This window comes from Streptomyces sp. NPDC053427, from assembly GCF_044544985.1.
Classification (GTDB): domain Bacteria; phylum Actinomycetota; class Actinomycetes; order Streptomycetales; family Streptomycetaceae; genus Streptomyces.
On sequence record NZ_JBITYA010000016.1, the window covers coordinates 115,344 to 172,820 of the forward strand.

Consider the following 57,477-nt stretch of genomic DNA (forward strand, 5'->3'; position numbering starts at 1 on the left):
TCGTGCCGCCCCCGGTGGGCACGAGGCGGTAGTGCGCGTACGAGCCGGGACGGGCGACCGTGAAGACCCGGGTCTGCCGGTCCCAGGAAAAGGTCTCCCCGGCGCGTTTGTCGAGGTCCGTCCACGTCGAACCGTCCGCCGACCCCTGCAGCACCCACCCGGTGGGCGCCTTGCCACGGTCCGACGAGGTGAGGGTGTACTGGGCGGCGCGGTGGGCGGTGGAGGGCACCGGGAGGTCCGCCGACGTTCCGAGGGCGGCATCCGTGTCGGAGGTGTTGTCCAGGAGCGCGGAGCCGCCCGGTTCGGTGATGTCCCTTGCGGGGGACGGGGCTCGGTCGCCCTTGGTGAGAGAGGTCGGCCCGGCGTTCCTGCCGCTGCCCCACGCCGAGGGCTTCGGTCCCATGGCGAAGTCGAGCACGGCACCGCGGGAGAGCACCGAGTGGGGCAGCGCGGTGGAATTCCAGGGTTTTCCGTTGACCTTGAGCCCCTGCACATAGACGTTGCGGGCGCTGTTGCGAGGGGCGTTGACGACGAGGTCGCGGCCGTTCTCGAGGTGGACGGTCGCCTTGGTGAAGAGCGGGGAGCCGACCGCGTATTCGCCCTGGCCCATGACCAGGGGATAGAAGCCCAGCGCGCCGAAGACATACCAGGCGGACATCTCGCCGTTGTCCTCGTCGCCCGGATATCCCTGGCCGATTTCGCTGCCCAGGTAGAGGCGGGAGAGCGCCTCGCGGACCTTTTGCTGGGTTTTGTAGGGCTGTCCGGCGGCGTCGTAGACGTAGGCGATGTGGTGCGACGGCTGGTTGCTGTGGCCGTACATGCCCATGCGGGTGTCGCGGGCCTCGGTCATTTCGTGGATGACGTCACCGTAGGAGCCGGCGAATTCCTTGGCGGCGGTTTCGGGGGTGGCGAAGTACGCGTCCAGCTTTTTGGCCAGCGCGGACCGGCCGCCGTAGAGGTCGGCCAGGCCGCGGGTGTCCTGGGGGGCGGTGAAGGCGTAGGTCCAGGCGTTGGTCTCGGTGTAGTCGTTGCCCCAGACGCGGGGGTCGAACGCGTCCGGCGTCAGCCGCCAGTTGCCCTTGGCGTCCCGGCCCTGGAAGAAGCCGACCCGGTTGTCGAAGAGCGTGACGTAGTTCCGGGCGCGGTGCAGAAAGTATTCCGACTCTTCCTGGTAGCGCCGCTTGTGGGTCTTCTCGTACAGCGCCTTGCCCATGCGGGCGATGCCGAAGTCGTTGAGATAGCCCTCCAGGGCCCAGGACATTCCTTCGCGGGTGTCGGTGCTCGTATAGCCGAGGAAGGGCGAGGTGTTCATGCCCTTGCGGCCGACGCCGGGGCTGGGCGGCGCCACGGTGGCGTTCTTCACGGCCGCTTCATAGGCGGACTCGGCGTCGAATGCCACGCCCTTGGCATAGGCGTCGGCGAAGGCCACGTCGGAACTCGTACCGGTCATCAGGTCCGCATAGCCGGGGGAGGACCAGCGGGAGATCCAGCCGCCGTCCTTGTACTGCTGGACGAATCCGTCGACCATTTTCCCGGCGCGTTCCGGGGTGAGCAGGGAATAGGCGGGCCAGGTGGTCCGGTAGGTGTCCCAGAAGCCGTTGTTGACGTAGATTCCGCCGTCGACGATTTTCGAGCCGGTGCGGGTGGGGGTGTCCGGGCCGGTCGCCGGGGAGAACGGGCTGGCGTACCGGGTGCGGGAACCGACCTTCTCGGAACCGGAGTTGGGGTAGAGGTAAAGGCGGTAGAGGTTGGAATAGAGGGTGGTGAGCTGGTCCCGGCTCGCGCCCTCGACCTCGATGCGGCCCAGGAGGCTGTCCCACTGGGACCGGGCGCGGTGCTCGACGGTGGAGAAGGGCGTGGCGGCCGGGATCTCCCGCGTCAGGTTCGCCTTCGCCTGGTCCACGCCGATCAGGGACGTGGCGATGCGCAGGGTGACGGTGCGGTCGGCGCCGGGCTTGAAGCGGAGATAGCCGGTGACGTCCTTTCCGCCCCCGCCGTCGAGCTTGCCGCCGCCGGTGACGGGCGCGTCGAAGGTCCCGTAGACGAAGAGCCGGGTGGCGCCGACGGACAGGCCGCTCTTGACGTCGGAGAAGCCGGTGACGATGCCGCGCTCGGTGTCGAGGGTCAGGCCGCCCTTGTTGTTGACGTTGTCGAAGATCAGGCTCGCGCTGTCGCCGGGGAAGGTGAAGCGCATCAGCGCGGCGTGGTCGGTGGGGGTGATCTCCGCCTTGAGGCCGTTGTCGAAGGTGACGCCGTAGTAGTGCGGGTGCGCGGTCTCGTTGGCGTGGTGGAAGGGGAGGGCGCGGGCGGTGCGGGAGGCGTTCGGGGTGCCGGCCGCGGTGGAGGGCATGACCTGGAAGGTCTGGCGGTCGCCCATCCAGGGGCTGGGCTCATGGCTGGCGCTGAAGGCCTGGAGGGTGGGGAGGTTGTCGGCGTTGTTCTTGCGCGCGTACTCGTAGAGCCAGTCGGCGGAGCCGGCGTTGGTGACCGGGGTCCAGAAGTTGAATCCGTTGGGGACGGCGGTGGCGGGGAAGGTGTTGCCGCGCGAGAAGCTGCCGCTGGAGAGGGTGCCGCGGGTGGTGAGGGCGTAGTCGGAGAGGTGGCGGAGCCGCTTGTCGGGCGGTTCGGGGGCGAGGGAGATGTCGTCGAGCCAGCCGCGGAAGGCGGGCGTGGCACGCGGGGCGCTGGGCGCGTCGTAGGCGATCAGGATGCGGTCGATGGTCTTGCCGGCGGCGACGGCGCCGATGCGCGAGGTGCGGTTGTTCCACTGATTGGCGTAGAGGGTCTTGGCGGCGGCCTGGCCCTGCGGCGTCAGCGGGGCGCCGTACTGGTCGACGGCGTGCAGATCGCTGAGGTAGGTGCCGTCGGTGAAGGCCAGGTCCACGGCGGCATGGGTCGCGGGGTAGGAGAGGTCGGTGCCGGCCATCTCCGGGAAGAGCTTGTAGGAGAGGGAAGTGGCCGCCGTGACAGGGATGTTGACGTCGAAGAGCTTGTTGTACGCGTAGCCGCGGCCGGCGGCGGTGTGGGTGCCGGCGTAGCGCAGGGCGTGGGTGCCGGTGAATCCCGCGTGCGGCTTGGCGGTGGGGGAGTCGGCGGGGCCGCTGTCGGGGCGGCTGGTCATGCCCGGGGCCGCGGGGGCTTCCTCCGGGCTGACGCCCGAGGCCCGGGGCCTGCCGTCGGGGCTGGTCTCGGCGGTGTCGGTCCAGGTCGGCGGCGGGTCGCCGGGTTCGAACGAGGAGTGGAACTCCGTTGCCGAGGGGGGCTTGCGGGGCGGCGCGGCCTGGGCCGGCCCGTGCGCGGTGAGGATGAGCAGAGCGGCCGCCGCGAGGGCGGCGGGGCGGGTGAACCCCCGCGGTGGACGGTGCCGGTGTCTGAGCCGCACGGTGAGCCCTCTCAACGCGGTTGACATCGTTGTCAGTTGGTGGCGCCGGAATACGCAGGGAGGAGTGGGGAGGAGCAGAGATAAGTAAGGGGGGTGGGGGGATTGGTGTCAAGGGTGCTGTTGCGGTCGGTGGGTCGCCGTCCCGGCCGGGCGAAGCGGCGTGTCGGCCGAGGAGGTATCCGCCTGCATGCCGGAGAGGTCTCAACTAGGGAAAGACGCCGCCCAACCCTGCATTCGATCTTGCCCCTTCGGCCGGAAGTGGACTATACCTGTCGGCATCCGAGCGGCCGGGCGACCGCGCCGTGGATCCGGGGGAGTACGGGGGAATGGATGATTTCCCTCCGCCTCCCTAGCGCGTATCCCGCGCGTCCGGTGCACATCCCGTACAACTCAGCTTCATCTGACCTGCGGTGCCGGGGTGGCTCCGGTACACCGCCTGAGTCCTGAAGAAGGCGAGGACTTGAGCATGGGATCCACCTCAGAATTCAACCGTCGCGATCTGGTCAAGCGGGCAGCGGCCCTGGGGATCGTCGCCGTACCGGCCCTGAGCATGCTGTCGGCGTGTGCCGGCGCTTCCAGCGGAGACGGTGACAAGGTCGCCAAGGGAAAGAAGACGGGGAAGAATCCACTGGCCGTCAATGAGTCCGCCGGGCTCGACGTCGTCATCTTCGACGGTGGATTCGGCGACAAGTACGCCAAGGACGCCCAGGCCGAGTACATCAAGGCGTTTCCCAAGGCCGACGGCAAGGTCAAGCTCTCCTCGACTCAGAAGATCCAGTCGACGCTTCAGCCGCGTTTCAACGGGGGAAATCCGCCCGATCTCGTGGACAACTCCGGTGCCGAGCAGATGGATTTCGGCACCTTGGTCGCCAAGGACCAGCTGACCGATCTGACAGCGCTGCTCGACGCCCCCTCGGTCGACGACCCGAACAAGAAGGTGCGCGACACGCTGCGTCCCGGCGTCATCGAGATGGGGCAGTTCGGCAGTAAGGAAACATGGATCCTTTACTACGCGTACACGGTGTACGGCGTGTGGTACTCCAAGGGGAATCTGCAGAAGCTGGACGCGGAATACCCCGAAACCTGGGACGACATGCTCGCGCTGTGCGCCAAGGCCAAGAAGAAGGGCATCGCGGGCTGGACGTACCCGGGTAAGTACCCCTACTACCTCCCCTTCAGCCTCTACCCGTTCATCGCCAAGATCGGTGGTGCGGAGGTGCTCCGGCGGATCGACAATCTGGAGCCGAACGCCTGGAAGGACCCGGCGGTCAAGGCGGCCTTCGAGGCCTATTACGAGCTCTACAAGAAGGGGTACGTCCTCAAGGGCTCGCCCGGACTCGACCACCTGCAGTCGCAGAACGCGTGGGCCGACGGCAAGGCGCTGTTCATTCCCAACGGCTCCTGGGTGGAGAACGAGTCGGCCAAGCAGATCGCGAAGAATCCGCATTTCGACCTCGCGGTCGGCGCGCCGTCCAGCCTCTCCAGCTCGGACAAGATGCCGTACGGCACGATCTGGGCCTCGGGCGGCGAGCCGTACATCGTGCCGAAGGCGGCGAAGAACGCCGAGGGCGGTATGGAACTGCTGCGCATCATGCTCAGCAAGAAGTCCTCGCAGAATTTCATCAAGCAGGTCTCGTCGCTCACCTCGCTCAACGGCGGCACCGAGGGCCTGACCCTTCCGCCGGGACTGGCCTCGGCGCAGGCGGTGCTGCAGAAGGCCGGCTCGAACATCGTCAATCCGCGGCTGCAGGACTGGTATGTGGCGCTTCAGAAGGAGCGGATCGGGGTCGGTGCGCTGGGCGAGATGATGGCCGGCCGGATGACGCCGGACGAGGCCATAAAGAAGATCCAGAAGTACGCGGACGACACCCGCGACGACTCCAGTGTCAAGAAGTACAAGCGCTGACCGATGAGTTCGTGGGGGCATTTCCCCGGCTGACGACGGGGGCACCCCACCCGGCGTGGGCCGGGGGCGCGTCACCGGCAGCGGCATCTTCCCCCACGCTCGGCTCGTCCCCCACGCGCGGGAAGCGCCCCCATGGAGAGAACGGGATCGGTAGGCATGCAACACGGTAAATACCGTTTCATCGCGGGGTTCTTGGCCGTCCCGCTGGCGATTTATGCGATCTTCGTGATCTCGCCGTTCGTGCAGGCCATCTACTACTCCTTCACGGACTGGACCGGCCTGAGTCCGGACATGAAGATGGTCGGCTTCGACAATTACGTCCGGCTCTTCAAGGACGACGTCTTCTGGTCCGCCGTGGGCAACAGCGTCACGCTGCTGCTTCTGCTGCCGGTGGTGACGCTGTCGCTCGGGCTCTTCTTCGCCTTCATGCTCAATGTCGGCGGCCGCCGGCGGAAGAAGGCGGTGATCGGCGGCGTACGCGGCTCGGGTACGTACAAGATTCTCTATTTCTTCCCGCAGGTGCTGTCCGTCCCGATCGTCGCCCTGCTGTTCCAGTTCGCCTACAACCCGGAGAGCGGCGCGCTCAACGCGTTCTTCAAGGCGATCGGTCTGGACAATGTGCAGCCGGACTGGCTGGGCGATCCCCAGATCGCGCTGTGGTGCGTGATGGGCGCGATGGTGTGGGCCAACGTCGGCTTCTATGTCGTGCTCTTCTCGGCCGGAATGAGCTCGATTCCGAAGGACTTCTACGAGGCGGCGCTGCTGGACGGCGCGAACCGCTTCAACACGTTCTTCCGGATCACCCTGCCGCTGCTCTGGGACACCGTGCAGACCGGCTGGATCTATATGGGCATCCTCGCCCTGGACGTGTCGGCCTTCGCGTTCGTACAGATCATGAGCGTCGGTCCGGGCGGCCCCGACTATTCCACCGAGGTCCTTCCGCTCTACGTGTACCAGAAGACCTTCCGCGACGGTCAGGCCGGATATGCGACCTCCATCGGCGTTTCGCTGCTGATGGTGACCCTCATCTTCTCGGCCATCGTGATGCGGCTGGGACGACGCGAGCGACTGGAGTTCTGATGAGTGCGCAGACGGATCCCGCCGAGCTGCCGGGCGTCACCAAGGAAGAGCCGTCCGCCGGCCCGTCCGAGCCGCCGCGCAAGAAGCCGGCCCGCGGCAACCGCAGCGAGGGCGGTGCCCTCAATGTCTTTTCGCACGGCGTCCTGGTGATCTGGGGCCTGTTGGTCACCATGCCGCTGCTGTGGGCGGTGGTCAGTTCCTTCAAGGACGACACCGAGATCTTCGGCTCGCCCTGGGGACTGCCGTCGGTCCTGCATTTCGACAACTGGGCGCGGGCCTGGGACAAGGCCAACATGGGCCAGTACTTCCTCAACTCGCTGATTGTGGTGGGGGGTTCGCTGATCGGCACGATGCTGCTCGGGTCGATGGCGGCCTATGTGCTGGCCCGTTTCGACTTCCCCGGGAATCGCTTCCTCTATTTCCTGTTCGTGGGCGGAATGGGATTCCCGGTGATTCTGGCGCTGGTGCCGCTGTTCTTCGTCATGAAGAACATGGCCCTGCTGGACACGTACCACGGCCTGATCCTGGTCTATATCGCCTACTCGCTGCCGTTCACGGTCTTCTTCCTCAGCGGGTTCTTCAAAACGCTGCCCACCTCGGTGGCGGAGGCGGCGCTCATCGACGGGGCCTCGCACACCCGCACCTTCTTCCAGGTGATGCTGCCGATGGCGAAGCCCGGCCTGATCAGCGTCGGGATCTTCAACTTCCTCGGGCAGTGGAACCAGTACCTGCTGCCGACGGTGCTCAACGTCGGCGACCCGAACAAGAAGATGCTGACCCAGGGGCTGGTGGCGCTGGCCGTGAGCCAGGGGTACAAGGGCGACTGGTCGGGGCTGTTCGCCGGCCTGACGATCGCCATGCTGCCAGTGCTCGCGGCGTACATCGTCTTCCAGCGGCAGGTGGTGGCCGGCCTGACCGCCGGCGCGCTCAAATAGCACGCCACGCCGTCCACGCCTACAGGGGCCTCCCGCCGGTTCGCCGCGGGAGGCCCCCGGCGTTCCGCACGGTTCCCCACGCTTTCCCCGTACTTCTCCATGATCTCTTGGCCGCTCAAGGACTTGACGGGAGGCCGCTCAGGCGCGTCAGCTTAGATTCACATGTTGGAGACAGAGCCGGGCCCCGCTGATGTGGCCCAGCCCCAGACGGGAGTGGATGAGTCAATGGAGACTCCGGGGTCGCAGTCCTCGCTGCACCGGGCCAATCTGGAGCGGGTCGTACGGGCGGTACGTATGGCGGGCTCGCTCACGCAGGCGGAGATCGCCCGGAGCACGGGCCTGTCCGCGGCCACCGTGTCCAACATCGTTCGTGAGTTGAAGGACGGCGGGACCGTCGAGGTGACCCCCACCTCCGCGGGCGGTCGGCGGGCGCGCAGCGTCTCCCTCTCGGGCGACGCGGGCATCGTCGTGGGCGTCGATTTCGGCCACTCCCACCTGCGGGTGGCGGTCGGAAATCTGGCCCACCAGGTGCTGGCCGAGGAGGCCGAGCCGATCGATGTGGACGCCTCCGCGGCCGAGGGCTTCGACCGGGCGGAACAGCTGGTCAACCGGCTGATCGAGGCGACGGGCATCGACGCGGGCAAGGTCATCGGCGTCGGCCTGGGTGTGCCGGGCCCCATCGACGTCGAATCCGGGACCCTCGGCTCGACGGCGATCCTGCCGGGCTGGTCCGGTACGAACCCCGGCGAGGAGCTCTCGGGCCGCCTCGGGGTCCCCGTCTACGTCGACAACGACGCCAACCTCGGCGCGCTGGGCGAGCTGGTGTGGGGCGGCGGGCGCGGGGCGGCCGACCTCGCGTACATCAAGGTGGCCAGCGGTGTCGGCGCGGGCCTGGTGATCAGCGGGCAGATCTACCGCGGGCCGGGCGGCACCGCGGGCGAGATCGGGCACATCACGCTGGACGAGTCCGGGCCGGTCTGCCGCTGCGGCAACCGCGGCTGCCTGGAGACCTTCACCGCGGCCCGGTACGTGCTTCCGCTGCTCCAGCCGAGCCATGGCGCGGATCTGACCATGACACGGGTGGTGCAGCTGGCTCGCGAGGGCGACCCCGGCTGTCGACGGGTGATTGCGGACGTAGGCCGTCATATCGGCAGTGGTGTGGCCAATCTGTGCAATCTGCTCAATCCGAGCCGGGTGGTGCTCGGCGGCGATCTCGCCGACGCCGGAGAGCTGGTGCTGGCGCCGATCCGGGAGTCGGTGTCGCGGTACGCGATTCCCAGCGCGGCGCGGCAGTTGGGGATCGTCACCGGGACCCTCGGTGGCCGTGCCGAGGTGCTGGGCGCGCTCGCGCTGGTGCTGAGCGAGATGGGCGATTCGACCCTGCTCGACGGCGCGCAGGGCGGGATCGCACCCGCCATAGCGTGAAAGCGCTGAGTTCACGCAGCTAACACATGGCACCGTTGTCATCTCGTTAAGGATTTACTCCTTGACGGTCGGCTGGCGGCCGAGTTGACTTCCAGCCACCTCGGCCGCAACGACGCGGCCTCGTCAGGGAGGCAACCCCAATGAACGTGTGGACGCGTCGCGTCGTCATAGGCACCGCCGCAGTCTCGATGGCGCTCTCCGTGGCCGCCTGTGGCAAGGCCGGTGACGGCGCCAAGGCCGCCGGTGGTGACGGCAAGACCATCGGTCTGCTGCTGCCGGAGAACAAGACCACCCGCTACGAGACCTTCGACCGCCCGCTGATCCAGGCGAAGATCAAGGCGCTGTGCAGCGACTGCAAGGTGCAGTACAACAACGCCTCGCAGGACACCGAGAACCAGAAGAAGCAGTTCGACGCGCTGATCACCCAGGGCGTGAAGGTGATCATTCTGGACGCGGTCGACTTCAAGGCCACCAAGTCCTGGGTGAACCAGGCGGCCAAGAAGGGCGTCAAGGTCATCGCGTACGACCGGCTGGCCGAGGGCAACCTCTCCGCCTACGTGTCCTACGACAACGAGAAGATCGGCCGTCTGCAGGGCCAGGCGCTGGTCAAGGCGCTCGGGGACAAGGCCAAGGACAGCAATGTCGTCATGATCAACGGCTCGCCCACCGACCCGAACATGCCGTTCTTCAAGAAGGGCGCCCACAGCGTCCTCGACAAGCAGGTCAAGAAGATCGCCTACGAGCAGGACATCCCGGACTGGTCGACGGACGAGGCCAACAAGAAGATGAGCGCGGCCATCGACTCTCTCGGCAAGGACGGCTTCCAGGGCGTCTACTCCGGGAACGACGGCATGGCCGGCGGCATCATCACCGCCCTCAAGAAGCAGGGCGTCGACGTCCCGGTCGGCGGCCAGGACGCCGAGCTCGCGGGTCTCCAGCGGATCCTCAAGGGCGACCAGGCGTTCACCATCTACAAGCAGATCAAGCCGCAGGCCGACTCCACGGCCGAGATCGCGGTCAAGCTCCTCAAGGGCGAGAAGATCGGCTCCCTGACGGACACCAAGGTCGACAGCCTCAGCGGCGAGGTCAAGGGCATCCCCGCCAAGCTGTACGACGCGCAGATCGTGACCAAGGACAACATCGCGTCCACGATCATCAAGGACAAGGTCTACAAGGCCGGCCAGATCTGCACCGACGACGTCAAGAAGGCCTGCGAAGCGGCCGGCATCAAGTAACGCACGCCCCGGGCCCGCGCCGTCCCGTCCCTGGCGCGGGCCCCCTTCACCCCCCTTCGCAGAGCCCCCGCTCTTCGCAGAGCCCCCGCTCTTCGCAGAGCCCCCGCTCTTCGCACCACCATCCCCGCCGTTTGCGACGGCGGCGAAGGAGATGATTCACGTGTCCGCTACGCCTGTGCTGGCGTTGCGCGGAATCTCCAAGCGGTTCGGCGCCGTCCAGGCACTCACGGACGTCACCCTGGAGATCCACCCCGGTGAGGTGGTCGCCCTCGTAGGCGACAACGGCGCCGGCAAGTCCACCCTGGTCAAGACCATCTCGGGCGTCCACCCGGTCGACGACGGCACCATCGAGTGGGAGGGCACGGCGGTACGCATCAACAAGCCGCACGACGCCCAGGAACTCGGCGTCGCCACCGTCTACCAGGACCTCGCGCTCTGCGACAACCTCGACGTCGTCGCCAACCTCTTCCTCGGCAACGAGAGCCGCACCGCCGGCGTCCTCGACGAGATCGCCATGGAGAAGCGCGCCAAGGAGCTGCTGGACACCCTGTCCATCCGTATCCCCAGCGTCCGCATCCCCGTCGCCGCGCTCTCCGGCGGCCAGCGGCAGGTCGTCGCCATCGCCCGCGCGCTGATCGGCGACCCGAAGGTCGTCATCCTCGACGAGCCCACCGCCGCCCTCGGCGTCGAGCAGACCGCGCAGGTCCTCGACCTCGTCGAGCGGCTGCGGGAACGCGGCCTGGGCGTCATTCTCATCAGCCACAACATGGCCGATGTGCAGGCCGTCGCGGACCGCGTCGCGGTGCTGCGGCTGGGCCGCAACAACGGTGTCTTCGATGTCGAGGGCACCTCCCACGAAGAGGTCATCGCCGCCATCACCGGCGCCTCGGACAACGCCGTCACCCGCCGCAAGGCGCGTACGGACATGGTGAAGAAGGAGGCCGGGGCGTGAGTGACCTCAAGAAGGAGCCCGTGGCTGAGACGGCGGCCGAGCCGGTCGGGACGGCCGAGCCGACCGCGACCGCACCCGCCGCCGTCGACCCCCGGCTGCTGGTCCGCGAGCAGGGCCTGGCCGGCTACCTCAACGACTTCAAGCGCCGGGTGCGCGGTGGTGAGCTGGGCTCGCTGCCGGTCGTCATCGGCCTGATCGTGATCGCGGTCGTCTTCCAGCTGAAGAACAGCAGCTTCCTGTCGGCCGACAGCCTCGCCAACATCGGCGTCTACACCTCGGGCCTCGGCATCATGGCCGTCGGCATCGTCTTCGTCCTGCTGCTCGGTGAGATCGATCTCTCGGTCGGCTCGGTGGCGGGCGTCGGCGCGGCCGTCTGGGCCGTGCTCAGCGTCACGCACGGCGTCAACGACTACCTCGCGGTGCTGGTGGCCATCGCCGCCGGTGTCGCCATCGGCACCCTCCACGGGTTCTTTTTCGCCAAGGTCGGCGTGCCCGCGTTCGTGGTGACGCTCGCCGGTTTCCTCGGCTGGAGCGGCCTGCAGATCTGGATGATGGGCCAGGAAGGCTCCATCAACACGCCGAGCGGCAGCCTGGTGGAGAACCTCACCGGCTACTACTTCGAGGACAAGGCCGCCGCGTACGGGCTGGCGCTGGTCGCGGTGCTCGCCTACGCCGGGTCGCTGCTGCTGGACGCCAAGCGCCGCAAGGCCGCCGCGCTGCCCTCGCGGCCGCTCAGCGAGATCCTGCTGCGCACCGGCGTGGTCGCCCTGATCGCCTTCGTGGTCGCCTACGTCCTCAACGAGCCGGCCGGCGCCCGCGGCCTGCCGCTGGCCCTGGTGGTCTTCCTCGCCGTGCTGGTCCTCGCGGACTTCGTGGTGCGCCGTACGACCTACGGGCGGCAGATCTTCGCGGTCGGCGGCAACGCCGAGGCGGCCCGCCGCGCCGGCATCAACGTCAACAAGATCCGGATCAGCGTCTTCGCCATCTCCGGGATGCTCGCCGCCTTCGGCGGACTGTTCATCGCCAGCCTCTCCGGCGGCGCCACCAAGAACCTCGGCTCCGGCAACACGCTGATGAACGTCATCGCGGCGGCCGTCATCGGCGGCACCAGCCTCTTCGGCGGCCGCGGCAAGATCTGGTCCGCACTGCTGGGCATGCTGGTCATCCAGTCGATCCAGCAGGGCCTGAACCTGCTGGGCATGGCCAGCGAGATCCAGTACATGATCACCGGCGCGGTGCTGCTCGCCGCCGTGGTGATCGACTCGGTGTCGCGGCGCACACAGAAGACCGCGGGTCGTACCTGATTCTTTCCGGCGGACCGGCCCCCACCAGGCATACGCCGGTGGGGGCCGGCCCATGCGCGGCGTACGTCCGTTCGGGTGCCTCGGCCAAGTGACATACATCGCCGGGCCCGACCGCCGCCGCCGGAGACGGAACATTAGACTCATCTGATCGGCAAGCTCGACCTACGGCAGCACAAGCAGCAAGGAGGCAGGGGTGGCGTTGCTTTCCCGTATCAGGGGACCGCGCGATCTGGACCGGCTGGAGCCGGAGCAGCTTGAGCAGCTGGCGGGGGAGATCCGTACCTTCCTCGTCGATGCGGTGTCCAAGACCGGCGGACACCTCGGCCCGAACCTCGGCGTGGTCGAGCTGACCATCGCGCTGCACCGCGTCTTCCACTCCCCGAAGGACAAGGTCCTCTTCGACACGGGACACCAGTCCTACGTCCACAAGCTGCTCACCGGCCGCCAGGACTTCACCGGGCTGCGGACCAGGGGCGGCCTGTCCGGCTACCCCTCGCGCGCCGAGTCGCCGCACGACATCATCGAGAACAGCCACGCCTCCACGGTGCTGGGCTGGGCCGACGGCCTCGCCAAGGCCAACGAGGTGCGCGGCAAGGACGACCATGTCGTCGCGGTGATCGGTGACGGCGCGCTGACCGGCGGCATGGCCTGGGAGGCGCTCAACAACATCGCCGCCGCCAAGGACCGCCCGCTCGTCATCGTCGTCAACGACAACGAGCGCTCCTACGCCCCGACCATCGGCGGCCTCGCCAACCACCTCGCCACGCTGCGCACCACCGACGGCTACGAGCGCTTCCTGGCCCGTGGCAAGGACCTCCTCGAGCGCACGCCCGTCGTCGGCAAGCCGCTGTACGAGACCCTGCACGGCGCCAAGAAGGGCCTGAAGGACTTCATCGCGCCGCAGGGCATGTTCGAGGACCTGGGCCTGAAGTACGTCGGCCCGATCGATGGCCACGACATCGAGGCCCTGGAGTCCGCGCTGGCCCGCGCCAAGCGGTTCAACGGCCCGGTCATCGTCCACTGCCTCACCGAGAAGGGCCGCGGCTACAAGCCCGCCGAGCAGGACGAGGCCGACCGTTTCCACGGCATCGGCCCGATCCACCCGGACACCGGCCTGCCGGTCAAGACCGCGGCGGCCAGCTGGACCTCCGTCTTCGGCGACGAGATGGTCAAGCTCGGCCGGGAGCGCGCGGACCTCGTCGCGATCACCGCCGCGATGCTCCAGCCGGTGGGTCTGAAGAAGTTCGCCGAGGCCTTCCCGGACCGCATCTACGACGTCGGCATCGCCGAGCAGCACGCCGCCACCTCGGCCGCGGGCCTGGCCACCGGCGGCGTCCACCCGGTCTTCGCCGTCTATGCGACGTTCCTGAACCGGGCCTTCGACCAGGTCCTGATGGATGTCGCGCTGCACAAGTGCGGTGTGACCTTCGTCCTGGACCGGGCCGGTGTCACCGGCGACGACGGCGCCTCGCACAACGGCATGTGGGACATGTCCATGCTCCAGGTCGTGCCCACGCTGCGGCTCGCCGCGCCGCGCGACGCCGAGCAGCTGCGCGCCCAGCTGCGCGAGGCCGTCGAGGTCAAGGACGCGCCGACGGTGCTGCGCTACTCCAAGGGCGTCGTCGGACCGGCCGTGCCCGCCGTCGGCAAGGTCGGCGGCATGGACGTCCTGCGCGAGAGCAAGGCCGACCGGCCCGACGTCCTGGTGGTCTCCGTGGGCGCCCTCGCCCCGATGTGCCTGGAGATCGCCGATCTGCTCGACAAGCAGGGCATCTCCACCACCGTCGTCGACCCGCGCTGGGTCAAGCCGGTCGACGCGGCGCTGCCGGGTCTCGCCGCCGAGCACCGGGTCGTCGTCACCGTCGAGGACAACATCCGCTCCGGTGGCGTCGGTTCGGCCGTCGCGCAGGCGCTGCGGGACGCCGGGGTGGACCTTCCGCTGCGCGACTTCGGCATCCCCGAGCGGTTCCTCGACCATGCCTCCCGCAAGGAGGTCATGGCCGAGATCGGGCTCACCGCACCGGACATCGCCCGCCAGGTGACGGGGCTCGTCGCCCGGATCGACAACCGTGCCGGCGGCGCCGCGGAGTCCGTCGACGTCGCGGAGCCCGTCCAGGCGGCGGACGAGCGGACCGCCGAGGTCGCCCGCGACTGATCCGCCCCGAGGCGGCACGATGGGCCGGCCGGACACTCGTACGGGTGTTCCGGCCGGCCCATCGGCATACCCGCCGTCACACCCCATCGGGTGAATCACCGCCGTGCGAAGGCCCGCCGACACTGACTGTTTCTCCCCATTGCGGAGACTCGGTCAGTTCAGGAGAGTTGCGAGGGTCGTCCAGGCGGAGGTTCGCCCATGAGCACACAGCACGGCACAGGGAAAGTTTCGCGCCGCGATCGCGGCATGTTCCGGACGAAGACTGTGGAGCAGTCGATCCAGGACACCGAGGAGCCGGAGCACAGTCTCAAGAAGTCCCTCTCAGCGCTCGATCTGACCGTCTTCGGCGTCGGTGTCGTCATCGGCACCGGCATTTTCGTCCTCACCGGCAAGATCGCCAAGGAGCAGGCGGGGCCCGCCGTCGCACTCTCCTTCGTCGTCGCGGGCGTGGTCTGCGCGCTGGCGGCACTGTGCTACGCCGAATTCGCCTCCACCGTCCCGGTCGCCGGATCCGCCTACACCTTCTCCTACGCCTCCCTCGGGGAACTCCCTGCCTGGATCATCGGCTGGGACCTGATCCTCGAACTCGCCCTGGGCTGCGCGGTGGTCGCCGTCGGCTGGTCCGGCTATATCCGCTCGCTGCTGGACACCGCCGGCTGGCATCTTCCCGCGGGCCTGTCCGGCACCCACGAGGGAGTGTTCGGCTTCGACCTCCTCGCCTGCATCCTGGTCCTGGCCCTGACCGGCATCCTGGTGCTCGGGATGAAGCTGTCCTCGCGGGTGACGGCCGTGGTCGTCGGCATCAAGGTCACCGTCGTCCTGCTGGTCATCATCGCCGGAGCCTTCTTCATCAGCGGCGCCAACTACGAGCCGTTCGTGCCTCCGAGCCGGCCCAACTCGGGCGGCGGCGGGCTGGCCGCGCCGCTGGTCCAGCTGCTGTTCGGCTTCACCCCGTCCAACTTCGGCACCATGGGCATCTTCGCCGCGGCGGCCGTGGTCTTCTTCGCCTTCATCGGCTTCGACATCGTGGCCACCGCCGCCGAGGAGACCCGCAACCCGCAGCGCGACGTGCCGCGCGGCATCCTCGGCTCGCTTGCCATCTGCACGCTGCTCTACGTCGCCGTCTCCGTCGTCGTCACCGGCATGGAGAAATACAGCAGACTCTCCACCGACGCCCCGCTCGCCGACGCCTTCAAGGACCTCGGCCACCCCTTCTACGCGGACATCATCAGCTTTGGCGCGGCCGTCGGCCTCACCTCGGTCTGCATGATTCTGCTGCTCGGCCAGAGCCGGGTGTTCTTCGCGATGAGCCGGGACGGCCTGATGCCGCGGATCTTCTCGCGCTCCCACCCGCGGTTCGGCACTCCGTACCGGGCGACCGTCCTGCTGGGCGTCATCGTCGCCATCGCTTCCGGCTTCACCTCCATCGACGTTCTGGCCGAACTGGTCAACATCGGCACCCTGTTCGCGTTCGTCGTGGTCGCCATCGGCGTCGTCATCCTCCGCCGCTCCCGCCCCGACCTCCCCCGCTCCTTCCGCACCCCGCTCGTCCCGTTCGTCCCCGCCCTGTCCGTGCTCGCCTCGCTGTGGCTGATGCTCAACCTGCCCGCCGAGACCTGGGTCCGCTTCGGAATCTGGATGCTGGTGGGGTTCGGCATCTACTTCGTGTACGGGCGCACGCACAGCCGTCTCGGGATCCGCCTGCGTCAGAGGGACCGCGAGGGCCGGCAGGGCCAAGAGGGCACGGAAGGCCAGGAAGGCCAGGAAGGCACGGCCGGCAGCCGCCCGTGAGTCCGGTACGGCGGACGGCCCGGTAGATCCACCCGGCCCGTACGGTCACCCGGCCGTGCGGGCCCCGCTATGTCCGAGGCCCGCCCCGTCCGCCGCCCCAGACGGCGCGTGGCCCCGTCACCCGCGCCCCCAGCGCCTCGACCCGCCCCCGCAAGGCACGGTCCGCGGTGACCACCAGGCAGTCCCGGCCGGTTCCCTCCGCCGCCACCAGCGCCACGATCCGGTCGTCCCCGCTGCCGTCCGCGGACTCCACCCGCACGCCCTCGACGGACGCCACCCCGCGCGCCGCGCCCTCCACGACCAGCACCATCTCCAGGGGCGGCGCCACCAGCCCCGGAAGCCCGTCGGCGACGTACCGCGGCAGCGCGTCCCGCAGCCGCTCCGCCGCCCCGCGCCGGTCCCGCCACCAACCGTCCGGCACCGAGCCGACAACATTCGCGCCATCGACAACGACCAAGGAATCCATGGCGCCACCCTCCCACGAACGCGAAAGCGCGGACCGGCTCCGCCGAGCCGGCCCGCGCATCGCGCAATCAGTGGTGCACCCTTACGCGGGCACGCTCGCCACGCCCGGGGCCAGGAACTTCTTGCCGGTCACCCGCTCGGAGACGCCCTCGCGGTCCAGGTACGGCGTGATGCCGCCCAGGTGGAAGGGCCAGCCGGCGCCGGTGATCAGGCACAGGTCGATGTCCTGCGCCTCGGCGACGACGCCCTCGTCCAGCATCAGGCCGATCTCCTGCGCGACGGCGTCCAGGACGCGGTCGCGGACCTGGTCCTCCGTCAGCACCGAGTCGCCCTGCTCGAGCAGCGCGGCGACCTCGGGGTCCAGCTCCGGCTTGCCGGAGTCGTATACGTAGAAGCCGCGCTTGCCGGCCTTGACGACCGCCGCGAGGTTCGGGGACACCGTGAAGCGCTCCGGGAAGGCGCGGTTCAGGGTCTCCGAGACGTGCAGACCGATCGCGGGACCGACCAGCTCCAGGAGCACCAGCGGCGACATCGGCAGGCCGAGCGGCTCGACGGCCTTCTCGGCGACCTCGACCGGGGTGCCCTCGTCGATGACGTTCTGGATCTCGCCCATGAAGCGGGTCAGGATGCGGTTCACGACGAACGCCGGGGCGTCCTTGACCAGCACCGCGGTCTTCTTCAGCTTCTTGGCGACGCCGAAGGCCGTGGCCAGCGAGGCGTCGTCGGTCTGCTCGCCGCGGACGATCTCCAGCAGCGGCAGGATCGCGACCGGGTTGAAGAAGTGGAAGCCGACGACCCGCTCGGGGTGCTTGAGCTTCGACGCCATCTCGGAGACGGAGAGCGAGGAGGTGTTGGTGGCGAGGATGGCGTGCGCCGGGGCGACGGCCTCCACCTCCGCGAACACCTGCTGCTTGACGCCGATCTCCTCGAAGACGGCCTCGATGATGAAGTCGGCGTCGGAGAAGCCCTCGGCCTTGTCCAGCACACCGGTCACCAGGGCCTTGAGGCGGTTGGCCTTGTCCTGGTTGATCCGGCCCTTGCCGAGCAGCTTGTCGATCTCGGCGTGGACATAGCCCACACCCTTGTCGACGCGCGCCTGGTCGATGTCGGTCAGCACGACCGGCACCTCGAGGCGGCGCAGGAAGAGCAGGGCCAGCTGCGAGGCCATCAGACCGGCGCCGACGACGCCGACCTTGGTGACCGGACGCGCCAGGCTCTTGTCCGGCGCACCCGCGGGACGCTTGCCGCGCTTCTGCACCAGGTTGAACGAGTAGATGCCGGCGCGCAGTTCGCCGCCCATGATCAGGTCGGCGAGCGCCTGGTCCTCGGCGTCGAAACCGGCCTGGAGGTCACCGCTCTTGGCGGCGGCGATGATGTCGAGCGCGCGGTACGCGGCCGGGGCGGCGCCGTGCACCTTGCCGTCGGCGATGAACTTGCCCTTGGCGACGGCCTGGTCCCAGGCGTCGCCGCGGTCGACCTCAGGACGCTCGACGGTCACGTCGCCCTTGAGGACGTTCGCGGTCCAGATCAGCGACTGCTCCAGGAAGTCCGCGCCCTCGAAGATCGCGTCGGCGATCCCGAGGTCGAAGACCTGCTGGCCCTTGAGCTGCTTGTTCTGGTTGAGCGAGTTCTCGATGATGACCGAGACGGCCTTGTCCGCGCCGATCAGGTTCGGCAGCAGCGCGCAGCCGCCCCAGCCCGGTACGAGACCCAGGAAGACCTCGGGCAGGGAGAACGCCGGGAGCGCCTTCGACACGGTGCGGTACGAGCAGTGCAGACCGACCTCGACGCCACCGCCCATGGCGGCACCGTTGTAGTACGCGAAGGTCGGCACGGCCAGGCCCGCGAGCCGCTTGAAGACATCGTGGCCGCCCTTGCCGATGGCCAGCGCGTCCTCGTGCTTCTTGAGGATCTCGACGCCCTTGAGGTCGGCGCCGACGGCGAAGATGAACGGCTTGCCGGTGAGGCCGACGCCGACGATGCTGCCGTCCGCGGCCTCCTTCTCGACCTGGTCGATCGCGGCGTTCAGGTTCGCCAGCGAGCCGGGGCCGAAGGTGGTCGGCTTGGTGTGGTCGAAGCCGTTGTCCAGCGTGATCAGCGCGAACTTGCCCGCGCCGTACGGCAGGTCGAGGTGGCGGACGTGCGCCGACGTGACGACCTCGTCGGGGAACAGCGCGGCCGCGCCCTTCAGGAGTTCGGTGGTGGTGGTGCTCACTTGCTGCCTCCGGCGTCCTTGTGGTTCGGGTTCTCCCAGATGACCGTGGCGCCCATGCCGAAGCCGACGCACATGGTGGTCAGGCCGTAGCGGACCTCCGGCTGCTCCTCGAACTGGCGGGCCAGCTGCGTCATCAGCCGGACGCCGGAGGAGGCCAGCGGGTGGCCGAAGGCGATGGCGCCGCCGTACTGGTTGACGCGCGCGTCGTCGTCGGCGATGCCGTAGTGGTCGAGGAAGGCGAGCACCTGCACGGCGAACGCCTCGTTGACCTCGAAGAGGTTGATGTCCTCGATGGAGAGCCCGGCCTTGGCGAGGGCCTTCTCCGTCGCGGGGATCGGGCCGTAGCCCATGACCTCCGGCTCGACGCCCGCGAAGGCGTAGGAGACGAGGCGCATCTTGACCGGGAGGTTGTTCTCCCGGGCGAAGTCCTCGGAGGCGATGAGGGAGGCGGTGGCGCCGTCGTTGAGACCCGCGGCGTTACCGGCCGTGACCCGGCCGTGCGTACGGAACGGGGTCTTGAGGCCCGCCAGGTTCTCCAGGGTCGTCCCCGGGCGCATCGGCTCGTCCGCCGTGACCAGACCCCAACCGGTCTCGCCCACCTCGGCGTTGGTGTTGCGCACCGAGATCGGGACCAGATCCTGCTGGATCTTCCCGTTCGCGTACGCCTTCGCCGCCTTCTCCTGCGAGCGCACGGCGTACTCGTCGGCGCGCTGCTTGGTGATGTGCGGGTAGCGGTCGTGGAGGTTCTCCGCGGTCATGCCCATGAACAGGGCCGACTCGTCGACGAGCTTCTCGGACACGAACCGGGGGTTGGGGTCGACGCCCTCGCCCATGGGGTGGCGGCCCATGTGCTCGACACCGCCCGCGATGACGGCGTCGTACGCGCCGAAGGCGATGGAGCCCGCAGTGGCCGTGACGGCGGTCAGCGCACCGGCGCACATCCGGTCGATGGAGTAGCCGGGCACGGACTGCGGGAGGCCCGCAAGGATGCCGGCGGTACGGCCCAGGGTCAGGCCCTGGTCGCCGATCTGCGTGGTCGCGGCGATGGCGACCTCGTCGATCTTCGCGGGGTCCAGGTCCGGGTTGCGGCGCAGCAGCTCCCGGATGGCCTTCACGACGAGGTCGTCGGCGCGGGTCTCGTGGTAGATGCCCTTCGGGCCCGCCTTGCCGAACGGGGTGCGGACGCCGTCGACGAAGACGACGTCCCTAGCGGTACGAGGCACGTTGGCTCTCCTCCAGGTGCGGGATGGCACTGCTGCGGGGCGCCCCCAAGGACGCTTCCCACCCACATGCTACTTACGGGTAACCAGGCTGCACACCCCCACCGCCGGGAGCGGTGAACATCACACCGGATGGCGGTGCCTCGCGCGGTGTGTCCGGCCGCGCAAAAGGCCCCGGCCGCGTGCTCTCGCATGCGGCCGGGGCCTGTGGTTGCCGGGTCGTCGCTGGTCAGCCGCCGTTCGTCAGCAGTGCCTCGGCGAGGACCGGCGCGACCTGCTCGATCTGCCAGGCGCGGGCGCCGTGCCCGGCCAGCACCTCGGCGACGGCCTCCCGGGCGGGCTCGGCCGGCGGTTCCCAGCACAGCCGGCGCACCGTGTCGGGGGCGATCAGATTCTCCTGCGGGAGGTTCAGGCTCTCGGCGAGCGCGGTCACCGCCGCGCGGGCGGCCGACAGCCGGGCCGCCGCGGCCGGGTCCTTGTCGGCCCAGGAACGGGGCGGCGGCGGGCCGTTGAGCGGCTGGCCGGGCTGCGGCAGCTCGCTGTCCGGCAGCGCCCGGGCGCGGTCCACGGCGGCCTGCCACTGCTCCAGCTGACGGCGGCCCATCCGGTGCCCGAAACCGGGCAGCGCGGCCAGCGCGTGGCTGTTCGGCGGCAGATTCAGCGCCGCCTCCACGATCGCGCCGTCGCCGAGCACCTTGCCCGGCGAGATGTCGCGCCGCTGGGCGACCTGGTCCCGGGCCGTCCACAGTTCCCGTACGACGGCCATCTGACGGCGCCGGCGGACCTTGTGCATGCCGGACGTGCGGCGCCAGGGGTCCTTACGGGGCGGCGGCGGGGGAGCGGCGGCGATGGCCGCGAATTCCTGCCGGGCCCACTCCAGCTTCCCCTGCCGCTCCAGCTCCTCCTCCAGCGCATCGCGCAGATCCACCAGCAGCTCGACGTCGAGCGCGGCATAGCGCAGCCAGGGCTCGGGCAGCGGGCGGGTGGACCAGTCGACGGCGGAGTGGCCCTTCTCCAGGGCGAAGCCGAGGACGTTCTCGACCATCGCGCCGAGGCCGACCCGGGCGAAGCCGGCCAGCCGTCCGGCCAGCTCGGTGTCGAAGAGCCGGGTGGGGACCATCCCTATGTCGCGCAGACACGGAAGGTCCTGGGTGGCGGCGTGCAGTACCCACTCGGCGTCGCCGATGGCCTCGCCGAGCAACGTGAGGTCCGGGCAGCCGACCGGGTCGATCAGCGCGCTGCCGGCGCCCTCGCGGCGCAGCTGGACGAGGTAGGCGCGCTGGCCGTAGCGGTAGCCGGAGGCCCGCTCGGCGTCGACGGCGACCGGTCCGCGGCCCGCCGCGAAGGCCGCGATGACCTCGGCGAGCGCCGTGTCGTCGGCGGTCACCGGGGGGATGCCCTCGCGGGGTTCCAGGAGCGGGACCGGCGCCGGTCGGGGGTCCGGAGGAGCGTCTCCGGATGCTCGCAGTGTCGTGTCTGCTGCGGTCTTTTGGGCGTCGGTCACCAGTCAAGGGTATCTGTGTATGCACGTCGCCCGTCGAGGGAACGTTCCCTCGACGGGCGCGATGGTCGGGTGAAGGGGTCAGTGGATGATGCCGGTGCGCAGCGCGACCGCCACCATTCCGGCCCGGTCACCGGTGCCGAGCTTGCGCGCGATACGGGCGAGGTGGCTCTTGACGGTCAGCGCCGAGAGCCCCATCGAGACACCGATGGCCTTGTTGGACTGGCCCTCCGCAACCAGCCGCAGCACCTCGACCTCCCGGCCCGACAGCTCGCGGTAGCCACCGGGGTGCCCGGGGGCGCCCGGAGGCCGGCGCTGCATACGGGCCGCGTTGGCGCCGATCGGCGCGGCGCCGGGGCGGCCGGGCAGGCCGAGGTTGGTGCGGGTGCCGGTGACGACGTAGCCCTTGACGCCGCCCGCCAGCGCATTGCGTACCGCGCCGATGTCGTCGGCGGCGGACAGCGCGAGACCGTTGGGCCAGCCCGCGGCCCGTGTCTCGGACAGGAGCGTGAGGCCGGAGCCGTCGGGAAGGTGGACGTCGGCAACGCAGATGTCGCGCGGGTTGCCGACGCGGGGACGGGCCTCCGCGATGGACGACGCCTCGATCACGTCACGTACTCCGAGGGCCCACAGATGGCGGGTGACGGTGGAGCGGACGCGAGGGTCGGCCACGACGACCATGGCCGTCGGCTTGTTCGGGCGGTAGGCGACCAGGCTCGAAGGTTGCTCGAGGAGAACAGACACCGGGCCTCCTGGGGGGAGTGGCGGGGGACGGAAGCCGACTGGGGAGAGCCGGAATGATCCGTGTTGGAAGGGTCACTGACCTCTTCGGCAGCAATCCGGCGGGACTTTAGACTTTGATCACGATTTAGTTAGGGGCAATTCGGGCAAATCGGATGCCTGAGCGATCAAGGGTGAGCAGCGATTGCGCACCGGCCTTCACCAGGGCACGCCAAGACGCCGATCATGCGCGAACATGATCGGCGGTCTTTAAGGCATACCGGCGGCCGGTGTCGGCCCCGTCGGCGGCTCCCGCCCCGGTTCGTCCCGGCGTACGGGAATCAGTGCGGCTGCGGGCCGCGGCGCTGCGGGAGTGCCACCACCCCGCCACGCGGCGCCGTATCGAGCGTGGCCGGCGGCAGGCCCGCCACCTGGCACAGCAGATCGCACCAGGCGGCCAGGTGCGCCGCCATGTCCGGCACCCCGCCCGGCCCCTCCGCCGGCGTCCACGACGCCCGGATCTCGATCTGCGTCGCGGGCTCGCGCGCGGCCAGACCGCCGAAGTAGTGCGACCCGGCGCGGGTCACCGTCCCGCTCGGCTCGCCGAAGTGCACCTCGCGCGCCTCCAGCGCCCCGGTCAGCCACGACCAGGACACCTCCGGCAGCAGCGGATCGGCGCCCATCTCCGGCTCCAGCTCCGCCCGCGCCAGCGTCACCACCCGGAAGGTGCCCTGCCAGGCGTCGTCCCCGTCCGGGTTGTAGAGCAGCACCAGCCGCCCGTCCGCCAGATCGGCATCCTCGCCGTCCGGCCCCGCACCCGGTTCGACGACCGCCGCCTCGAGGGCGTAGGCGAAGGGGGCGAGCCGCTTGGGCGCGGGTGTCGGGTCGATCTCGATCTCCGGCCGCAGCCGTGCCGCGCGGAGCGCCTCGACCGCCTGACGGAAGGGGATCGGGGTCTCGTCCGCGCTGTCCGCGAGGTGTTCTTGAGCCGCAGCCATGCCCGGAAGATTAGGCGGAAGGAGGCTCTCAGCCCGGGAGGACACCCGGTGCGCGCGTCGCCCATTCGGAGGTGTGCCCCCGCGCGCCGTGACGCCCGGACACCTAGCCGAACTGGTAGGTGCCTCCTCGTGCGAAGATTTGGGACGTGAGCGCCAACGAGAGGCCCGCGGGCCAGCAGCAGACCGGTACGTACGACTCGGCATTTCTCAAGGCCTGCAGGCGTGAGCCGGTGCCGCACACCCCCGTGTGGTTCATGCGCCAGGCCGGGCGCTCGCTGCCGGAATACCGCAAGGTCCGCGAGGGCATCGCGATGCTCGACTCGTGCATGCGGCCCGATCTCGTCACCGAGATCACGCTCCAGCCCGTACGCCGCCACAACGTCGACGCCGCGATCTACTTCAGCGACATCGTCGTCCCCCTCAAGGCCATCGGCGTCGACCTCGACATCAAGCCCGGCATCGGCCCGGTCGTCGAGAACCCGATCCGCACCCGCGCCGACCTCGAGCGGCTGCGCACCCTGGAGCCCGGCGACGTCTCCTACGTCACCGAGGCCATCGGCATGCTGGTGCGCGAGCTGGGCAGCACCCCCCTCATCGGCTTCGCCGGCGCGCCCTTCACCCTGGCCAGCTACCTCGTCGAGGGCGGCCCGTCCCGCAACCACGAGCGCACCAAGGCCCTGATGTACGGCGACCCGCAGCTGTGGGCCGACCTCCTGGACCGCCTCGCCGACATCACCGCCGCCTTCCTCAAGGTGCAGATCGAGGCCGGTGCGAGCGCGATCCAGCTCTTCGACTCCTGGGTCGGCGCCCTCTCGCCCGCCGACTACCGCCGCTCCGTGATGCCCGCCTCCGTCAAGGTCTTCCAGGCCGTCGAGGGCTACGGCGTCCCGCGCATCCACTTCGGCGTCGGCACCGGCGAGCTCCTCGGCCTGATGGGCGAGGCGGGCGCGGACGTCGTCGGCGTCGACTGGCGGGTCCCGCTGGACGAGGCGGCCCGCCGCGTCGGCCCCGGCAAGGCGCTCCAGGGCAACATCGACCCGGCCGTCCTCTTCGCCCCCCGCGAGGCCGTCGAGACCAAGGCCCGCGAGGTCCTGGACGCGGCCGCCGGCCTGGAGGGCCACGTCTTCAACCTGGGCCATGGCGTGCTCCCGAACACCGACCCGGAAGCGCTGACCCGGCTGGTCGCGTACGTGCACGAGCAGACGGCGCGCTGACCGGAACTTCGGCGGGCCGCCGGGCGTCGTACGGATCATGAACGCGACGCCCGAGCAGGTCCCCATCGCTTCGGCCCTCCACGAGATCGGCGCGGCACGGGAGCGGCTCGATCGACGGGCCCCGGCCGAGATACCGGATGCGGACGTCCTCGCCTGCGCCCGTGCGCTCACCGCCGAGCCGGCCGGTGAGCGCGCCCACGACGAGGTCTACCGGCTGCTCTCGATGACCCGCTACGTGGCCACCAGAGCGGCCGACGAGGTGGCCGGCGAGGTCGTCGCGGCGCTGCGGGCGGCTGCCGACGCAGTGGACGGCCCGCCGTGCGATCACGCCACACACCCCTACGAGCGCGCCCTCGACACCGCGGACGACGAGGTCGAGCTGGCCGCCGCCGGGCCCGACCCGGCCCACCCCGAGAGCGCGGCGGAATACCGCTGCCCGCACGCCGTCGCGATGTTCGCGCGGATCGCGGCGGAGATCATCGAGCCCGGCACCGTCGAGGGCATCCCCGACCGCGTCCCGGCGTACCTGGAGGACCGCGCCGGCGATTTCGAGATGCTGCTGCACGGCTATCCGAACAGCTCCGAGCCCCAGTACGACCTCGAGACCGTCGTCCCCGAGCACCCCACCAAGGGGACACTCGCCGGGCATGTCGTCCTGATCCGGAGCGCCTGCTGGGTCGTTGCCGAAGGGTCCATCAGCCAGCGGTGGGTGTTCGACCACCTCATCGAGTCGCTGGAGGAGGTCCTGGCGCGGCTGGACGGGGCGTCCTGCGCGCACGCCGACGGCGAACACCCCGAACTCTCGGGCGACGAGGAAGCCGACGCAGCCCTCGGCTACTACCTCCTCACCCCGGGCGGCCGCGCCCGGCTCCGGAAGCAGTACGAGGAGGGCCTGCAGGACGCCCCGCCGGCCGCCTGGACCTGCCCCGTCCTCCTGCGCGACCTCGCCCGGTACACCCACGGCCCCCTCACCGAGGCCCGCCAACGCTTCTTCGGCGAGCGGCGGACGGACCACCTGGATGCCGCATACCTGAACGCCGACGGGGCGTTGGACGTGGCGAAGCCGGCGGCACGGCTGGTGCGCGCCCCGAGGCACGAGAAGTACGCCGAGGATCTCGGGCTGTGGGCCGCCCGCCGCCATGCGCGCGGCACCGGCGACGCCCGCGAACGGCTCTTCCTCTTCCTCGCCGCGGCCCGCAGCCTGGGCAACGCCTACCCGGGTGCGCCGCCGGCCGTCTACCGCCCGATGCGCCCGCTGTTCGAGGAGGCCGTCGCGGCCCCGCTGCCCGAGACCTGCCCGCACGGCGACGACCACCCGGGAGCCGGGGACGACCTGCGCGACGCGGTCGGCGACCACCTCGCCCACCTGTGCGCCCCGGAGACCTTCGCCGCCCCCGAGGGGGCCCTCCCCTTCGACGCCTGGGCCTGTCCCCGCAACCTCGCCCAGGTCGCGGCGTACTGGCTGCAGTGGATGGCGGAGGCCGACGAGGCCGCGGAGGACGGGTTCGGGGACGAGGAGGACGGGTTCGCGGACGAGGAGGACAGGTTCGGGGACGAGGAGGAGTGAGGACCGCTCAGTCCGTCCCCGCCTCCCGCACCGCCGCCACCGCCTTCCGGGCCGCCACCAGGACCGGGTCCCACACCGGGGAGAACGGCGGGGCGTAGCCCAGGTCGAGGGTCGTCATCTGCTCCACGGTCATCCCGGCCGTCAGCGCGACCGCCGCGATGTCCACCCGCTTGCCCGCGCCCTCCCGGCCGACGATCTGCGTCCCCAGCAGCCGCCCCGTACGGCGCTCGGCGAGCATCTTGACGTGCATCGGGCGGGCGCCCGGGTAGTAGCCGGCGCGGCTGGTGGACTCGATGGTGGCCGTGACGAACCGCAGCCCGGCGGCGCGGGCGTGGCGCTCCAGCAGCCCCGTACGGGCGATCTCCAGGTCGCAGATCTTGCTGACGGCCGTGCCGACGACCCCGGGGAACGTCGCATAGCCGCCGCCCACATTGGCGCCGATGACCTGGCCGTGCTTGTTGGCATGGGTGCCCAGCGCGATATGCCGCTCGCGCCCGGAGACCAGGTCGAGCACCTCGACGCAGTCGCCGCCCGCCCAGATGTGGTCATGGCCGCGGACCCGCATCGCGAGATCGGTGAGCAGCCCGCCCGACTCCCCCAGGGGCAGCCCGGCCGCGGCGGCCAGCGTGGTCTCCGGCCGTACGCCCATGCCCAGAACGACCACGTCCGCCGGATATTCGGCGTCCTCCGTGGTCACCGCGCGGGCCTTCCCGGCCGCATCCGTCAGCACCGCGGTGACCGCCGCGCCGCGCACCGTCTCGATACCCAGCCCGCACATCGCCTCGTGCACCAGCGCGCCCATGTCCGGGTCGAGGGTGGACATCGGATGCTCCCGCGCCTCCAGGACCGTGACCTGATAGCCGCGGTTGATCAGCGCCTCGGCCATCTCGACGCCGATGTAGCCGGCGCCGATGACCACGGCCCGCCGGCCCTCGGTCGCGGCCAGGCCGTCCAGCAGGGCCTGGCCGTCGTCGAGGTTCTGCACGCCGTACACCCCCGGCGCGTCGATGCCGGGCAGCGGCGGCCGTATCGGCCGGGCGCCGGTCGCCAGGACCAGCTTGTCGAAGCCGGTCCACGACTCCTTGCCGCCGTCCGCCAGGTCCCGGGTGCGCACCCGGCCGCCGTCCAGGTCGAGTTCGGTAACCTCGGTGCGCAGCCGCAGATCGATGTCCCGGGCGCGGTGCTCCTCGGCCGTACGGGCGATCAGCGCGTCCGGCCCGTCGACCGCACCGCCGACCCAGTACGGGATGCCGCAGGCGGAGTACGACGTGAAGTGGCCGCGCTCGAACGCGGTGATGGCCAGTTCGCCGGGCCGCTTCAGCCGCCGGGCGTGCGATGCGGCGGACATGCCCGTCGCATCTCCGCCGACGACCACCAGTCGTTCCGCCGCCATGCCGGATGTCCCTTCGCCGGATGCCGCTCAGCCGGGTGACGCCTTGCCGGGTGTCGCCGAGCCTAGCGCTCCAGTACGAGGGCGAGTCCCTGCCCCACGCCGATGCACAGCGCCGCCAGGCCCGTGCCCGAGCCCAGGGCGGCGAGCTGGTGGGCCACCGAGCCCGCGAGGCGCGCGCCGGATGCGCCCAGGGGGTGGCCGATGGCGATGGCGCCGCCCCGGGAGTTCACCACCGAGGGGTCGAGTTCCGGCCACTGGCCGATGCAGCCCAATGCCTGGGCCGCGAACGCCTCGTTGAGCTCGAAGGCCGTCACCTCGGCGAAGGTGCGCCCGGAGCGCTCCAGCGCGCGCCGTACCGCCTCCACCGGGCCGAGGCCGAACAGCTGGGGCTCGACGCCGGTGACCGCGCTGGCGCGGATACGGGCCAGCGGTTCGCGCCCGGTGGCCCGCAGGCCCTCCTCGTCGACCAGGAGGAGCGCGGCGGCCCCGTCGTTCAACGGCGAGGAGTTCCCGGCGGTGACCGTGCCACCGGCCGTACGGAACACCGGCTTCAGCTTGGACAGCGCCTCCAGGGAGGAGGCCTCCCGGATCGTCTCGTCGCGTGCCAGGTCCACGTCCGGCAGCGGCACGACCTCCGCGTCGTACGCGCCCTCCCGCCAGGCCCGCGCCGCCTTCTGATGGCTGGCCAGCGCGAACACGTCCTGCTGCTCGCGGGTGATGCCGTGCCGGTCGGCGATCAGCTCGGCGCCCTCGCCCAGCGCCACCGTCCACTCCGGGGCCATCCGCGGATTGACCATCCGCCAGCCCAGCGTCGAGGAGAACATCTCCTGATGGCCCGCGGGAAACGCCCGTTCGGGCTTGCGCAGCACATAGGGGGCGCGGCTCATCGACTCCACGCCGCCCGCCACCGCGATGTGCGCATCGCCCTGCGCGAGGGCGCGGGCGGCCTGGATGACCGCCTCCAGGCCGGACCCGCACAGCCGGTTGACGGTCACGCCGGGCACGGTGACCGGCAGGCCGGCCAGCAGCACCGCCATCCGCGCCACATTGCGGTTGTCCTCGCCCGCGCCGTTCGCATCCCCGAAGCAGACGTCGTCGATGCGCGCCGGATCGAGGTCGGGGGTGCGGTCCACCAGGGCCTTGACCACATGGGCGGCCAGATCGTCGGGGCGGACTCCGGCCAGGGCGCCGCCGTACTTGCCGACGGGGGTCCGTACGGCATCGACGATGTAGACATCCCGCAGGCGTGCGTCGGTCATCAGGCGCTGTCCTCGCTGTCCCGGCTCGACGGATAGGTGGGGGCGGCGGGCGACGACCGGCAGAAACCGGTCCGAAGATCGTCCGTCGTCGCCCGCCCCGAGTCTTTGCCCGCCGGTGCCCGGTGTCAACGGGTTCCTCGGTCACCTTCCTCCGTCGTCCCGGCCGTCCCGGGCCCACCGGCCTCCCCGGGCGCGTCGGCCTCCTGGGCCCGGCGGGCCGCCGCCGGACCTCCGGCGTCCCGGCCCGCCGCCTTCGGGCCGTCGCCCCCGTCCGCCCGCAGCCGGGTACGCAGCCGCGGCAGCCGCCCGCGGACCAGCCGCCACAGCCCGTACAGCACCGCTCCGGCCGCCGCGAACGGCAGCAGCGCGCCGGTCGCCACCAGCACCCACCGCACCGCCGTCATGAACGCATGCCAGCCGCCGGCGAGCGCGTCCCCGAACGACGTCGGCTCGTCCTTCGGCGTCTTCTCGGGCGTCGCGTCCGGCTGCCGCAACAGCAGCGTGACGGTGGCCATGCCGGTGCGCTCCTTGAGCGACTTCAGCTCGGCCTCCAGCGACTCCAGGTTCGCCTGGCGGCTGCTGAGCTCGGACTCCAGCGAGACGATGTCGCTGATCGACGTCGCCTTCTCCATCAGCGCGCGGACCCGGTTGACGCTCTCGCGCTGCGTCTTGAGGCGGCTGTCGACGTCCACCACCTGATCGGTGACGTCCTTCGCCGAGACCTCACGCGAGACGAGCTTGCCGAGCCCGGCCAGCCGCCCCAGCACCGCGTCGTACTCCTCGGGCGGCACCCGCAGCACGATCCGCGACCGGTCGTGGCCCCCGGCGTCCCGGTCGGTGCTCTCGTCGGCGGCATAGCCGCCCGCACCGTCCACCGCCGCCCGCGCCTTGGCCAGCGCCGCCGGCACGTCCTTGGTCTGCACGGTGAGGGTGGCCGTCCGGATGATCTGGTCCGGGACGACCTTCGCCGCCTTGCCGTCCCGGCCCCTGGTCGCGTCCGTCGCACCGGTGCCGCCCTGCCCGGCGCCCGGCGCCCGTGACGGAGCGACCGCCGCCCCGCCCCCTGCCTTGGAGTCGGCGCTCGCACTGACGCCGTCCGACCCGCTGCACCCGGCCACCGCCAGCGACGCCGCGAGCATGACGCCCGCCGCGGCCCTCCGACCGACCGGCCACCGGCCACCGGCCCCCGCTTCCGCTCGTGATCCCCGTACCTGCCGCATCGGCTGCTCGCCCTCCAAGTGGCTTGATGGTGATGCCGTTTCGACGGCCCCCGGGGGAGCGGGGTTGCCCTCCGCGGATCGCGATCCGGTCACGGTCGTGTCAGTGGGCTCTGAGAGAGTGGAGGCATGAGCGCAGTGCACACCAGTACGGTCCGGCCGCCCGGCAGCGTCGGTCACGTCATCGTCGTCGGCGGCGGCATCTCGGGCCTGGCGGCCGCGCACCGCCTGCTCGAAGGCGGCGCCCGGGTGACCGTCCTGGAGTCGGCGGGCCGGCTCGGTGGCAAGCTGCGCGCGGGCGAGATCGCGGGCGTACGGGTCGACCTGGGTGCCGAATCGATGCTGGCCAGACGGCCGGAGGCAGTGGACCTCGCACGGGCCGTCGGCATCGGCGACCGCCTCCGGCCGCCCGGCACCGCCACGGCCTCCCTGTGGACCCGCGAGGCGCTGCGCCCGATGCCCAAGGGCCATGTGATGGGCGTCCCCGGGGACCTCGCCCCGCTCGCCGCCTCCGGGGTGATCTCCGCGGCGGGGCTGGCCCGTATCAAGGAGGACGCCCAGCTGTCGCGCACCGAGGTCGGCGAGGACGTCGCCGTCGGCGAGTACGTCGCCCGGCGGCTGGGCCGCGAGGTCGTCGACCGGCTCGTCGAGCCGCTGCTCGGCGGCGTCTACGCGGGCGACGCGTACCGCATCTCCATGCACGCCGCGGTCCCGCAGCTCTTCGAGGCCGCCCGCAGCGAGCGCTCGCTGCTCGCGGGCGTACGGGCCATCCAGGCGCGCGCCGCCGCCACCGCACCGGCAGGCGGACCCGTCTTCATGGGCATCGACGGCGGCATCGGGACGCTGCCGGGCGCGGTCGCCGAGGCCGTGCGCGCGGCCGGCGGCGAGATCCGCGACAACTCCGCCGTCCACGCTCTGCGCTGGGCCGACGACGGCTGGCAGGTAGGCGTCGGCGACCGGTCGATCGAGGCCGACGCGGTGGTGATGGCCACCCCGGCGGACGTCGCGGCGCGCCTCCTCCGCCACGACTGCCCGGCCGCCGCCACCGACCTGGACACCGTCGACTACGCCTCGATGGCGCTGGTCACCATGGCTTTCCGCCGCTCGGACCTGGACCGGGTGCCCAGCGGCAGCGGCTTCCTCGTACCGCCCGTCGACGGCCACCGCATCAAGGCCGCCACCTTCGCCAGTCAAAAGTGGGACTGGATCGGCGCCGCCGACCCGGACCTGTTCGTCCTGCGCACCTCCATCGGCCGCTATCAGGACGACGCCGACCTCGAGCGCGACGACTCCGAGCTGGTCGACCTCTCGCTCGCCGACCTCGGCGCCGCCGTCGGCCTGACCGCCCGGCCCGTCGCCGGTACGGTCACCCGCTGGTACGGCGGCCTGCCGCAGTACACCGTCGGCCATCTGGACCGGGTGGCCAGGATCCGCGCCGCCGTCGCCGGGCTGCCGGGCCCGCTGCGGGTGTGCGGCGCGCTCTACGACGGCGTCGGCATCCCGGCCTGCATCGCCTCCGCCCGTACGGCCGCCGACGACATCCTTGGCACCCTGGCGCGGGCCGCCGCCCCGAGCGAGTGAGAATGGACGACATGACAGACGCTTCGACCCCCGCCACCGCTTCCGACAAGACCTCCGAGAAGGCGCCGAACGCCGGCAAAAAGGCGAAGGACCTCAACGAGGTCATCCGCTACACCCTCTGGTCGGTGTTCAAGCTGCGCGACGTCCTCCCGGAGGTCCGCGGCGGCTACGCCGACGAGGTCGAGGAGCTGTTCGCGCAGCTCGCCGCCAAGGACGTCGTGGTGCGCGGCACGTACGACGTCTCCGGTCTGCGCGCCGACGCCGACATCATGATCTGGTGGCACTCGGAGAGCTCGGACGCCCTCCAGGAGGCCTACAACCTCTTCCGCCGCACCCGGCTCGGCCGCACGCTGGAGCCCGTCTGGTCGAACATGGCGCTGCACCGCCCCGCCGAGTTCAACAAGTCGCACATCCCGGCCTTCCTGGCCGACGAGCAGCCGCGCGCCTATGTGAGCGTCTACCCCTTCGTGCGCTCCTACGAGTGGTACCTCCTCCCCGACGAGGACCGTCGCCGGATGCTCGCCGACCACGGCAAGATGGCCCGCGGCTTCCCGGACGTGCGCGCCAACACCGTGCCGTCGTTCTCGCTCGGCGACTACGAGTGGGTGCTGGCCTTCGAGGCCGATGAGCTCTACCGCATCGTCGACCTGATGCGCCATCTGCGCGGCTCCGAGGCGCGGATGCACGTCCGCGAGGAGGTCCCCTTCTACACGGGGCGGCGCAAGCCGGTCTCCGAACTGGTCGCGGGCCTGGCGTAACGAGGCCGGTCGCCGGTCCGGCGTCACGGGACCCGGCCGTCGGTCCGGTCCCACCCGCCGTGCCGCGCAACGCTGCGGGCCGCCCCCCGGGGGACGGCCCGCAGTGCTCTCTTCGGCCTGCGCCGGGTCTATTTCGCCGCGCCCTGCGGCTGCTGGTTCGGCACCGGCTCCGCGCGCGGTGCGCAGCTCGCCGCATGCGCCGGGACCTCGCCGCGCAGCAGATACGCCTCCGTGTAGCGGTTCACGCACTCGTTGGCGCCCAGCGCGATGCCATGGGTGCCCGCACCGCGCTCGGTGACCAGCGTGGACCCGGCCAGCCGCCGCTGCAGCTCCACCGCTCCCGTGTACGGGGTCGCCGCGTCCCGTTCGGCCGCCAGCAGCAGCACCGGGGGCAGCGCGCCGGGCGCCGTACGGATGTCGAGCGGGCCGCGCCGCCTCAGCGCCTCGTCGACCGCCGTCGTCGTCGCATGGTCGAGGGCGCCGTCCAGCCCGTCCCCGGCCCCGACCGGCGAGGCGTCCGAGGCCACCCGGCCGACCGCGGCATCGAGCCTGGCCTCGGCCGACTCCATCCGGTCGGGCCAGAAGGCGCACGGCAGGTTCATCCAGGCGTTGTCCCAGGTCTCGAACGGCGCCGTGCGGGCGACCCGGGTGTTGTCCCGGTCCCAGGTCTCCCAGTCGCGCGGCCAGGACGCATCGTTGCACTCCACGGCGGTGTAGACCGCGTTGGTGTTCTCCTCGGCCTTGGCGTTGGTCGTCTTGGGCAGGGTCTGGGTGGCCATCGGCTTGATGTTGCCGTGCAGATACGCCGAGAGCGACTGGGCGCTGATCGGCCAGTAGGCGTCGTTGTAGCCCGTCTTGAGGAACGCCGACTGCAGCTGGGCGGGCCCGATCTTCCCGTTGATCGGCACCCGGCGTACCCGCTGAATGGCCGTGTCGTACGAGCGCTGCACCGCCTTCGGGGTCGTCCCCAGGCCGTAGGTGGCGTGGTGCCCCGCGACCCAGCGCAGCCAGTCGCCCCAACGGCGCTCGAAGGCGACGTTCTGGTCGAGGTTGTTGCGGTACCAGATCTGCCGGGGGTCGGGGTTGACGACGCTGTCGAAGATCATCCGGCGGATGTGGCCGGGGAAGAGCGTCGCGTAGACGGCGCCGAAATACGTCCCGTAGGACGCGCCCATGAACGTCAGCTTCTGCTCACCGAGCGCGGCCCGCAGCATGTCGAGGTCGCGCGCGTTGTTGAGGGAGTTGTAGAAGGGCAGATCGGCCCCGGCGTTGCGGGCGCAGCCCTGTGCGTACGCCCGCGCCTCGGCGACCTTCTGCCGCTTGAACGCCTCGGTGGGGTAGCGCTGGGTGTCGGTGGGCGCCTTGGTGAACTCCTGCGGGTCCTGGCAGGACAGCGGCGCCGAGCGGCCCACGCCGCGCGGCGCGTAGCCGACGAAGTCATAGGCGCGGGCGGTCCGGCGCCATTTGGGCAGCGCACCGTAGAGCGGGAATTCCATGCTGCTCGCACCGGGTCCGCCGGGGTTGAAGACCAGGGCACCCTGCCGCTCCTCGGGGGCGGTGGCGCGGATCCGGCTGACGGTGAGGGTGATCTTCTTGCCCTTCGGACGCGCGTAGTCGAGCGGCACCGCGAGCTTGCCGCACTGCACGGATGCGGGCAGATGCTCCACGGGCGCGCACCGGCCGAAGACGATGCGCTGCGGCATCGGGGCGGGCGGCTCGCCGGGCGGCGCGGTGGCACCGCCGGCCGGGGCGGTGGCCAGGGCGGTCAGGACCAGCGACCCGATGGTGCCGTACAACGCAAGTGTTCTCACGAGCCGTCCCTTCATGGGGTGCGGGGTGCGTGGCGCACGACGAGAGGCTCGGTGCACTAGGCCGCACGGTGTGCATACAAAAGGGATAGTTGAGCGGGGGGTTCGCGATGTAAAGCACCGGGCACCGGTGTCGGACGCTATGCCCCGGAAGAGTGGAGGGCGGCCCGAAGCGCGGGATCGGCGACCGCGGCCCGGCCGTGTACGGCCAGCGCAGTGAGAGCGGGCCGGGCGTCGGCGGGCTCGCGCCGCCCCAGCAGCCGCTCGCCCGCCGGCGTGGCCCATTCGGGGTAGGGATGGATCTCCGCACGGGCCGTCGCCCAGGTGCCGATGAGCAGAACCAACGGCAGCGCGAACCACACGAGCATCGGCCCGCTCTCGGTCCCGGCCGGTGCCATCCACAGGGCGGCCCCGGCGGTCAGCAGCACCAGGAGGACGGCGCCCGGCAGCCGGCGGACGGCCGCACGGACGCTCGTACGGGCGCCGGCGGGCAGCGCCAGACCCGCGGCGACGAGGCGGTCCGACAGCGCCCGCACCGGGTCGGCGGCGGCGAAGTCGCCCCGTATCGCGGGTATCCGGCGCTGGCCGTCCGGCCCTATCGCGGCCAGGACGGCGCGCTCGACGGCGTCCCGGCCGACCGGGTCGACGACGGAGGCCCAGCCGGTGTGCGCGAGCAGCAGCCGGTGCTGCCGGGCCATCGACACCAGGGCGACATCGGCGAGCCGCTGCGGGCCGCCGGCCAGGTAGGCGGTCTCGTACAGGGTGAGCTCCGGGGGCCGCCGGTCGTCGGCGCCGGGCGGCGGAGGCGAGGCGTGCCCGACGGCGACGGCGGCCCGGCAGACACCGGCGCAGGCCAGACCCGTCGCAATCCAGGCGAGGGCGAGGAAGAGGAGCCACATGGCGGAGGTTCTACGGGACGGCCGGCCGGGACCGCCACGCAGTATCTCAGCATCCGGGCACGGCTCCCGCCGCCGACGGGTCGCCGCGCCCCGGTTCCTCGTCCGCAGGTCAGCTGCTCCCGCAGCCCCCGCCGCCCCCGCACGACGAGCCGCCCCCGCAACTCGAGCCACCGCCCCCGCAACTCGAACCGCCCCCGCCTCCGCCGCAGGACGAACTCCCGCAACCGGACGACGACCCGCCGTCGGAGGAGCCGCACCAGGAGCCGCCGCCCCCGTCGCCGGGGGTGGCCCAGCCGCAGCTGCTTCCGGACGAGCCGGTGGAACCGGTGGAACCGGTGGCCGACGACGAGGCGGCCGCCATGGTGCGCTGAGCCTCCGTCAGCTGCGCCCGCAGCGCCTCGTCCGCGATCAGCGCGGCACCGCCGAGCGCCACCACCATCCCCGCGGCCTGGACGGCATCGCCGGCCGCACTGGGGCGGTTGGCGGCCCGCGCGCTCTTCAGGGCGAAGGTGCCCGCCATCGTGACCCGCCGCCGGAGCGCCAGCTTGCAGACCGAGGCGACGACGACGCCCACGACGAGGACGGGCATGACCGCGAAGACGCTCGGCGCCTCGTGGCCGACCTCGCCGGTGGCTCCCAGGATCGCCAGCAGGAACGTGCCGAAGAACAACACCGCACAGGCCGCCGTCTGGATCCGGGCCATCCGGCGCCAGGTCCTGCCGTTCCGCGGGTGCCGCAACAGCCCTCGGGCGGCCAGCCGGTCGCCGATCGCCTGGACGGGCAGGCTCTGCATGGCGGTGCTGCGCAGCGTGGGCAGCGCCCCACCGGGGGTCCCGGCGACCGCGCTGAGAACGGCGGCCTCCACCGCGTCACGGGAGACCGGCTGCCGTACGGTCACCACGCCCGGGCCGCCGACCGCCAGCCGGCCGTCCTCGTGCATCGCGGCGAGCGCGGTGTCCACCACGCGGCCCGGACCGCCGGCGAGAAACGCGATCTCCCAGACGTCGTGGGTCAGCGAGTCCACCAGCCGGATACGCGGCGTGGCCCGGCGGGCCGTGACCGTACCGATGACGAGCACCAGCGACGAGACGACGACCGCCACGGACACCACCGTTGCGTACGCCATGTCACTCTCCCCGGTGGAGCGCGAGCCGGACCGCACGCACGAGCCGGGACGCGGGCCCGGTGGACGGCGGCTTCGGACCCGCGCGGTCCCGCCACCACTGCGTCAGCTGCCGCCGCGCCTCCGGATCCTCGGGACGGTTGCGGGCCAGCAGATGCCCCGCGAAGTCCAGGGCGTCGTGCCGGTAGCCGCCGGTCATGGGGCGGTGCCGCGCATAGTCGAGGAAGGCGGCCCGGTAGCCGTCGCCGAGGATCTCGGGCAGCTCGGGCGCGACCTTGGCGACGACGGAGGCCCGCTTGGCGGTCAGCGCCCGGCTCTGTACGCCCAGCCGGGTGCGGTCGAAGCCCTCCGGGGCCGGCGTGCCGGCGACCAGCGCGGACAGCAGCGCGGTCTGCGCGAGCGCCAGCCGCTGCCGCGCCGCATCCGTGCCGGACCCCGGCGCGCCCTTGCCGCCGCGCACCACCTCAAGCCGCTTGGACATGACGGGCCTCCTTCAGCACCGTGCGTATCGCGTCCAGCTCGTCCGCCAGCTCCCCGCCCTCGGGGAAGTCCTCGTCCCGCTCCAGCAGCACACCGGGCGGCGTCGTCCGGGCGCAGAGCTCGGCGAGGACGTCGAGCACGGGCTGGGTCACCGGATGCGCATGGCTGTCGTGCCACACGCCGTCCCGCTCCACACCGCCCGCGACATGGACGTAGGCGATCGCCTCCACCGGCAGCTCGTCCAGCGCGACCGCCGGGTCCTCACCCCGGTTCACGTGATTCGTATGGAGGTTCGCGACATCGATGAGCAGCCGCACCCCCGTCCGCTCGACCAGCTCGGTCAGGAACTGGCCCTCGGTCAGCTCCTCGTCGGGCCAGTTGAGCAGCGCGGCGATGTTCTCCAGCGCCAGCGGAACCGGCAGCGCGTCCTGGGCGATCCGTACGTTCTCGCAGAGCACGTCCAGCGCGTCACGGGTGCGCGGCACCGGGAGCAGATGCCCGGCCTCCATCAGCGGCGAGGCGGTGAGCGGACCGCCGGCCCGCACGAACGCGATGTGCTCGGTGACCAGGGGCGCGCCCAGCGCCTCGGCGCGCTCGGCCAGGGCCGTCAGCCGACCCGGATCCGGCCGGTCGGCGCCGCCGAGGCCGAGCGAGACCCCGTGCGGGATGACGGTCGTGCCGCGTTCGCGCAGCTCCTCTACGGCCTGCGGAAGATGGCCGGGGCAGATGTTCTCGGCCACGACCTCCACCCAGTCGACACCGGACAGCCTGGCGATCTCCGAGGCGATTTCCGGCCGCCAGCCGATACCCGTACCAAGGCGCTCCATGGTTCCCCCTCTCCCTCCGTGGTGAGGGTACTCATGGCCACTGACAGCGGGCCGAATCCTGCATCCCCGGTGTTCAGAGGTTGATTTGAGCTTCAGCGGCGGGGGTCGGGAGCGCCCTACCCGCCGTGCGGCAACGCCCGTCGCAGTGCCGGATGGTCGGCGACCACCGTGCAGGACCCCGGGGCGATTTCCGTGAACCCGGCGTCGCGGACCACGGGCAGCCCGCTGCGGGTCAGCGCGTCCCAGGCCGCCGGCTCCGCGGACCGTACGGCCAGCGGGAACCCGGCCGCACGCCAGGCCGCGCGCTCCTCCTCGGACAGCTCCCACCAGGCGAGCTGCGCGCCGTGCCCGGTCTGAGCCATCTCCTTGCCGGCCGACATGTCCAGCTCGGGGTTGAGCCAGAGCACCGGCCGGTCTGCGTCGGGCGCGGCCGGCGGCTCCGGGTCGTCCAGTTCGGTGCCCGACACCTGGAGCCGCGCCAGGTCCTTGGGCCAGCCGTCCAGCGGAACCGGCGGGAAAACCCGCACGTGGGAGCGTTCCCCGGTGACGGTGATGCCCGGCAGGGCCTCGGCCCGCCGCCACTCCGCGCCGCGGGCCCGGCGCACCACCTTGCGGATCCGGGCGTCCTGCCAGTCCCGTACGGCCTGGGCCCACTCGCCCTCGCCGGTCGCCCGCTCGTCCGACAGCAGCACCAGCACCGCCCGCGCCGCCGTCTCCAGCGCGTCCGTACGCGCCGGCGGCTCGGCCCGCTCGATCCGCGCGACCAAAGGCAGCACGAACTGGGGCGCCGTGTCCCTATCGGTCTCCTCGTGGTGGAAGGGGCTGCTGGGGCTGGTGGTATCGGTTCCTGTCACTTGCACCAGTTTGCCAGCCGCCACCGACAGCAGCGACGGGGACGGCCTAGCATCCTGGCCATGAACAGTGACCTCTTCGCTTCGGAGAACATGGCCACGCCGGCCACCGCGCCCGGCATGACGCAGCAGAACGCCAAGTCGATCAAGTACGCGGTGAACGGCGAGTGTTACGCGCGGCAGGGCTCGATGATCGCCTACCGGGGAAATCTGCAGTTCGAGAGGCAGGGCCAGGGGGTCGGCAACTTCCTCAAGCGCGCCGTCACCGGCGAGGGCCTGGCGCTGATGACCGTACGGGGGCAGGGCGAGGTGTGGTTCGCGCACGAGGCCGCCAACTGCTTCATCATGGACCTCACCTCCGGCGACGGCATCACCATCAACGGCCGCAATGTGCTGTGCTTCGACCCGTCCCTCTCCTACGAGATCAAGGTGGTGAAGGGCGCCGGCATGACCGGCGGCGGGCTCTTCAACTCCGTCTTCAGCGGTCAGGGCAAGCTCGGCGTGATGTGTGAGGGCAACCCCATCGTCATACCCGTCTCCGCCCAGGCCCCGGTCTTCGTCGACACCGACGCGGTGGTCGGCTGGAGCAGCTCCCTGCAGACCACGCTGCACCGCTCGCAGAGCATCGGCTCGATGCTGCGTGGCGGCTCCGGCGAAGCCGTCCAACTGCGCCTGGACGGCCAGGGGTTCGTGATCGTGCGGCCGAGTGAGCTGCGTCCGGAGAAGTCCGCGGGGAACTAGCGGGGAGCCGGTGGGAGCCGGTGGGAGCCGGTGGGAGCCGGGCGGGGACCCGGGCGCCGAGCTGAGTCGGGGAAGTGCGGGGTGCGCCGCGGAACCGTGCGCGGAATGTGCGCGGAACGCTGCGGGAACCAAACGGGGCGCGCGGGGAGTTGGGGGAGTGCCGGGTTCTCGGCGACGGGGTGGGGACGGGAAGGTGTCGGGGGTGTCGGGGGGCATGAAGCTCGACGGGGTCGGGCGGCGTTACGGGGTACGGGGACCCTGGGTGCTGCGGGACGTCAGGCTGGAGGTGCCCGCCCGCGCGCTGGTGCGTGTCGAGGGGACCAACGGCAGCGGAAAGTCCACGCTGCTGCGCCTGTTCGCCGGTATCGACCGCCCCAGTACCGGACGCATCACCGGCCGCCCGCGTGCCGCATATGTGCCCGAGCGGTTCCCGACGGCGCTGCCCTTCACCGCCGTCGGCTATCTCACCCACCTGGGGCGGATCCACGGCCTGCGCGGACCCGAGGCGGCCCGGCGGGCCACCGCCTGGCTCGACCGCTTCGGGGCGGCCGGGCACGGCAGCACTCCCCTGGTGGAGCTGTCCAAGGGCACCAGCCAGAAGGTCGCGGTCGCCCAGGCGCTGCTCGCCGAGCCCGAACTCCTCGTCCTGGACGAGGCCTGGACCGGCCTGGACCAGGCGGCGCGCGAGGTCCTCGACCGGGCGGTCGCCGAGCGGGTCGCCGACGGCGGCACCGTCGTCTTCGTCGATCACGACCCGCGCCGCCTGGCCGGCGCCGCCGATGCGCGCTACCACGTCGCCGACGGGCGGCTGATGCCGCGGGAGCGCGGCCCGGCGGAGGAGACGGCGACGGGCCCCCGGGTGATCATCGAGGTCGAGGGCGCGCCGGGCGGCATGCCGCATCACGGGCCCGACCCCGCCGCCCCGCATCTGCCCGGTGCACCGCAGATCTCGGCCGGCTCCGACGGCACGTCCCGGCTGACCGTCGCGGCCGCCCACTCCGACGCCCTGCTCCGTGCCCTGCTCGCCGCGCGCCCGCCCTGGCACATCCGCTCGGTCACCACCGCCCCGTCCGCGTCCGCCCCCGGCACCCCGCACCCGGCCCCCGCCCCCGACCACGGCTTCGACGAGACGGCCCGCTCATGATCGCCCTGCTCCGCTATCAGGCGGCCCTGCTCGTGCGCTCGCACCGCTGGCTGCCGCCGGTCGTCCTCTACGCCGCGTATCTGGCCATCGGCATCCAGGCCGGCGGACCGATCCTCGACGCGTACGGCGTCGCCGCCGCCGGGCTGCTGCCCGTCGCCGTCTGGCTGACCCGGATCTGTGTCACCAACGAGCCCCCGGCCGCCCGCAGCTGCACCGCGGCCGCCGCCGGCCCCGGCCGCGTCCACCTCGCCAGCCTGCTGACCGCGACGTTCACCTCCCTGCTGCTCGCCCTCCTGGGGACGACGTTCGTCGCCCTGATATCCGATGCCCGCTATGCCGGCTCCTCGGCCCCTCGGGTCGAGGTCCCCCTCCTGCCCGCGGCCGGCGCCGGGCTGCTGACCGCGCTGGCCTGTGTGCTGCTCGGCGCGGCGATCGGCGCGCTGTGCAACTGGCCGGTCCTGCGCAGTTCCGGCTCCGCCATACCGGCCGGGCTGCTGGCCGCGCTGCTGCTGCTCGTCCTGGGCGCCTCGCCGGCGAACGCCGCCCTGTCGGGCCTGGTCACCGGCTCCCGGCACGGCACGGTCAGCATCCCGTGGCTGCCGCTCGCCGGGACCGTCCCGATAGCCGTGGCGGCCGTCGCGGCCGCCTGCGCGCTGAGCTCCCGGCGTACCTGACGAGGTGCGTCCGGCGTACGCTCGAGGCCATGCCGGACACCGACCACGCCCACGACCAGCACGTCGACACCAGCTACTGCGCCGCTTCCGCCGGTGCGGTTCCGGTCGGCGCCGCGCAGGACGGTGCCGCGCACGGCGGCCCCGTCGGGGGACCGCCGTACGCGGACTGTGTGCTGTGCGGCAAGCCGACCGAGTACCCGGCCGACCGTCCCGGCATGGTGCTCTGCCCGGTGTGCGAGTGGCAGGAAGCCCAGCGCTCCGCCTGCTCCGGCTAGCCGGGAACGGGCCGGCCGACGCTCAGTGGTGCCAGGGACCCGTGACCGTGAAGGTCGTCCCCGGCGTGTAGCAGTTGACGTACATCGTCCGGTAGTCGGGGGAGAAGGTCACGCCCGCGAACTCGCCCCACTCCGGCTTGTCCGGGGTGCCGATGTTCTGCCGGCCACGGGCCATCGCGTACACCTCGCCGCGCCGGGTGAGGCCGAAGACGTGCTGGGCGCCCTCGCCGTCCTCGCAGACCATCAGGCCGCCGCTCGGCGCGAGGCAGATGTTGTCGGGGGACTCGCCGGGGAGCTGGAGATCGGTGTTCGGCCCGAAGACCACGACCAGGCCGAGCCGGCGCCGCTGCGGGTCGTACTTCCAGACCTGGCCGTAGTGGTCGGCCGCCGAACCGGCGTCGCGGTGCGCGAAGCTGGAGACGAAGTAGACGCAGGAGCCGCCCCAGTAGCAGCCCTCCAGCTTCTGGGCGTGGGTGATGCCCTGGGGGCCGAAGTCCTGGAAGCGGATCGGTGTCCGACGGGCGAGCGGATCGGGGACGTCCACCCAGGTGACGCGGTCGAAGGTGGTGCCGGGCGTTTGGACGGTGGACAGGTCGGGCACGCCGGGGACGCGCAGCGCCTGGAGGCGGCCGCCCGCGCGCAGTGAGCCGCGGCCGCCCATCGGCTGCTCGGGCAGAAAGCGGTAGAAGAGGCCGAAGGGCTTCTCGAAGGCGTCCTCGGTCTCGTAGACCGTGCCGGTGCCGGGGTCCACCGCGATGGCCTCGTGCTGGAAGCGGCCCATCGCGGTCAGCGGGACGGCTCCGGTGCGCCGCGGGTCGTAGGGATCGACCTCGAAGATGAACCCGTGGTCCTTGGTGTAGTTCTCATCCCCGGCCCGGAACTCGGTCTCCTCGCAGGTCAGCCAGGTGTTCCAAGGCGTGTGGCCGCCCGCGCAGTTGGTGGAGGTACCGGCGATGGCGACCCGCTCGGAGCGCACGGTGTTGTCCCGGTCGAGTTCCAGGGCCGTACAGCCGCCCTCACCGCCGGGGTCGTAGGTCAGGTCGGGGACCCGGGGGACGGCGGAGCGGGAGTTCGTACGGTTCTCGTGGTTGCGGACGAGGTACGTGCCGCCGCGGCGCCCGGGGAACGCCGACATGCCGTCACAGTTGCTGGGCACCTTGCCCTCGCCCGAGGGGAGCGGGTCGCCCTCCCGGGAGAGGACCCGGTAGTGGAATCCCTGGGGGAGGTCGAGCAGGCCGTCGGGGTCGGGGACCAGCGGTCCGTAGCCGCTCTCGCCCATGCTCCGGGCGGTCGCGGTCCCCGCAAAGATCTCCGAGAGGCTCCCGGCGAAGGCGATGGACGCCCCCAATGCACCGGTTCTTGCCAGAATCTGACGTCGTGTCGCGGACATGGGCAGCTCCCTGTTGGCGGACAGGTGACGTGACCCGGTTGTGTGTACCACGCGCCCCCGCCGCCGGGAACCTGGCGAACCAGCGTTCCCCCGGATGCCCTTGGGGCGGCAGTGCATCTCCGTTGCTCGGCCGTCCCCCTCCGCGTGCCGCCCGTTTGCCGTCCGTGCGCCGTCCGCCGAGCCGCCTGCCCCGCCGTCCTAGTGCGCGACCAGCGTCCCCGCGTCGCGCGCCAGCGCCGTCAGCCGGGAGATGGCGCGGAAGTACTTCTTCCGGTAGCCGCCGCGCAGCATCTCGTCGCTGAACAGCTCGTCGAAGGCCTTGCCGGAGGTCAGCACCGGTATCTCGCGGTCGTAGAGCCGGTCGGCGAGGACCACCAGGCGCAGCGCGGTGGACTGGTCGGGCACCGCCTGGACATCGGTGAGGCAGACGGCCTGTATGTCGTCGCACATCGCGCCGTAGCGGCTGGGGTGGACCTTGGAGAGGTGGTCCAGCAGGGACGGGAAGTCGTCGAGCGAGGCGCCGGGGGTGCGGTAGGCGGTGCGGGTGACGGTTTCGTCGTCGTACGGGGCGGGCGCCTCGGGCAGACCACGGTGGCGGTAGTCCTCGCCGTCGATGCGCAGCGGGCGGAAGTGCGCGCTGAGCCCTTGTATCTCGCGCAGGAAGTCGACGGCGGCGAACCGGCCCTCGCCGAGTTTGCCGGGCAGCGTGTTGGAGGTGGCGGCCAGCGCCACGCCGGAGTCGACCAGCTTGCCGAGGAGGGTGGAGACCAGCACCGTGTCGCCGGGGTCGTCCAATTCGAACTCGTCGATGCACAGCAGCTTGTGCTCGCCGAGGGTGCGGATGGTCTGCTGGAAGCCGAGCGCGCCGACGAGGTTGGTGAGCTCGACGAACGTGCCGAAGGCCTTGCGCTCGGGCGGGGCGGGGGTGGCGTGCCACAGGGAGGCGAGCAGATGGGTCTTGCCGACGCCGTAACCGCCGTCCAGATAGACGCCGCGGGGGCCCTTGGGGGCGGCAGGCTTCTTGGCGAACCAGCGTCGCTTCGCCGTACCGCCGGCGCCCGCTCCGCCCTCGATGCTCGCGGCGAAGGTGCTCAGCAGCTGGACGGCCTCGGCCTGGCTGGGCTGGTTCGGGTCGGGTATGTACGTGTCGAAGCGGGCGCCCTGGAATCGCGGCGGCGGCACCATCTCGGCGACCAGACGGTCGGCCGGGACGTGCGGCGCGCGTGCGGTGAGCGCGGCGGGGGCCCCATCGCTCCCGTCAGCCGGGGCTCCGGCTATCGGGGCGGGCTGGGGCGGCGAGGGCTGGGAAGACGACGACACAGCCGTCCAGCCTAGTCGCTCCGCGAGACCCCTCGGCCCCGTGAGCGAGGCATGTCACACTGCCGCCATGCGACGCCTGTATCCCCCATTCGCTCAGCAAACCGCTCCGTCCGCAGTGCCCCATGACGGCGAGAACCCCTCGTCGGGGGCGGTGCCTGCGGACATCCGGGACCGCGAGTGGACGCTGGACGAGCTGGCCGACGCCTATGCGTATCCGGCGGCGGACGATCCCGTACGGGCCGGCCGTACCGGCTGGCTGCGCGCGAACATGGTCTCGTCCATGGACGGCGCGGCCCATCACGAAGGCCGCTCCCAGCCGCTGTCCAGCGCTGCCGACATGCGGATCTTCGGCGTGCTGCGGGGGCTTGCGGACGCGGTGGTGGCCGGCGCCGAGACGGTCCGGCAGGAGGGCTACCGTCCGGCCCGCGCGCGCGAGGCGTTCGCCGCCCGGCGGGCCGCCGCGGGCCAGGGCCCGGCCCCCGCCATCGCGGTGGTGACCGCGGGGCTCGGCCTGGACTTCACGCTGCCGCTGTTCACCGAGCCGGTGGTGCCCACCCTCGTACTGACCGGCGCGGGCGCCCCTTCGGACCGGGTGAACGCGGCGCGTGCGGCGGGCGCCGAGGTGCTCTTCGCGGGCGAGGGGCTGGGCGTGGATCCGGCGCGGGTGGCCGGGGTGCTCGCCGAGCGGGGGCATGAGCGCCTGCTCACCGAGGGCGGACCGTCGCTCCTGGGGCAGTTCGCGGCGGCCGGCGCGCTGGACGAGATGTGTCTGTCGCTGGCTCCGGTGGTCGCCGTCGGCGATGCGCCAAGGATCATGAACGGCCCGGCGGTGCCGGTTCCCGAAAGGTTCGTCCTGGCGTCCGTTCTGGAGGAGGCCGGGTTCCTGTTCACCCGCTACCGTCGGTCCTGACAATGAGCGGAATTATCAGTTCCGCTTAGCTTCGGTTGGGCACACTAAAGGCCAACAGGTCCCGTGTGGCGACGGGGCAGGATGGTTTCTGTGGGCTCCGCGCCCTGCGGGCCCGAAGAGGAGAAGGGCGTCCGTCGTGTTCACGAGCGTATTGATGATCGAGAAGCCTCTGACGCCCGCCGACGTGGAGTTCGTGAGCACCCTGCACGGCGATGACCAGGGATCATTCGTCATCCTGATGCAGCCGCGCGGCAAGCAGGACGTCCTGCTCAGGGCCATCGACGATGTCGCGCTCGGCGAATTCGACGATGCGGTGCGCGAGGGCGCGGAGAGCACCACGGAGCTCTCCGTCGAGCGCGCCCTGACCCACACCCTCGCCGCGCTGCGCGCCACCGGGGCCGAGGCCGTCGGACAGGTGGTCGAGGAGCACCCGCTTGACCTACTGCAGTCCGTCGTCGAGCAGACCCACGCCGACGAGGTGATCGTGCTGACCGCCCCGCACTTCGTCGAGGAGTTCTTCCACCGCGACTGGGCCTCCCGCGCCCGCCACAAGGTCGGCGTGCCGGTCCTCAAACTCTTCGCGCACGCGCCCGACGACCCGGCCAACGACGAAACCCCTTAGGTGGTGTCCGCAAAGTCCCGCCTGGCTCGCGGCGCCTGGCACGCACGCTCGCTGCGTTGACGGGATCGTCCACGTAGCCCGCTACGAGGACGACCCTCCGCCTTGCGATCGCACGCACCAGACGCCGCGAGGCCCGCCCTCCGGGCGGACGACGGGACTTTGCGGACACCACCTAGGCGAGCCGGTCGGCCGACGCCCCGAGGCCCGCGCCCGCCCTCACGCCCGTAGCGGGGCGCCCAGCCGCCCGTCCCGCACCTCGGCGATCTCGTCCACCGCGTCCAGATGCGAACGGTCGTGGGTGACCAGCACCGTCGCGGTCGCGCGCTGATGGCTGAGCGTGGTGAGCAGATCCAGCACCGCGGCGCCCCGCTCGTGGTCCAGGGCGCTGGTCGGCTCGTCCACCAGCAGGACGGCCGGCTCGTTCATCAGCGCCCGCGCGATGTTGATCCGCTGCCGCTGGCCGCCCGACAGCTGGTGCGGCCGCCGGTCGGCCCGGCCCTCCAGGCCGACCGCCGCCAGCAGCTCCAGCGCCCGCGACCTGGCCTTACGGGGTGAGCGGCCGTCCAGGTGGGCCATCACCTGCAGCTGCTCGGCGGCAGTCAGGGACGGCAGCAGATTCGGCTGCTGGAAGACCGTGCCGATGGTCGTGCGGCGCAGCGTCGTCAGCTCGGCGCGGCTCAGGCCCGTGGTGTCCGTGCCGTTGACCACCACCCGCCCGCGGTCCGGGGTGATCAGCGTCGCGGCCACCGCCAGCAGGCTCGACTTGCCGGAGCCGGACGGGCCGATCACCGCCGTCATCCGGCCGGCCGGTACCGCCAGCGACACCGCGTCCAGTGCGGTCAGCCGGCCGCCGCCGTCGGGGTAGGTGAGGGTGACATCGGTCAGTTCGAGGCTCATCGGGCACTTCCCAGGGCGGTCAGCGGGTCTACGGACGTGATGCGGCGGATGGACAGCGCGGCGCCGACGGCACCCAGCGCGATCATGATCAGGGCCGGGATCAGCACGGTGGCGGGGTCGAGCACGAACGGCACGGTGCCGCCGACGGCCGCGCCCACCCCGGCCGCCACGGCGGTCCCCAGGGCCGTACCGATCAGCAGGAGGACGACGGCCTGGCCGAGCGCATCCTTCAGCAGGGAACGGGTCGAGGCGCCCAGCGCCTTCAGGACGGCGACATCGCCACTGCGCTGAATCGTCCACACCGTGAAGAAGGCGCCGATGACCAGCGCGGAGATGGCGAACAGAAAGCCGCGCATCAGCTGGAGGGAGCCGTTCTCGGCGGTGTAGGAGCCGATCGCCTTCAGGGCGTCGTCGGCCGTGACGGTCCGGGTGCCGAGCCTCTTGTCGGCGGCGGCCAGACCGGCCGCCGCGTCGGTGGACAGGGCCAGTACGGTCGCGCCGCCCGAGCCGCCGGGCAGCTTCCGCCATTCCCCCAGCGACGTCCAGACGACCGGGGTGTGGCTGTACATCGCCGCGCCTGACACCGCCACCACCTCGACCGTGCGCCCGCCCAGCGTGAGCGAGCCGCCGGCCCGTACATCCAGCGACTTCGCGGCCTTCTCGGACAGCACCGCCTCGCCGTCGCCGACGGACCTGCCGCCCGGCCCCAGCGGCGACCCGGCACGTATCCCGAACGCCGACACCGCCGCCGTGCGGCTGCCCGCCTCCGCCTTCGTCGTGGCGATCCCCAGCGGCTCGGCGCCGCGCACGCCCGGCACCCGCGCCCAGTCCCGTACGGTCCGCTGCGGCAGCCGCGAATCGGCGAAGGAGACGGCGCTGCCCTCGGCAGGCGCCGAGAACACCAGATGGTCGGCCGGCAGCGCCGTGACGGCCGAGGTGTTCTCCCGGCCCAGGCCCGCCGTCAGGCCCGACAGCAGGCCCACCAGCACCGTGATCAGCACGATGACGGTGCCCATCAGGGCGAACCGCCCCTTGGCGAACCTCAGGTCTCTCCAGGCGACGAACACAGGCTTTGCCATCCTCGGATCGGGGCCGCCGGACCCCACTGCCCGGCGGCTGACCCCACATTCGCCCGCGACCACGGCCTCGCGCATCGCGCTCAGGAGGGGTACGCCCGTATCGAAAGGTGCGGCCCGCGCTCCACCTTTCGATTGATGCCGCAGGCCGGAGCGGCCCGTAGCCTGAAGACGCCGTGACCGAGAACGCCGGGAGCGCTCACTCCCTCACCCCCGTCCTGCGGGTGCTGCGCACCTGCCTCCACCTGATGGTGGCCGCGCTGCTCGCGCTCGCCTGCGGACGGGCGGTCGCCGACCACACCTCCGACGCCCCGGCCGTCATCGTCACCGCCGTGGCCCTCTTCGCCCTCTATGCCGCGGGCCCCTCGCTGCCCCGCATCCGCACCTCCACCGCCGCCGCGGCCCTCTGGCTCGGGGCCGTCGTGCTCCTGTGGGCGGTGCTGCTCGCCCTCACCCCGGACGGCATCTGGCTGGCCTTCCCGCTCTTCTTCGTCCAGCTGCACCTGCTGCCGCTGCGCGGTGCGCTGCCCGTCGTCGCGGCCACCACCGCCGTCGCCATCGCCGGATTCGGCTGGCACACGCACACCCTCAGCGTCGGCACGGTCGTCGGGCCCGTGCTGGGCGCGGCCGTCGCGGTCGCCGTCGTCCTCGGCTACGAGGCGCTCTACCGGGAGAGCGAGGCGCGCCGCCGCCTCATCGAGGAGCTCACCGCCGCCCGCAGCGACCTCGCCGCCGCCGAACGCGCCGCCGGAGTCCTCGCCGAGCGCGAGCGGCTGGCCCGCGAGATCCACGACACCCTCGCCCAGGGCCTCTCCAGCATCCAGCTGCTGCTCCGGGCCGCCGAACGCGCCATACCGCAGCGGCCCGAGACGGCCCTCGGCCATGTCCGCCAGGCCCGTGTCGCCGCCGTCGACAACCTCGCCGAGGCCCGGCGCTTCGTGCGCGCCCTCAGCCCGCCCGACCTGGAGGCCGGCTCGCTGCCCGCCGCCCTGGAACGGCTCTGCGCCACCACCGCCCGCACCTCGGGCCTCGCCGTGCACTGCCACGTCTCCGGCGCCCCCACCGAACTCCCCACCCCGCACGAGGTCGCCCTGCTGCGCATCGCCCAGTCCGCGCTCGCCAACACCGTCCAGCACGCCGCCGCGGACCGCGTCGAGCTGACCCTCAGCTACATGGACACCGAGGTCGCCCTGGACGTCGTCGACGACGGCACCGGCTTCGTCCTCTCCCAGCTCCCCGCCCCCGGCTCCGCGGCCGCCGCCGGCACCGGCTTCGGCCTCGCCGCCATGCGCGCCCGGGCCCGCGCCCTGCACGGCAGCCTCGCCGTCGAAACCGCCCCCGGCGAGGGCACCGCCATCGCCGTCACCCTGCCCTGCCCCGCAGCACCCGCCACCCCGGAGGCCGCCACGTGACCGCCACGGACCCGCCCGTACGGCTGCTGCTCGCCGACGACCACCCCGTCGTACGCGCCGGACTGCGCGCCGTCCTGGAGACCGAACCGGACTTCGAGGTCGTCGCCGACGTCCCCACCGCCGAGCGGGCCGTCGACCTGGCCGCACAGCTCGACCTCGACGTCGTCCTGATGGACCTCCAGTTCGGCGGCAAGATGCTCGGCTCCCAGGCCACCGCCGCCATCACCGCCCGCGACGGCGCCCCCCGGGTCCTCATCCTGACCACCTACGACACCGACGCCGACATCCTCGCCGCCATCGAGGCCGGCGCCACCGGCTACCTCCTCAAGGACGCCCCGCCCGAGGAACTGGCTGCCGCCGTCCGCACCGCCGCCGCGGGCAAATCGGCGCTCGCGCCCACCATCGCGCTGCGCCTGATGGACCGCATGCGCACCCCCGCGACCACCCTCTCCCGCCGCGAGACCGAGGTTCTCCAGCTCGTCGCCGACGGCCTGTCCAACGCCCAGATCAGCAAACAGCTCTTCCTCAGCCAGGCGACCGTCAAGTCACACCTTGTCCACATCTACGCCAAGCTGGGCGTCGACTCCCGCACCTCCGCGGTCGCCACCGCCACCGGGCAGGGTCTGATCCGCCGCTGAGCGCCGCAAACACCCCCGTACGACCGTGGCGCCTCGCCCTGCCGGTCCCGGGTGCGAGAATCACCCACAGCACCACCGCACGACCGCACGCGACGATGACGATTCAGGGAGACCCACCCATGGCACCCGCCATCCCAGCCTCGATGGACCGGCCGCACTTCATCGGTATCGGCGGAGCCGGCATGTCGGGCATCGCCAAGATCCTCGCGCAGCGCGGCGCCCGGGTCGCGGGCAGCGACGCCAAGGACTCCGCGACCACCCAGGCCCTGCGCGACCTCGGCGCCACCGTCCACATCGGCCACGCCGCCGGGAATCTGGCCGCGGACGCCACCTGCGTCGTCGTCTCCTCCGCCATCCGCCCCGACAACCCGGAGCTGGCGGCCGCCCAGGAGCGCGGCATCCCGGCCGTCCATCGCTCCGACGCCCTCGCCGCCCTCATGGACGGCCTGCGCCCCATCGCCGTGGCCGGCACGCACGGCAAGACGACCACCACCTCCATGCTGGCGGTCTCCCTCACCTCCCTCGGGCTCAAGCCGTCCTACGCCATCGGCGGCGACCTGGACGCCCCCGGCTCCAACGCCGAGCACGGCGCCGGCCAGATCTTCGTCGCCGAGGCCGACGAAAGCGACCGCAGCTTCCACAAGTACGCGCCCGAGGTCGCCATCGTCCTCAACGTCGAGCTGGACCACCACGCCAACTACGCCTCGATGGATGAGATCTACGAGTCCTTCGAGACCTTCGTCGGCCGCATTCGCCCCGGCGGCACCCTGGTCATCTCCGCCGACCACCCCGGCGCCCGCGAGCTGACCGAGAAGATCTCCGGCCGCCACGACATCGAGGTCGTCACCTACGGCGAGTCCAAGGACGCCGACGTCCGCATCCTCAAGGTCAACCCCCGCGGCCTGACCAGCGACGTCACCGTCACCCTCACCAGCGGCAAGATCCTCACCTTCACCGTCTCGGTCCCCGGCCGGCACTACGCCCACAACGCCGTCGCCGCCCTCGCCGCCGGCGTCGCCCTGGACCTGCCGCCGCACAACCTCGCCTCCGCCCTCGGCACGTACACCGGCGTCAAGCGCCGCCTCCAGCTCAAGGGCGAGGCGGCCGGCGTCCAGGTCATCGACTCCTACGCCCACCACCCGAGCGAGATGACCGCCGACCTCGACGCCATCCGGGGCGCCGCCGACGAGAACGCCCGCGTCCTGGTGGTCTTCCAGCCGCACCTCTTCTCCCGCACCCAGGAACTCGGCGCGGAAATGGGCCAGGCGCTCACCCTCGCCGACGCCTCGGTCGTCCTGGACATCTATCCGGCCCGCGAGGACCCGATCCCCGGCGTCACCAGCGCCGTGATCATCGATGCCGCGCGCGCCGCCGGCGCCGATGTCACCCCCGAGAGCGCCAAGGACGCCGTCCCGGACGTCATCGCAGGAATGGCCAAGCCCGGTGACCTTGTTCTCACCATGGGCGCGGGCGATGTGACCGACCTCGGCCCCGCCATCCTGTCCCGCCTGGCCGACTGAGCAGAGCCCGAGTCGAGGAGCCCCGATGCCGTACGAAATCGACAAGCCCGACGAGCAGTGGCGCGCCGAACTGACCCCCGCGGAGTACCACGTCCTGCGCGAGGCCGGTACGGAGCCCGCCTTCGTGGGCGAATACACCGACACCAAAACGACGGGGGTGTACTCCTGCCGGGCCTGCGGCACCGAGCTCTTCCGCTCCGACACCAAATTCGAGAGCCACTGCGGCTGGCCGTCCTTCTACGACCCGAAGGACTCCGACGCCGTGGAACTCATCGAGGACCGCACCCACGGCATGGTCCGCACGGAGGTCCGCTGCGCGCGCTGCGGCTCCCACCTCGGCCATGTCTTCGCGGGGGAGGGCTACCCCACCCCCACGGATCAGCGGTACTGCATCAACTCGATCTCGCTGCGGCTGGTTCCGGACGGGGCGTGAGCGGCGGGGCGGCCCCTTGAATCCGTCGGGCCGTAACCGGCCCTCTCGGGGGCGGCAGACCCGGGCGACGCGCCGCATCAGCGGCGCCCACCGCCGGTCTGCCGCACTCCCGCGGACCGCAGGGCTAGGAGCGGGACGCTTCCCGGGGACCACCCGGGCCCCGCTCGCCCAGTGCCCGCGACCGCACCGCCCGCGACCGCACCGCCCGCAGCGGCAGGAACAGCAGCAGTCCGAAGGGCGAGAGCAGGATCGTCAGGACCAGCAGCGGCCCCATGATCAGCGGATGGACGGCGAGCCGCCGCGCCTCGCGGTACATCCACTGCCCGAGCAGCAGGTCCCACGCGATGACCTGCGCCCAGATCGCGCCCGCACCGCCGGCCAGCGTCGTCAGCGCGCGGAAGCCGTCCACGTCGGGGCTGCGGACCGCGGCCCACAGCTCGGGGAACACAGGCAGGGCGAGGGCGAGATAGACCGCGAGGACGGGGACGACGGTCAGCGGTGACGCGGCGACCCTCGCCGTGAGCCGCCACCCCGGCGCGAAGATCATGAGCAGCCAGACCGGTGCGGCGAGCCAGAACGACAGCTGGAAGAGAAACGCGGTCATGCCGTCGGCTCCGTTTCCGCGCCGTGCCTCGCGCCACCGTCAACCACCCGGCCGGCCGGACCGGCCGACCGTAGCGCGGCCCACACCCCGGCGGCCGTACCGGCGAGGACCAGCCCCGCGGCGGCGAGGGTCGCCCCGTCCGGCCGCAGCAGCGGCTGCCCGCGCAGCGCCTGCCAGGTGACGAGGGCGAAGACGGCGGCGTACGTCGCCGAGGCGACCTGTACCAGGCGCAGCCGTACGCGCTCGGTGCGCAGTCGGGGCAGCCGGGGGGCGAGCGCCATGAGCACCATGACGGCCAGCGGCAGCAGTTGCAGCGCATGCATGCCGAAGAAGTGCGGGATGCGCAGATCGCCGCCGGTCGTCGACCAGCTGGTCAGCGGCATCGAGGGCCCGCCGTCGGGAACACCGACGCTGTGCGCGCCCACCACCTTGGACACCCCGCGCTGCTGGCCGGGCGCCGGCTGCGTCATCAGGAAGCCGACGGCGGCCCCGGCGAGGGCGAGCGCGATGCCGGAGCGCATCGCCCAGGCGGAGGCGCGGTCGGCGATCCGCGCTCGGAGCAGCAGGACGGCGATGGCGAGGGTGGCGAGCCACAGGATGACGACGGTGACGGCCATGGTGTTGTACAGCGCCTCGTCGAAGGGGGTTTCGTGGTTGAAGTGGCTGCGCTTCCCGCGGACCACCTGCCCCACGATGATCACTATCTCGATGACGCCGGTCGCGGCCACGACGCTCCCCGCCCACCAGCCGACGCGTCGCGCCCGGCCGGGTGGGACGTGCGACAGCAGCCAGGCGAGGGAGAGGCCGTACGCCACGAACGAGACGGCGAACTTGAAGGGCTTGAACCAGATCGGCGAGCCCACGAGTACCCGGTCGTCGAAGAGCAGCCCACCGGCGCAGACGACGGTGAGGAGCACCATCGCCGCGGAGAACGCGAGCAGCGGCCGGTGCCAGGAGCGCCAGGGCTGCCCCACCCGTGGGCTCACCGGACGGGTTTCCGTCCCGGCGTCTCCCCTTGAATCCGTTCGTGAACGCACCAAAGACATGGCTGTCCCACACCCCTCGAAGAATGGATAGCGGAACTATTTGCTATCCGATAGCGTCACTATCCATCACGAGGAACGCCCTGGCAAGGGCGGCCGGTGCAAGCGGGAAGTGAACGGGCCTCACGCATCGGCGAGTTGAGCCGCGGGGGCGGAGCGCCGGGGGAGGAGAAGGTGCCGCTCGGCCGGGTTCGGCCCTGTACGGGGTCCGGCTCGACGGTGTCGTGCAGCAGGGCCGCCCCGGTGGGGGACGGCCCTGCTGTGGGCGAGGTGCCCGGCGACCCGGAATCCGGGATCGAAACCGCGAACGGCGCGGTGTGCTACGGGAGTTCGTCGACGGATGCGCGAGGGCATGCGGGGCGGCCCGCCGCGCGCTGTCCTACGCCGTCATCACGATCGCGGTCATCAGCAGCCCCGCCCCCACCATCCACCGCCCGCTGAATTCCCCGATGGCGGTTCCGGCGACCACCGGGCCCGGGACGAGGAGGCGGGCGGTGAAGGTGGCGTCGGTGGGGTCGAGGGTGATGTGGGCCTCCTCGAAGCCGAGCCAGCGGCCGGTGAGCGGGTACCACGCCTTGTAGACGGACTCCTTGGCGCTGAAGATCAGGCGGTCCCAGCTGATGTCGGGTTCGAGTGCGGCCAGATGGAGGAGCTGGGGGCGTTCCTCGGGGAGGGTGACGAGGTCGATGACGCCGGGGTCGTCGATCGGCTTGTTGGGCTCCGCGTCCAGGCCGATGGTGACGATGTCCGTCGCGCGGGCGACCGCCGCGGCGCGGTAGCCGGTGCAGTGGGTCATCGCGCCGACGATGCCGTCCGGCCACTGCGGGGCGCGGCCGGGGCCAGGGAGTATGGGGGCGGGGTCGATGCCGAGCTCCGACAGCGCCGTGCGGGCGCAGCGGCGTACAGTGCCGAATTCGCGCTGCCGTTGCGGGACCGCGCCCGCCACCAGCTGCCGTTCCTCGGGGAACATCGCGGACAGCGGATCGTCCTGGAAGGCCTCGGCGGCCACGATGGGCGCCGGCAGCAGCTTGTCGATCATGCGTGGGCCCCGGTGGTGCCGGAGGTGACCGCGGTCGCGGCGGGCAGGATCTGCACCGGGCGGCCCGGCTCGGTGGAGCGGCGGCGCCACTCGCGCGGGTAGCCGAGCGAGACCTCCTGGTGGGGCACGCCGTCGCAGATCAGCAGCCGGGGGATGTGGAGATGGCCGTAGACCACCGTCGCGGCCCGGAACCGGCGGGGCCAGTCGGCGGTCGCCTCGGTGCCGCACCACAGCGCGAACTCCGGGTGCCACAGCGGCCGGGTGGGTTCGCGCACCAGGGGGAAGTGGTTGACGAGGATGGTGGGCAGTTCCTCGGGGACGGCGGCGAGTCTCGCCTCGGTGGCCGCCACCCGCGCCCGGCACCACGCCTCGCGCGTCGGATACGGGTCGGGGTGGAGGAAGAATTCGTCCGTGCAGACCACCCCGGCCTTCTCGGCGACGGCGAGCGCCGCCTCCTTGGAGTCCAGCCCCGGCATCCGGAACGAGTAGTCGTAGAGGAGGAAGAGCGGAGCGATGGCGACCGGACCGCCCTCGCCCTCCCAGACCGGGTACGGGTCCTCGGGTGTGACGACCCCCAACTCCCGGCAGATCTCGACGAGATGGTCGTAGCGCGCGACGCCGCGCAGCTGTACGGGGTCGTTGGCGGGCGTCCAGAGTTCGTGGTTGCCCGGTACCCACACGACCTTGGCGAAGCGGCTGCTGAGGAGGGCGAGTGCCCAGCGGATGTCGGCCAGGTATTCGCCGATGTCGCCGGCGATCAGCAGCCAGTCGTCGGCGGACTCCGGGTGCAGCCGCTCGACGATGTCGCGGTTCTCGTCGTACCGGACGTGCAGATCGCTGACGGCCACCAGCGTGCCGCGCCCGCGCCGCTGCCCGCGGCCGTGGTCCGGTGACGGGCCGGTGGCGGGGGCGGCCGTGGTGCCCGGGGGAATGCTGCGGATCTCGTAAGCCATGGTCGAAGTAAAGACGGTGCCGGGGTGAGAGTGAAGTGCGTTTGATGCCGGGCGCGTTGCGGACACCACCTAGGGCCGCGCCGACGGGGGGCCGGGGGAGGGGGTGCCGCCGCGGCGGATCCGGGTGGCCAGCCAGAGGTCGAAGCGGTCGTCGGGGTCGTCGAGGCGGCGGCCGGTGAGGTCCATGGCCTTGTCGAGGCGGTTGCGGACGGTGTGGCGGTGCACGCCGAGCCGCCGGCTGGTGGCGTCCCAGGCGCCGCCGGTCTCCAGCCAGGCCGCCAAGGTGGCGATCAGTTCCTCGCCGTTGTCCGCCAGGTCGAGCGGGCCGAGCACCGTATCGGCGTATCCGTGCAGCGTACGGCGGTCGCCCAGGTCCAGCAGCAGCCTGCTGGCCTCGCTCTGCCGGGCCTCGGCGGGCGCACCGCTCGTCCGGCTGACGGCGAGCAGCCCGGTCGCCTGGCGCAGCGAGACCCGTACCGCTTCGGGGGCGGTGGCCGGACCGATCCCGGCCGCGCGGCGCGGGGCGAACCGGCCGAGCACCTCGCGGATGTCGAGGTCCTCGCCGACGACCGCCTCGATGACTCCGTCCGTCACCCTGACCAGCCCGCCGGGCATCGCCAGCGCCAGGTCGGCCGCCATGTCGTGGGCGGCGCTCTCCGGGGACGGCGCCCCCCGCCCCGCACCGCTCTTCCGGCCCCCGGCCTCCACCACGACGCCCCGCACCCGCTCGGCGGTGAGACCGGCCGAGGCCAGCATGTCGCGGGCCCGCCCGGCCGACAGCTCCTCGTCGGCCAGCAGCTCCGACAACAGCGCCGACCTGCGGCGGCGCTCCGGCTCGTCGCGCAGATGCCGGCGCTCCAGCTCCAGCGAGAGCAGCGAGACCAGACCCGGTACGACCGAACGGGCGGCGTCGTCCGGGCGGCCGGTGAGCAGCAGCAGCCCGCGCAGCCGCCGGGCGCCGAGCGGCTGGACCTCCAGCTGCCGCCCCGCCGCTGTACTGGAGGCGCTGCCGCGCAGCCCGCGCGCCGCGACCCGCTCGACCAGGTCCCGGGCCTCCTCCAGCGGGGGACCGGCCTCCCGCTCACCCGCCGCGAGCAGCCGCCCCAGGGGATCGAGCACCGCCGCGCCCACTCCGGTGGCGGCCGTCCACTCCTCCAGCATCGGCCGCAACCCGTCGCCGGCCGCCGCAACCGTCAGCCGCCGCTGGGTGGCGAACGCCCGGTGCAGCGCCGCGCGCTGTTCATCGGCCCGCGCGTCGAACACCGCCTTGGTCACGGCGATGAACGGCACCTCGTCCGGCACCGTCAGCAGCGGCAGCCCGGCCTCCTCGGCGGCCCGCACCAGCGGCTCGGGCGCCTCCTGGTACGGCAGCCCCTGCCCCAGCCCCAGCGCCAGACACGCGGCGCCGCCCTCGGCCACGTCCCGTACGTACGCCCGGCACGCGGCCGGTTCCATCGGCAGCAGCAGGCCGATGGTCATCAGCAGCTCACCGCCCTGCAGCCACTTGCCGGGCACCAGCAGATCCGAGACGGTCGCCGCCTCGACGGTGCGCGCGAGCAGCTGAGCGGGCACGTCGTAGGTGACCGAGAGATTCAGGTCCGGCCGGGCCAGCAGGTCCGAAATATGCAAGGGCATAGACATAGTGTCCATCACATATTCATGGGATGGACGATCGGGCGATCGAGTCCCCGCGGCAATGCCCCTAGGTTCACACCACCGCAGAATCGCTGTAACCAGCAACTATCGCGGCGCCCGCCGCAGAGACCCGTCGCCACGCCCCTAGGAGAAGCCCATGGACCCCAAGGCCGCCATGGAAAGCACGAGCGAGGGGCGAGGATCCCGAGTGATCGAGGTCCGCTCCATCGACTACGTCCCCGTCCGCGAACGGCACGGCAAGGTGTGGCACCAGGGCCCCTTCTGGTTCACCGGGAACTTCGTGCTGACCACCATGGTCACCGGCTTCCTCGGCCCCGCGCTCGGCCTGAGCCTGCTCGCCTCCGTCGCCGCCGTCGTGCTCGGCGCCTGCTTCGGAACCTTCTTCATGGCCTTCCACGCCAATCAGGGTCCGCGCATGGGCCTGCCGCAGATGATCCAGTCGCGCGCCCAGTTCGGCATCCGCGGCGCCATCGTCCCGTTCGCCGCCGTCGTCTTCGTCTACGTCGGCTTCAATGTCTTCAACGTCGTCCTGGCCGCCCAGGGCCTGCGCACCGTCTTCCCCGGCGGCACCACCCTCTGGTACGTGCTGATCATCGGCGTCGCCATCGTGCTCGCCGTCGTCGGCCACGACCTGCTGCATCTGGTCCAGCGCTGGCTGACCTACGTCCTGATCGTGGTCTTCGGCGTGCTGACCGTCGGCGCCCTCATCCAGCTCGACCCGCACTCCGCGGCCGGCGCCGCCCACGCCGCCCACGGTTCCTGGACGTCCTTCCTCGTCGTCTTCTCCGCCGCGGCCGGCTACCAGATCAGCTATGCCGTGTACGTCTCGGACTACTCCCGCTACCTGCCCCGCGACGTCTCCGCCCGCA

Annotated in this window: 47 protein-coding genes and 1 pseudogene (2 of these 48 running past the window's edge); 24 read left to right on the top strand and 24 right to left on the bottom strand. The window is 71.7% G+C overall.

Features of this window, described 5'->3' with window-relative positions; translation table 11 throughout:
• On the bottom strand, window positions 1-3,382 hold the 5' portion of the coding sequence (locus ACIGWZ_RS35805; RefSeq protein WP_400071568.1) for a GH92 family glycosyl hydrolase. Its footprint begins 68 nt before the window's first position; 3,382 of the gene's 3,450 nt are visible here — the first part of the coding sequence; the start codon lies at window positions 3,380-3,382; the stop codon falls past the left edge of the window.
• Between the two features lie 466 nt (window positions 3,383-3,848).
• Here ACIGWZ_RS35805 and ngcE point away from each other — a divergent pair, with 466 nt between their 5' ends.
• The 9 genes from ngcE (at window position 3,849) to ACIGWZ_RS35850 (ending at window position 16,165) form a co-directional block, all read left to right on the top strand.
• A complete protein-coding gene (gene ngcE / locus ACIGWZ_RS35810; protein WP_400071570.1) occupies window positions 3,849-5,288 on the top strand; it encodes an N-acetylglucosamine/diacetylchitobiose ABC transporter substrate-binding protein in 1,440 nt (479 codons plus the stop codon).
• Window positions 5,289-5,444: 156 nt separating this feature from the next.
• Complete coding sequence (locus tag ACIGWZ_RS35815; protein ID WP_400071572.1) at window positions 5,445-6,368, top strand: carbohydrate ABC transporter permease; 924 nt, start codon at window positions 5,445-5,447, stop codon at window positions 6,366-6,368.
• Window positions 6,368-7,303: a carbohydrate ABC transporter permease gene (locus ACIGWZ_RS35820; protein WP_400071574.1), complete on the top strand. Its 936-nt coding sequence runs from the start codon at window positions 6,368-6,370 to the stop codon at window positions 7,301-7,303. Before ACIGWZ_RS35815 ends, ACIGWZ_RS35820 begins: the two co-directional genes overlap by 1 nt.
• Window positions 7,304-7,528: 225 nt before the next feature.
• On the top strand, window positions 7,529-8,728 hold the full coding sequence (locus ACIGWZ_RS35825) for an ROK family protein (protein WP_400071576.1): 1,200 nt from the start codon (window positions 7,529-7,531) through the stop codon (window positions 8,726-8,728).
• Window positions 8,729-8,868: 140 nt separating this feature from the next.
• Window positions 8,869-9,963: a substrate-binding domain-containing protein gene (locus tag ACIGWZ_RS35830; RefSeq protein ID WP_400071578.1), complete on the top strand. Its 1,095-nt coding sequence runs from the start codon at window positions 8,869-8,871 to the stop codon at window positions 9,961-9,963.
• A gap of 151 nt (window positions 9,964-10,114) precedes the next feature.
• Entirely contained in the window at window positions 10,115-10,915 is an 801-nt protein-coding gene (locus ACIGWZ_RS35835) for an ATP-binding cassette domain-containing protein (RefSeq protein WP_400071580.1), read from the top strand.
• Window positions 10,912-12,219, top strand: coding sequence for a sugar ABC transporter permease (locus ACIGWZ_RS35840; RefSeq protein ID WP_400071582.1), 1,308 nt, complete (start codon window positions 10,912-10,914; stop codon window positions 12,217-12,219). The genes ACIGWZ_RS35835 and ACIGWZ_RS35840 overlap by 4 nt, the downstream gene beginning before the upstream one ends.
• Before the next feature lie 193 nt (window positions 12,220-12,412).
• On the top strand, window positions 12,413-14,374 hold the full coding sequence (dxs, locus tag ACIGWZ_RS35845; protein ID WP_400071584.1) for a 1-deoxy-D-xylulose-5-phosphate synthase: 1,962 nt from the start codon (window positions 12,413-12,415) through the stop codon (window positions 14,372-14,374).
• 246 nt (window positions 14,375-14,620) lie between these two features.
• Window positions 14,621-16,165, top strand: coding sequence for an amino acid permease (locus ACIGWZ_RS35850; protein ID WP_400071586.1), 1,545 nt, complete (start codon window positions 14,621-14,623; stop codon window positions 16,163-16,165).
• Window positions 16,166-16,232: 67 nt separating this feature from the next.
• Here ACIGWZ_RS35850 and ACIGWZ_RS35855 read toward each other — a convergent pair whose 3' ends face one another.
• The 6 genes from ACIGWZ_RS35855 to ACIGWZ_RS35880 all read right to left on the bottom strand — a co-directional run bounded on the left by ACIGWZ_RS35855 (window position 16,233) and on the right by ACIGWZ_RS35880 (window position 23,284).
• Window positions 16,233-16,631, bottom strand: a complete 399-nt coding sequence (locus ACIGWZ_RS35855; RefSeq protein WP_400071588.1) for an NTP pyrophosphohydrolase — start codon at window positions 16,629-16,631, stop codon at window positions 16,233-16,235.
• Window positions 16,632-16,712: 81 nt separating this feature from the next.
• Window positions 16,713-18,845, bottom strand: a complete 2,133-nt coding sequence (locus tag ACIGWZ_RS35860) for a 3-hydroxyacyl-CoA dehydrogenase NAD-binding domain-containing protein (RefSeq protein ID WP_400071590.1) — start codon at window positions 18,843-18,845, stop codon at window positions 16,713-16,715.
• Window positions 18,842-20,068, bottom strand: coding sequence for a thiolase family protein (locus tag ACIGWZ_RS35865; RefSeq protein ID WP_400071592.1), 1,227 nt, complete (start codon window positions 20,066-20,068; stop codon window positions 18,842-18,844). Before ACIGWZ_RS35865 ends, ACIGWZ_RS35860 begins: the two co-directional genes overlap by 4 nt.
• A gap of 226 nt (window positions 20,069-20,294) precedes the next feature.
• The gene (locus tag ACIGWZ_RS35870) at window positions 20,295-21,569 is read right to left on the bottom strand and encodes an HRDC domain-containing protein (protein WP_400071594.1); all 1,275 of its coding nucleotides are present in this window, start codon (window positions 21,567-21,569) and stop codon (window positions 20,295-20,297) included.
• Between the two features lie 78 nt (window positions 21,570-21,647).
• Window positions 21,648-22,310 carry a response regulator transcription factor gene (locus tag ACIGWZ_RS35875; protein WP_016573641.1) on the bottom strand — a complete coding sequence of 221 codons (663 nt, stop codon included), beginning with the start codon at window positions 22,308-22,310 and terminating at the stop codon, window positions 21,648-21,650.
• A 317-nt stretch (window positions 22,311-22,627) separates the two neighbouring features.
• Entirely contained in the window at window positions 22,628-23,284 is a 657-nt protein-coding gene (locus tag ACIGWZ_RS35880; protein ID WP_400071597.1) for a DUF3000 domain-containing protein, read from the bottom strand.
• Between the two features lie 146 nt (window positions 23,285-23,430).
• On the opposite strand from ACIGWZ_RS35880, the gene hemE reads away from it, so the two are divergent.
• Window positions 23,431-24,498, top strand: a complete 1,068-nt coding sequence (gene hemE / locus ACIGWZ_RS35885; RefSeq protein ID WP_400071599.1) for a uroporphyrinogen decarboxylase — start codon at window positions 23,431-23,433, stop codon at window positions 24,496-24,498.
• 37 nt (window positions 24,499-24,535) lie between these two features.
• Window positions 24,536-26,065 carry a hypothetical protein gene (locus tag ACIGWZ_RS35890; protein ID WP_400071601.1) on the top strand — a complete coding sequence of 510 codons (1,530 nt, stop codon included), beginning with the start codon at window positions 24,536-24,538 and terminating at the stop codon, window positions 26,063-26,065.
• A 7-nt stretch (window positions 26,066-26,072) separates the two neighbouring features.
• On the opposite strand, the gene ACIGWZ_RS35895 is transcribed toward ACIGWZ_RS35890, so the two are convergent.
• From ACIGWZ_RS35895 to ACIGWZ_RS35905, 3 genes are all read right to left on the bottom strand, one after another.
• Window positions 26,073-27,458, bottom strand: a complete 1,386-nt coding sequence (locus ACIGWZ_RS35895) for an FAD-dependent oxidoreductase (RefSeq protein ID WP_400071603.1) — start codon at window positions 27,456-27,458, stop codon at window positions 26,073-26,075.
• A gap of 62 nt (window positions 27,459-27,520) precedes the next feature.
• Complete coding sequence (locus ACIGWZ_RS35900) at window positions 27,521-28,717, bottom strand: thiolase family protein (RefSeq protein ID WP_400071605.1); 1,197 nt, start codon at window positions 28,715-28,717, stop codon at window positions 27,521-27,523.
• A 125-nt stretch (window positions 28,718-28,842) separates the two neighbouring features.
• The gene (locus tag ACIGWZ_RS35905) at window positions 28,843-29,856 is read right to left on the bottom strand and encodes a DUF4349 domain-containing protein (protein WP_400071607.1); all 1,014 of its coding nucleotides are present in this window, start codon (window positions 29,854-29,856) and stop codon (window positions 28,843-28,845) included.
• 207 nt (window positions 29,857-30,063) lie between these two features.
• Here ACIGWZ_RS35905 and hemG point away from each other — a divergent pair, with 207 nt between their 5' ends.
• Both hemG and hemQ read left to right on the top strand, forming a co-directional pair.
• On the top strand, window positions 30,064-31,515 hold the full coding sequence (gene hemG / locus ACIGWZ_RS35910; protein ID WP_400071609.1) for a protoporphyrinogen oxidase: 1,452 nt from the start codon (window positions 30,064-30,066) through the stop codon (window positions 31,513-31,515).
• Between the two features lie 11 nt (window positions 31,516-31,526).
• Entirely contained in the window at window positions 31,527-32,273 is a 747-nt protein-coding gene (gene hemQ / locus ACIGWZ_RS35915) for a hydrogen peroxide-dependent heme synthase (protein ID WP_400071611.1), read from the top strand.
• Between the two features lie 128 nt (window positions 32,274-32,401).
• On the opposite strand, the gene ACIGWZ_RS35920 is transcribed toward hemQ, so the two are convergent.
• From ACIGWZ_RS35920 to ACIGWZ_RS35940, 5 genes and pseudogenes are all read right to left on the bottom strand, one after another.
• A complete protein-coding gene (locus ACIGWZ_RS35920) occupies window positions 32,402-34,099 on the bottom strand; it encodes an alpha/beta hydrolase (protein ID WP_400071613.1) in 1,698 nt (565 codons plus the stop codon).
• 122 nt (window positions 34,100-34,221) lie between these two features.
• Window positions 34,222-34,980, bottom strand: coding sequence for a TIGR04222 domain-containing membrane protein (locus tag ACIGWZ_RS35925; RefSeq protein ID WP_400071615.1), 759 nt, complete (start codon window positions 34,978-34,980; stop codon window positions 34,222-34,224).
• A gap of 109 nt (window positions 34,981-35,089) precedes the next feature.
• Complete coding sequence (locus ACIGWZ_RS35930) at window positions 35,090-36,106, bottom strand: TIGR04222 domain-containing membrane protein (RefSeq protein WP_400071617.1); 1,017 nt, start codon at window positions 36,104-36,106, stop codon at window positions 35,090-35,092.
• Between the two features lies 1 nt (window position 36,107).
• A pseudogene (locus ACIGWZ_RS35935) lies at window positions 36,108-37,410 on the bottom strand (DUF692 domain-containing protein).
• 116 nt (window positions 37,411-37,526) lie between these two features.
• Window positions 37,527-38,264, bottom strand: a complete 738-nt coding sequence (locus tag ACIGWZ_RS35940) for an aminoacyl-tRNA hydrolase (protein ID WP_400071619.1) — start codon at window positions 38,262-38,264, stop codon at window positions 37,527-37,529.
• A gap of 60 nt (window positions 38,265-38,324) precedes the next feature.
• Between ACIGWZ_RS35940 and ACIGWZ_RS35945 the strand changes: the two genes are divergently transcribed.
• The 4 genes from ACIGWZ_RS35945 (at window position 38,325) to ACIGWZ_RS35960 (ending at window position 41,095) form a co-directional block, all read left to right on the top strand.
• Window positions 38,325-39,002 carry an AIM24 family protein gene (locus ACIGWZ_RS35945; RefSeq protein WP_400071621.1) on the top strand — a complete coding sequence of 226 codons (678 nt, stop codon included), beginning with the start codon at window positions 38,325-38,327 and terminating at the stop codon, window positions 39,000-39,002.
• 214 nt (window positions 39,003-39,216) lie between these two features.
• On the top strand, window positions 39,217-40,146 hold the full coding sequence (locus ACIGWZ_RS35950; protein ID WP_400071624.1) for an ATP-binding cassette domain-containing protein: 930 nt from the start codon (window positions 39,217-39,219) through the stop codon (window positions 40,144-40,146).
• Window positions 40,143-40,820: an ABC transporter gene (locus ACIGWZ_RS35955; RefSeq protein WP_400071626.1), complete on the top strand. Its 678-nt coding sequence runs from the start codon at window positions 40,143-40,145 to the stop codon at window positions 40,818-40,820. The genes ACIGWZ_RS35950 and ACIGWZ_RS35955 overlap by 4 nt, the downstream gene beginning before the upstream one ends.
• Window positions 40,821-40,849: 29 nt before the next feature.
• Entirely contained in the window at window positions 40,850-41,095 is a 246-nt protein-coding gene (locus ACIGWZ_RS35960; protein ID WP_400071628.1) for a hypothetical protein, read from the top strand.
• A gap of 22 nt (window positions 41,096-41,117) precedes the next feature.
• Here ACIGWZ_RS35960 and ACIGWZ_RS35965 read toward each other — a convergent pair whose 3' ends face one another.
• Together ACIGWZ_RS35965 and zapE are read right to left on the bottom strand one after the other, a co-directional pair.
• Window positions 41,118-42,485 (bottom strand): alkaline phosphatase PhoX, encoded by a 1,368-nt coding sequence (locus ACIGWZ_RS35965; protein ID WP_400071630.1) that lies wholly within the window; start codon window positions 42,483-42,485, stop codon window positions 41,118-41,120.
• A 198-nt stretch (window positions 42,486-42,683) separates the two neighbouring features.
• Window positions 42,684-43,805, bottom strand: a complete 1,122-nt coding sequence (zapE, locus tag ACIGWZ_RS35970) for a cell division protein ZapE (protein ID WP_400071632.1) — start codon at window positions 43,803-43,805, stop codon at window positions 42,684-42,686.
• 67 nt (window positions 43,806-43,872) lie between these two features.
• Here zapE and ACIGWZ_RS35975 point away from each other — a divergent pair, with 67 nt between their 5' ends.
• Both ACIGWZ_RS35975 and ACIGWZ_RS35980 read left to right on the top strand, forming a co-directional pair.
• The gene (locus tag ACIGWZ_RS35975; protein WP_400071634.1) at window positions 43,873-44,715 is read left to right on the top strand and encodes a dihydrofolate reductase family protein; all 843 of its coding nucleotides are present in this window, start codon (window positions 43,873-43,875) and stop codon (window positions 44,713-44,715) included.
• A 154-nt stretch (window positions 44,716-44,869) separates the two neighbouring features.
• Entirely contained in the window at window positions 44,870-45,337 is a 468-nt protein-coding gene (locus ACIGWZ_RS35980) for an indole-3-glycerol phosphate synthase (RefSeq protein WP_400071636.1), read from the top strand.
• A 216-nt stretch (window positions 45,338-45,553) separates the two neighbouring features.
• Here the strand turns inward: ACIGWZ_RS35980 and ACIGWZ_RS35985 are convergent, their stop codons facing one another.
• Both ACIGWZ_RS35985 and ACIGWZ_RS35990 read right to left on the bottom strand, forming a co-directional pair.
• Entirely contained in the window at window positions 45,554-46,234 is a 681-nt protein-coding gene (locus ACIGWZ_RS35985) for an ABC transporter ATP-binding protein (RefSeq protein ID WP_400071638.1), read from the bottom strand.
• On the bottom strand, window positions 46,231-47,301 hold the full coding sequence (locus tag ACIGWZ_RS35990; protein ID WP_400071723.1) for an ABC transporter permease: 1,071 nt from the start codon (window positions 47,299-47,301) through the stop codon (window positions 46,231-46,233). The genes ACIGWZ_RS35985 and ACIGWZ_RS35990 overlap by 4 nt, the downstream gene beginning before the upstream one ends.
• A 257-nt stretch (window positions 47,302-47,558) precedes the next feature.
• On the opposite strand from ACIGWZ_RS35990, the gene ACIGWZ_RS35995 reads away from it, so the two are divergent.
• From ACIGWZ_RS35995 to msrB, 4 genes are all read left to right on the top strand, one after another.
• Window positions 47,559-48,722: a sensor histidine kinase gene (locus ACIGWZ_RS35995; protein ID WP_400071725.1), complete on the top strand. Its 1,164-nt coding sequence runs from the start codon at window positions 47,559-47,561 to the stop codon at window positions 48,720-48,722.
• Window positions 48,719-49,360, top strand: coding sequence for a response regulator (locus ACIGWZ_RS36000; protein ID WP_400071640.1), 642 nt, complete (start codon window positions 48,719-48,721; stop codon window positions 49,358-49,360). Before ACIGWZ_RS35995 ends, ACIGWZ_RS36000 begins: the two co-directional genes overlap by 4 nt.
• A gap of 119 nt (window positions 49,361-49,479) precedes the next feature.
• Window positions 49,480-50,880 carry a UDP-N-acetylmuramate--L-alanine ligase gene (murC, locus tag ACIGWZ_RS36005; protein ID WP_400071642.1) on the top strand — a complete coding sequence of 467 codons (1,401 nt, stop codon included), beginning with the start codon at window positions 49,480-49,482 and terminating at the stop codon, window positions 50,878-50,880.
• Between the two features lie 25 nt (window positions 50,881-50,905).
• Complete coding sequence (gene msrB, locus ACIGWZ_RS36010; protein WP_400071644.1) at window positions 50,906-51,313, top strand: peptide-methionine (R)-S-oxide reductase MsrB; 408 nt, start codon at window positions 50,906-50,908, stop codon at window positions 51,311-51,313.
• 124 nt (window positions 51,314-51,437) lie between these two features.
• On the opposite strand, the gene ACIGWZ_RS36015 is transcribed toward msrB, so the two are convergent.
• From ACIGWZ_RS36015 to ACIGWZ_RS36035, 5 genes are all read right to left on the bottom strand, one after another.
• Entirely contained in the window at window positions 51,438-51,917 is a 480-nt protein-coding gene (locus tag ACIGWZ_RS36015) for an ABA4-like family protein (RefSeq protein ID WP_400071646.1), read from the bottom strand.
• On the bottom strand, window positions 51,914-52,837 hold the full coding sequence (locus ACIGWZ_RS36020) for a hypothetical protein (protein ID WP_400071727.1): 924 nt from the start codon (window positions 52,835-52,837) through the stop codon (window positions 51,914-51,916). Before ACIGWZ_RS36020 ends, ACIGWZ_RS36015 begins: the two co-directional genes overlap by 4 nt.
• A gap of 502 nt (window positions 52,838-53,339) precedes the next feature.
• Complete coding sequence (locus tag ACIGWZ_RS36025; protein ID WP_400071648.1) at window positions 53,340-53,999, bottom strand: 4'-phosphopantetheinyl transferase; 660 nt, start codon at window positions 53,997-53,999, stop codon at window positions 53,340-53,342.
• Window positions 53,996-54,952, bottom strand: a complete 957-nt coding sequence (locus ACIGWZ_RS36030; protein ID WP_400071650.1) for a metallophosphoesterase family protein — start codon at window positions 54,950-54,952, stop codon at window positions 53,996-53,998. Before ACIGWZ_RS36030 ends, ACIGWZ_RS36025 begins: the two co-directional genes overlap by 4 nt.
• Before the next feature lie 69 nt (window positions 54,953-55,021).
• Window positions 55,022-56,587: a PucR family transcriptional regulator gene (locus ACIGWZ_RS36035; RefSeq protein ID WP_400071652.1), complete on the bottom strand. Its 1,566-nt coding sequence runs from the start codon at window positions 56,585-56,587 to the stop codon at window positions 55,022-55,024.
• 157 nt (window positions 56,588-56,744) lie between these two features.
• On the opposite strand from ACIGWZ_RS36035, the gene ACIGWZ_RS36040 reads away from it, so the two are divergent.
• Window positions 56,745-57,477, top strand: the 5' end (the start) of a protein-coding gene (locus ACIGWZ_RS36040) for a purine-cytosine permease family protein (RefSeq protein WP_400071654.1). Its footprint extends 758 nt past the window's final position; 733 of the gene's 1,491 nt are visible here — the first part of the coding sequence; it begins with the start codon at window positions 56,745-56,747; its stop codon lies off the right edge, out of view.

Coding starts and splice junctions, on each gene's coding strand:
- ngcE (WP_400071570.1), top strand. CDS start 3,849: ATGGGATCCACCTCAGAATTCAACCGTCGCGATCTGGTCAAGCGGGCA.
- ACIGWZ_RS35815 (WP_400071572.1), top strand. CDS start 5,445: ATGCAACACGGTAAATACCGTTTCATCGCGGGGTTCTTGGCCGTCCCG.
- ACIGWZ_RS35820 (WP_400071574.1), top strand. CDS start 6,368: ATGAGTGCGCAGACGGATCCCGCCGAGCTGCCGGGCGTCACCAAGGAA.
- ACIGWZ_RS35825 (WP_400071576.1), top strand. CDS start 7,529: ATGGAGACTCCGGGGTCGCAGTCCTCGCTGCACCGGGCCAATCTGGAG.
- ACIGWZ_RS35830 (WP_400071578.1), top strand. CDS start 8,869: ATGAACGTGTGGACGCGTCGCGTCGTCATAGGCACCGCCGCAGTCTCG.
- ACIGWZ_RS35835 (WP_400071580.1), top strand. CDS start 10,115: ATGATTCACGTGTCCGCTACGCCTGTGCTGGCGTTGCGCGGAATCTCC.
- ACIGWZ_RS35850 (WP_400071586.1), top strand. CDS start 14,621: ATGTTCCGGACGAAGACTGTGGAGCAGTCGATCCAGGACACCGAGGAG.
- ACIGWZ_RS35855 (WP_400071588.1), bottom strand. CDS start 16,631: ATGGATTCCTTGGTCGTTGTCGATGGCGCGAATGTTGTCGGCTCGGTG.
- ACIGWZ_RS35880 (WP_400071597.1), bottom strand. CDS start 23,284: ATGGCTGCGGCTCAAGAACACCTCGCGGACAGCGCGGACGAGACCCCG.
- ACIGWZ_RS35890 (WP_400071601.1), top strand. CDS start 24,536: ATGAACGCGACGCCCGAGCAGGTCCCCATCGCTTCGGCCCTCCACGAG.
- ACIGWZ_RS35895 (WP_400071603.1), bottom strand. CDS start 27,458: ATGGCGGCGGAACGACTGGTGGTCGTCGGCGGAGATGCGACGGGCATG.
- ACIGWZ_RS35900 (WP_400071605.1), bottom strand. CDS start 28,717: ATGACCGACGCACGCCTGCGGGATGTCTACATCGTCGATGCCGTACGG.
- ACIGWZ_RS35905 (WP_400071607.1), bottom strand. CDS start 29,856: ATGCTCGCGGCGTCGCTGGCGGTGGCCGGGTGCAGCGGGTCGGACGGC.
- hemG (WP_400071609.1), top strand. CDS start 30,064: ATGAGCGCAGTGCACACCAGTACGGTCCGGCCGCCCGGCAGCGTCGGT.
- hemQ (WP_400071611.1), top strand. CDS start 31,527: ATGACAGACGCTTCGACCCCCGCCACCGCTTCCGACAAGACCTCCGAG.
- ACIGWZ_RS35920 (WP_400071613.1), bottom strand. CDS start 34,099: ATGAAGGGACGGCTCGTGAGAACACTTGCGTTGTACGGCACCATCGGG.
- ACIGWZ_RS35925 (WP_400071615.1), bottom strand. CDS start 34,980: ATGTGGCTCCTCTTCCTCGCCCTCGCCTGGATTGCGACGGGTCTGGCC.
- ACIGWZ_RS35930 (WP_400071617.1), bottom strand. CDS start 36,106: ATGGCGTACGCAACGGTGGTGTCCGTGGCGGTCGTCGTCTCGTCGCTG.
- ACIGWZ_RS35945 (WP_400071621.1), top strand. CDS start 38,325: ATGAACAGTGACCTCTTCGCTTCGGAGAACATGGCCACGCCGGCCACC.
- ACIGWZ_RS35950 (WP_400071624.1), top strand. CDS start 39,217: ATGAAGCTCGACGGGGTCGGGCGGCGTTACGGGGTACGGGGACCCTGG.
- ACIGWZ_RS35955 (WP_400071626.1), top strand. CDS start 40,143: ATGATCGCCCTGCTCCGCTATCAGGCGGCCCTGCTCGTGCGCTCGCAC.
- ACIGWZ_RS35960 (WP_400071628.1), top strand. CDS start 40,850: ATGCCGGACACCGACCACGCCCACGACCAGCACGTCGACACCAGCTAC.
- ACIGWZ_RS35965 (WP_400071630.1), bottom strand. CDS start 42,485: ATGTCCGCGACACGACGTCAGATTCTGGCAAGAACCGGTGCATTGGGG.
- ACIGWZ_RS35975 (WP_400071634.1), top strand. CDS start 43,873: ATGCGACGCCTGTATCCCCCATTCGCTCAGCAAACCGCTCCGTCCGCA.
- ACIGWZ_RS35980 (WP_400071636.1), top strand. CDS start 44,870: ATGATCGAGAAGCCTCTGACGCCCGCCGACGTGGAGTTCGTGAGCACC.
- ACIGWZ_RS35985 (WP_400071638.1), bottom strand. CDS start 46,234: ATGAGCCTCGAACTGACCGATGTCACCCTCACCTACCCCGACGGCGGC.
- ACIGWZ_RS35995 (WP_400071725.1), top strand. CDS start 47,559: ATGGTGGCCGCGCTGCTCGCGCTCGCCTGCGGACGGGCGGTCGCCGAC.
- murC (WP_400071642.1), top strand. CDS start 49,480: ATGGCACCCGCCATCCCAGCCTCGATGGACCGGCCGCACTTCATCGGT.
- msrB (WP_400071644.1), top strand. CDS start 50,906: ATGCCGTACGAAATCGACAAGCCCGACGAGCAGTGGCGCGCCGAACTG.
- ACIGWZ_RS36015 (WP_400071646.1), bottom strand. CDS start 51,917: ATGACCGCGTTTCTCTTCCAGCTGTCGTTCTGGCTCGCCGCACCGGTC.
- ACIGWZ_RS36020 (WP_400071727.1), bottom strand. CDS start 52,837: ATGGTGCTCCTCACCGTCGTCTGCGCCGGTGGGCTGCTCTTCGACGAC.
- ACIGWZ_RS36025 (WP_400071648.1), bottom strand. CDS start 53,999: ATGATCGACAAGCTGCTGCCGGCGCCCATCGTGGCCGCCGAGGCCTTC.
- ACIGWZ_RS36030 (WP_400071650.1), bottom strand. CDS start 54,952: ATGGCTTACGAGATCCGCAGCATTCCCCCGGGCACCACGGCCGCCCCC.
- ACIGWZ_RS36035 (WP_400071652.1), bottom strand. CDS start 56,587: ATGCCCTTGCATATTTCGGACCTGCTGGCCCGGCCGGACCTGAATCTC.